The sequence below is a fragment of the Cupriavidus sp. USMAA2-4 genome (assembly GCF_001854305.1).
GTDB classification, from domain to species: domain Bacteria; phylum Pseudomonadota; class Gammaproteobacteria; order Burkholderiales; family Burkholderiaceae; genus Cupriavidus; species Cupriavidus malaysiensis.
This window is the reverse complement of record NZ_CP017748.1, coordinates 4228405-4284260: the sequence shown is the minus strand read 5'-3', so window position 1 is coordinate 4284260 and position 55856 is coordinate 4228405. Positions and strand designations below refer to the sequence as shown.

Here is a 55856-nt window from a genome sequence, read left to right as displayed (position 1 = left end):
CTTCTTCCGCGTCACCTCGGCCCAGGGCGAGCTGCTGGCGCAGTTCTACATCGACCTCTACGCACGCGAAGGCAAGCGCGGCGGCGCCTGGATGGACGACGCGCGCGGCCGCAAGCGCCTCGCCGACAACGGCCTGCAGACCCCGGTCGCCTACCTGACCTGCAACTTCTCGGCACCGGTCGGCGACAAGCCGGCGCTGTTCACCCACGACGAGGTGATCACGCTGTTCCACGAGTTCGGCCATGGCCTGCACCACATGCTGACCCAGGTGGACGAACTCGGCGTGTCAGGCATCAACGGCGTCGAGTGGGACGCGGTCGAGCTGCCGTCGCAGTTCATGGAGAACTTCTGCTGGGAGTACGAGGTCCTGGCCGACATGAGCGCGCACGCCGAAAGCGGCGCGCCGCTGCCGCGCGTGCTGTTCGACCGCATGCTGGCCGCCAAGAACTTCCAGAACGGCATGATGACGCTGCGCCAGATCGTCTTCTCGTCTTTCGACATGCACCTGCACACCGACTACGACCCGCAAGGCGAGACGTCCGTGCTGGCACTGTCGCGTGAAATCAACGACCGCGTGCACGTGGTGCCGCAGCACCCGCTTTCGCGCTGGCCCAACACCTTCAGCCATATCTTCGCCGGTGGCTACGCGGCCGGCTACTACAGCTACAAGTGGGCAGAAGTGCTGTCGGCCGATGTCTATGCCGCCTTCGAGGAGGCCGGCAAGCTCTCGGGCAGCGTGCTGGACAACGAGACCGGCGCGCGCTACCGCCGCGAGATCCTGGCCGTCGGCGGCAGCCGGCCGGCCATGGAGTCCTTCATCGCCTTCCGCGGCCGCGAGCCGCAGATCGACGCGCTGCTGCGCCACGGCGGCATGGCGGCCTGACCGGCTGACCGCGGCGGTATCCCGCGCCGGGACCGCCGCCATCGGCTACGCACAGGGCGGCGCCGGGGAGACCCGGGCCGCCCTGTATTTCTTGTCCGGCCGCCGCAGCCAGAACAAACTGCCCTGCGGCCCGCCTGCCCCCCCCTTGTGCGCCGACGCGGCATCTTCCTCCCGGCACCGGCCATCCCGCCCAGGCAATTGGATCATTGGATCATTGGAGTGGGGAGGAAGGAAATGCCAGGCGGGAATCGGTGCCAGGCGCAAAGCGCAGCCCTAGCCCGGCCATGGCGAGCCTTTGCCACCGCGCGATGCACCCGCCCGGCGTGGCAGGCACCGACCGGTCTCAGCGATTCAGTGGACCAGGCCCTCCAAGTATTTCAGCGCCCTGCCGCGGGAGATTCCACTGCGCGTCTTCCCGTCCATGCCCGGGCCACTGCGCAAGGGCAAGGGCAAGTCGATGGGACCAGCGGCCCGGACGGCATGGCCATCGATACGCACGACCGCCTCTTCGTCGCCCACCCCAGCCCGGGCTGGGGTCTGGGTCCTGAACCGGTGCGGCGAGTCCGACGCCATCCTCACCAACCCGACAGGGGCCACCGCCACGCCATTCCGGACGCGCAGAACGCGCGGGACGCTCAAGCCGCTGCCTGGGCGGCGGCGTCCTGCGGCGCCAGCGCCTGTTCGAGCCATTGCAGGACAAGGGCGTCGTGCAGCGCCTCGTACATCGCCTCGCGCCGCGGGAAATAGCGCTCGCCCTCGGCATCCGTCGCCATGGCGAAGGCATCGTCGACGGCCAGCCTGTCCAGCACCCGGCGCGACACCACTTCAGCGACGAGCTCCGCCTCCTGCGGCCAGGCTTCGCGCCCCGACCGCTCGGCGAGGCGCGCCAGCACCGCCTTGGCCAGCGCGCTGGCGCCCTGCAGGCGCGGCAGCCATTGGCCGAGCGCCTGCGCCATGCCGGGCTCCAGCGCCAGCGAAAATCCCTCGCGGTACTGCGGCACGCCCGGCACGCGCGCCGCCATGCACAGCAGTTCGTCTCCCGCCAGGCGGATCTCCTGCGGTCCGAACGTGCCGCGCGACTCGGCATGCCCGAGCGCGCTCCAGCAATCCAGGGCCGTCGCCTCGGGCGCACCGGTCGCAATGATGCGCACCGCACCGGCCCCCGCGCCGCCAGGCTCCATGTCCGGGTGCAGGTCGAGGCCGATCCGCTCGCCGGTGATGGAGATGCCCGCCATGTAACGCTCAACGGTTGTCATGACAAGATTTCCTCCCACGTTGGTGCACATCGATGCCGCCCGCCTGCCGCAGGCTTGCTTGTATCTTAGAACCCAATCGACAATGGCGATGTGACGCTGTGCTGGCTGCAGCACGGGTTCCGGACCTTGCACCGGCTTTCCCGCAACCGCATGCCCCGACCATGACCACGCTCTACACACTTGCCTATCCCCGGCTTCACCCCGAGGACGGCCACCGCATCGAGGCGTTCCGCCGCGCCCACGATCCGCACGCCGCCCTGCTGCCGGCCCACTTCACGCTCGTGTTCGGCTGCGACAGCATTGCCACGGAGACCTACCTGCGACACGTAGAGGCGGTCTGCCGCCAGGCACGCCCGCTCGACTTTGTCTGCCGCTATGCCATGCCGGCCGCAGACGGCCCGGCACGAGCCTATGTCTATCTCGTCCCCGACCAGGGCTTCAGCGGACTCTCGCGGCTGCACGACACGCTGTGCCGCGGGCCGCTGGCGGGCGCACTGCGGCTCGACCTGCCCTACATCCCGCACATCACGCTCGGCACCGCCGATCCCGCCACGGCCAAGCTGGCCAGCGACCGGCTCAACACCCCCGGCATCGAGATCCCCGGCCGCGTCGACACCGTGACCGTCGCCGCCATGGACGGCGGCGAGCTGCGGCACCTGGCGGAGTTTCCCCTCGGGGCATCGCCAGGCACCATGGCCTGAGGGAGCGGCTGCCGGCGCGCGGTTGCCGCTGGTACACTCCGCCTCGTAAAGATCGGCCCGCGCTCGAGCGGCATCGCTGCGGAGAGCATTGAGGCCCTCCTGAGCGGGCCGAGAGTCTAGCGAAACCCAATCGGGTAGCCAGCCGGGTAGCCAGAAAGAGATTTCCTTGGTCGCCTACCCCAAGGCCTTATCCGGACTAGGACACGAGAATCTATGCGCATTGCCACCTGGAATGTCAACTCGCTGAAGGTACGCCTGCCCCAGGTACTGCAATGGCTGACCGAGCAGGAACAGGCCGGTACGCCGATCGACGCGCTGTGCCTGCAGGAACTGAAGCTGCCCGACGACAAGTTCCCGGCCGCGGAACTGGCGCAAGTCGGCTACCGTGGCCTCTACACCGGCCAGAAGACCTACAACGGTGTCGCCATCCTGGCACGCACGGCCAGCCTGCCGGAGCCGACCGACACCTTGCTCAATATTCCCGGCTTCGAGGATGAGCAGCGCCGCGTGGTCACTGCCACCTATGGCGACCTGCGGCTGGTCTGTGCCTACTTCCCCAACGGCCAGTCGCCCGAGTCGGACAAGTTCGTCTACAAGCTGAAGTGGCTGGAGGCGCTGACGGCCTGGCTGAAGGACGAGCTGACGCGCCATCCGCGACTGGCATTGCTGGGCGACTTCAATATCGCGCCGGAAGACCGCGACGTGCACGACCCCGCCAAGTGGGAAGGCCAGAACCTGGTGTCGCCGCCCGAACGCGCCGCCTTCCGCGGCCTGCTCGAACTGGGCCTGGCGGATGCATTCCGGCGCTTCGAGCAACCGGACAAGAGCTTCACCTGGTGGGACTACCGCATGCTCGGCTTCCGCCGCAACGCCGGCCTGCGCATCGACCACATCCTGCTGTCGCCGGCACTGGCCGACCAGTGCAGCGCCTGCGTGATCGACCGCGTGCCGCGTACCTGGGAACAGCCCTCGGACCATACGCCGGTGGTGGCCACGCTGGCCGGCTGATACGCCACGGCGGGACGGCAGGGCATGCCGCGCCGCCGCTGCGCTACACTGCCCGCAGACCCACGCGCCCGACAGCGCCAAGATGACCATGCCAGAGCCCAGGATGAAACCGGCCGCCTTCCGCCATCGCAACCTCCCCCACCTGCTGCTGCAAGCGCGCGAAACCCTGATGGCCGGCTTCCGCCCGATCCTGCGCCAGTATGGCGTGACCGAACAGCAGTGGCGCCTGATGCGTACGCTCAACGAGCAAGGCGAGATGGAGCCCAACCAGCTCGCCGATGCCTGCCTGATCCTCAGCCCGAGCCTGACCCGCATGCTCAGCAGCATGGAAGAGGCCGGCCTGATCCATCGATCCCGCTCGACCACGGACCAGCGCCGCCAGTTGATTTCACTGACCGACCTGTGCCGGAACCTGGTCGCGGAAATGGAGCCCCTGATCGATCGCCGCTACGGTGAACTGGAACAACTGATCGGTGCCGATCGGCTCGCCAAGGTCTATGCCGCCGTCGACGAGATGCTGATGTGCTTCGGCGAGGAAACCGCCGAGCGGCCTTGAACGCATCGCCGCGTCGGAAGCCGCAAGACGGCCGTTCGGAACGAAGCGTCAGGGACGACAGGAAAACGAACCGCACGATCCGCGTGCAGGCACGCAGGCGGCAGGAGCCACGGGAACTGCGAAGCGGGACTGAGGGATGACGGTTGGGACGCTGCGTGGAATGCCGCTAGGCTGGACGACGGTCCGGTAGGGAGCGATCAGGCAAGGGATGGTTGACAGCGAGGCGGGCGTCCGCGGCAATCTGCGCGCCTGGCCGGAAGGCAGGCCGCGGCAACGCCACCTCAGAGCGGTGCCACGTGGGCGCGCTTGACCACGATGGGTTGTGCGGCACCCTGCTCGATCAGCACGACCGCAGCGCGCTCGATGGTCTCGCGCCCGGCACGGAATGCCTCTTCGAGCGACAGCACCTGATCGGCGCTGAAGCCTTCCCACAGCGCCTCGCGCGTCACCACGCAAGTCACCTTTTCGCCATTGACAATGGCATGGAACAGCAAGCCTTCGTTATTGATGTCGTAGCGCTCTTGCTCTTGGAATTTGATTTCCATCGGTACAGCCCTCCATATGCAAGTGAGCAAACATCCTAACATGGCTCCGTGCAAATCGTGAGCGCGCGCCAGCCATGCCCTCTGTGCGGGAAGACCACCGGCAGCGCCGGGAGTTCCGCGCCATGCGCTGCCGGCGCAGGCGTGCGCACCCGCGCCTAATGCACGCCGCAAGCGCCGCAAAGAAGGTGCGCTCGCCCCCTTGCCGAAAGGGATCACGCAAAAAGATTTGACAGATCTGAAAATGCTGATAGAATCTCGTTCTTCTTCGGGGGGTGTTAGCTCAGTTGGTAGAGCAGCGGACTCTTAATCCGTAGGTCGAGTGTTCGAGTCACTCACGCCCCACCACCGAATTCCCAGAAAAACCGGAAGCCTCGCCGCTTCCGGTTTTTTGCTTTTGGCGGGCGATTTTCGCTTTCGGCGGACCGCTTCCGCTTCCTCGCGCCGGCTTGGCGGTTTCATCGCAGCAGAAGCGCGGACATCACGTGCGCAAGGCGCGCCGGAAGCACCCTGTGCCGCCCACCGCCCGAGCCGCAGCTCAGGCACCGCCGTGCCGGGCACGCTCGTACAGCGTGCGGGCCAGCGCGCGATGGCGCTCCAGCACCCGCGGCAGCTCGACTGTCAGCAGTTCGCCGTCGCGCACCACCACTTTGCCGTGGATCACGCTGAGCGACACCTTGCCCGGCGTGCAGAACACCAGCGCCGCCACCGGATCGTGGCCTGCTCCGGCATAGCCCACATCCGACATGTCAAAGGCGACGAAGTCGGCCGACATGCCCGGCGCCAGCGCGCCGATGTCGTCACGGTTGAGCACGCTGGCCCCGCCCAGCGTGGCGATCTCCAACGCCTCTCGTGCACTCATTGCCGCGGGGCCGTAGCCCACGCGCTGCAGCAGCAGCGCCTGGCGCGCCTCGCCGAGCATGTGGGCGCCGTCGTTGGAGGCGCTGCCGTCGACGCCCAGCCCCACCTTGACGCCGATGTCGCGCATGGCGCGCACGGGCGCGATACCGGAGGCGAGCCGCATGTTCGAGCAAGGGCAATGGGCCACGCCGGTCCCGGTGCGGGCGAACAGCGCCATGCCAGCCTCATCCAGCTTCACGCAATGCGCATGCCACACATCGTGGCCGATCCAGCCGAGGTCTTCCGCATATTGCGCCGGCGTCAGGCCGAACTTCTCGCGCGAGTAGGCGATGTCGTTGTCGTTCTCCGCCAGGTGCGTATGCAGCGACACACCGTACTGCCGCGCCAGCAGCGCCGACTCGCGCATCAGCTCGCGCGACACGGAGAACGGCGAGCACGGCGCCAGCACGACCCGCAGCATGGCGTGCCGTTGCGCGTCGTGGTACTGCTCGACCAGGCGCTGGCTGTCGCGCAGGATGGCGGCTTCGTCCTCGACCACCGCATCGGGCGGCAGGCCGCCCTGGCTGCGGCCGACGCTCATGGAACCACGCGCCGCATGGAAGCGCATGCCCATGGCCTGCGCCGCAGCGATCGAATCGTCCAGGCGCGCCCCGTTCGGATACAGGTAGAGGTGATCGCTGGTGGTGGTGCAACCGGACAGCATCAGCTCCGCCATGGCGGTACGGGTCGAGATATCGATCATCTCGGGCGTCAGGTGGGACCACAGCATGTAGAGACTGGTCAGCCAGCCGAACAGCTCCGCGTCCTGCGCGGCGGGCACCGCGCGCGTCAGGCTCTGGTACATGTGATGGTGGGTATTGACCAGGCCGGGGATGACCACATGGCCGCGCATGTCCAGCACCTGGGCGCGGCCTTCGTCGATCTGGCGGCGATAGGCCACGGGCAGGTCCGCGGTGGCGCCCACCCATTCGACGGCGGGCCCCTGCGCGACCAGCGCGCCGCCGGCGATCTCGCGCCGGCCGGCATCCATGGTGACAAGCACGTCGGCGTTGAGCAGGATCAGCGTCATGGACAGGCTCCGATATCGATGCAGCAAGGAAAGGGAAAAACCCGGCAACGCTGCGCGGCAGACGCCTCGACAGGCGGAGCGACCGCGCCCGGGATGGACGGGGCCCAGTCTAGGGGCGGGCCGGGGCCGGCGCCAAGCGCAGAATTGCGCCGACGCTGTCCACAAAAGTTGCACAGCGCCGCCGCGGCGTGCGTGGCCGCGTCCGGCGCGGAAAACTCAGCCCAGTTCCGCCGAGCGCGCCGCCAGCTCCGCTTCGAGCGCCTGCGCGAACAGCTTCACGGCCACCGCCGCCCCGCCCTGCCGGCGCGCCACCAGCGTCAACGCCTGCCGCCGCAGGTGAGCGTCGCGCAACGGCACATAGGCCAGCTCCCCACGGCGGCGCGCCTCGACCACATCGAGCGGGTTGAGCCAGGCCACGCCGGCCCCGGTCGCCGCCAGGCGCTGGATCAACGCGGTCGACGTGCTTTCGACCGCCGCCACCGCCACCAGCCCCTCGTGTGCCAGCGCCTCGTCGAGGATGGCGCGGATCGACAGCGCCGGCGCCGGCAGGATCAGCGGATGCCCCAGGCAGTCGGCCAGTCGGAGCGCCTGCGCGCCGGCGAGGGGATGACCCGGCGCCATGACCGCACCGATACCCCAATCGCTGCCCGCCAGCACGCGTAGCGACGCATGCGCGGGGAGGTCGTAACCCAGCCCGAGATCCACGTCGCCCGCAACGACGGCAGCGGCGATCGCCTCGACCGGCAGGTCGAGCAGCCGCACCACGATGCCGGGATGGCGCGCCCGGAATGCGCCGACCAGCGCGGGCATCAGCGAAGCGGCCAGGCCGGACGTAGTGGCCAGCGCAACCTCGCCACGGCGCGCGCCCTTGAGCTCCTCCACGCGCCCGAGCAGGGCAGCATGTTCACGCAAGGTCTGGCGCACGTGGGCCAGCACCATCTCGCCCAGCGGCGTCAAGCGCAGCCGCTTGCCGATACGTTCGAACAGCGGCGCGCCCAGCTCGGCCTCGAGGTCGAGAATCTGGCGATTGACTGCGGTCGGCGCGACGTGCAGCACCTCGGCCGCCTTGCGGATGGAACCGCAACGGACCACCTCGTCGAGATAACGCAGGACTCTGGCATGCATGGCGTGATGAAGAGAAGCGGAACAAGGGCGAGACGCCAGCGCGGACCCGCACCGGCGGCGATGCACGATGCCGCGCCCCATGGCGACATCGCGCATGCTCTCACGACCTGCCGCCGCCAGAAAAAATTTGAATTCGGTGCTTGCGCGATCGGAATAGCCTTGCTAGAATTTCGTTCTTCTTCGGGGGGCGTTAGCTCAGTTGGTAGAGCAGCGGACTCTTAATCCGTAGGTCGAGTGTTCGAGTCACTCACGCCCCACCACCGAATTCCCAGAAAAACCGGAAGCCTCACCGCTTCCGGTTTTTTGCTTGGGTGCTTTGGAAGCGTTGGGTCCGCCCGGATTCGGGCGAAGCAACGGTCGCCGTCACCCCTGACTTCCCGCGACTGCGCCGCCACGGTTGCCGCCACTCAGCGGCAACCGCACCACCGCTGCCCGCGCCCATATCCAAGCAGCGCCCCCCCCTTTCAGGTTTTTCCGACTCCGCGCAAGCCGGGTAGTTACCGATTCCGCGGGCCGTGCTTTCGCGCTTGAATGGCGACCCAGCCCATATTGCGAAACAGAGTTCCGCTTAACGGAACCAGACGCGATCCCCGACGCAAGCGGGCTGCCTGTGCGGGTAGCGCCGGGCCTTGCTGCCGGGCTTCCGCAAACGAACAAAGCATAGTTGGAGGCATTCTTGAAATTCGCATCGATCGCCGGCGCCGTCGCCGCGCTTGTCGCCGCCATCCCGGCGAGCACCGCCCTGGCTCAGTCCTATCCCACCAAGCCGATCCGCCTGATCGTGCCGTTCGCGGCCGGCGGCACCACCGACATCGTCGCACGCTCGGTCGCCGACGGCATCGGGCGCGAGCTGGGCCAGCCCGTCGTGGTCGAGAACCGCGGCGGCGGCGGCGGCGCGATCGGCGCCGACGCTCTCGCCAAGTCGGCCCCGGACGGCTACACGCTGGGCATCGCCACGGTCAGCACCATGGCGACCAATCCGGCCACCAACGCGCGCAATCCCTATGACCCGATCAAGGATTTCGCGCCGATCAGCAACCTCGTCAACGTGCCCAACGTCCTGACGGTCAACCCGAAGGTACCGGCCAAGAGCGTGCACGAGTTCGTCACGCTGCTGAAGAGCAACCCGGGCAAGTTCAGCTACGCCTCGGCCGGCAAAGGCAGCATCTCCCACCTGGACGGTGAACTGTTCAAGTTCCTGACCAAGACCGACATGGTGCACATCCCCTATCGCGGATCGGGTCCGGCGCTCAACGATACGCTGGCCGGCCAGGTCAGCGCGCAGTTCGACAACCTGCCCTCCTCCATGCCCTTCATCCAGGCGGGCAAGCTGCGCGCGCTGGCGGTGGCCGCGCCCAAGCGCGTGGAAGGCCTGCCCGACGTGCCGACCTTCGCCGAGGCCGGCATGAAGGACATGAACAACATGGCCTGGTACGGTCTGGTCGCGCCGGCCAATACGCCGGCCGCCGTGATCGCGCGCGTGCACGACGCCGCCGTCAAGACCCTGCAGGACCCGGCGGTGAAGAAGCGCCTGGCCGACAGCGGCGCCTATACGGACGGCAATACGCCGCAGCAATATGCGGCGCAGATCAAGCGCGAACTGGAAATGCGCAAGAAGATCGCGCATGACCAGAACATCACGCTGGAGTAAGCTGCACGTCGCCCGGCCGGCAACGAACCGGCCGGGCGCCCCCATCCGGATGGCCGGCGCCTCATCTGCGTTCGATTATCGGCGGTACTTTTGATCTGGCGCAGGCTGGCGTCATGCGAGAAAGCGTTCAATCGAATTAGAGGAATGTTTCACCTCGCGGGGACTTGAGGCCGGGCGGCCCGCCCCGATATCGTAGTCAGCGCCGCGCGCATGCCGCGCGAGGCCATCACTAGCGAGGAAGATGATGCTGAAGAAGACCGTCTCTACCCTGGCCCTGGCCACTCTTGCGTTCACCGCCATGGCGCCGCTGGCCCATGCGCAGAAGAACTACACGGAGGGCGGCGACCTGTACGGCGGCGCGCACAGCGCGCAGAAGAAGAAGACCGACCCGACCGGCTCGGCCGCGCGCAAGGGCAAGTTCGATCCGTACAGCGAAGGTGCCCGCAAGAAGTCGACGGAGGCCAACCTGAACCCCGCCGCCGGCAAGGCCGACCCGTACACCGACGGCGCCAAGGCCGGCAAGTTCGACCCCTACACCGACGGCGCCAAGAAGCAGTAAGCACCGGCGCGGCCGGCGCAAGCCCGGCCGCGCGCCGATGCGCACGGCCACGGCCCGCCGCGACCGTGGCCCCGGGCCCGCCCCGCGCTCACGCGCAGGCGGGCTCTTTCTTTTGCACGGCAGCCGCCAGCGGACCATCCTCGCGCATCGAACCGTGGTCGCGATAGCGCAGGTGCCAGGCGAATGCCTCTTCCAGCAGATGCGGCGTCTGGCCGCCACGCACGCTGGCGCGCGCGACGTAGTCGCGCAGGGCATCGCGATAGAGCGGGTCGGCACAGTGGTTGATGATCTCCCGCGCGCGCTCGCGCGGCGCGAGACCGCGCAGGTCCGCCAGGCCGTGCTCGGTGACGATGATGTCGACGTCGTGCTCGGTGTGGTCGACGTGGGCCACCATCGGCACCACGCTGGAGATATTGCCACCCTTGGCGATCGACTTGGTCACGAACACCGACAGGTGGGCATTGCGGGCGAAATCGCCGGAGCCCCCGATGCCGTTCATCATGTGCGTGCCCAGCACGTGGGTGGAATTCACGTTGCCGTAGATATCGCACTCCAGCGCGGTATTGATGGTGATCAGTCCCAGCCGGCGGATCACTTCCGGGTGGTTGCTGATCTCCTGCGGGCGCAGCAGCACGCGCGAACGGTAGTGGTCGAGCCGGCTGAGGAAGCGCGCATAGACATCGCGCGACAAGGTGACCGAGGACGCCGAGGCGAAGCTCAGGCGCCCCGCGTCGAGCAGTTCGATGGTGCTGTCCTGCAACACCTCCGAATACATCTTCAGGTCGGAGAAGGGCGAGTCGATCAGGCCGTGCAGCACCGCATTGGAGATGGTGCCGATACCCGCCTGCAGCGGCTGCAGCGAGGGCGACAGCCGGCCGGCGCGCACCTCGCGGTCGAGGAAGGCGATCAGGTGCCCGGCGATCTGCCGGGTCTCCGCGTCCGGAGGCAGCACGTTGGACGGGCTGTCGTCCTTGGCCGTGATCACGATCGCGGCGATCTTCTCCGGATCGACCGGGATGTACGGCAGGCCGATACGCTGGTCGACGGAGATCAGCGGGATCGGCTGGCGGTGGGGGCGCTGCACCGGGAAGGCGATGTCGTGCAGGCCTTCGAGCGCCAGCGGCATGTTCAGGTTGATCTCGACGATCACCTTCTTGGCCAGCATGGCGAAGCTGGCGGAATTGCCCACCGAGGTCGTCGGCACGATGCCGCCCTGCTCGGTTATGGCGGCCGCCTCCACCACCGCCACGTCGATCGGCGCGATCTGCCCGCCGCGCAGTTGCTCCACGGTCTCGGACAGATGCTGGTCGATGAACATGACCTCACCCGCGTTGATCTTGCGGCGCAGGGTCTCGTCCGACTGGAAGGGCAGGCGGCGCGCGATCACGCCCGCCTGCGACAGGACCTTGTCGATGTCGTTGCCGAGCGAGGCGCCGGTCATCAGGGTGATGCTGAACGGCTCGTCTGCCGCGCGGCGCGCCAGCGCGAAGGGCACGGCCTTGCAGTCGCCGGCCCGGGTGAATCCGCTCATGCCGACCACCATGCCGTCTCGAATCAGCTTGGCGGCCTCGTCGGCCTCCATCACCTTGTCATGGAGCCGGGGCAGGCGGATGCGTTCTTGGTACATCAGAGTGTCTCCTTCAGCGGAGGCGCCCGCCGCGGCCACACGCCGCTGCGGCGCGCACCGCAAGTGCATGCAGAAGTGTACGAAGGCTTTCACATTCCCGCGGGGATTTAAAGTCATACGATTAAGTCGATTTTTTCATGAAAATCCTGCGTCATATCTCGCCCTGCTCCCCTCACGCCTTCATCCGCCGGATAGCGCACCATGCCCCCACGCAGCCGCGGGATATCGGCGCCATGCTGCATCGCACTCAGGCCTTTCTGCTAGGGTGTCGGCAAACCCGAAGGAGACACGCCGTTCATGCCATCCAGTGCACTCGAAGCCAGCGAACCCCTGATCCTCGCCTTGACCGACGCCATGACTGCCTGGCAAGGCGCGCTCGAACTCACCCTGTCCGCCGCCGGGCTGAGTTACGTGAAGTGGCTGCTGCTGCGCGCCATCGCACGCGGCAATTTCACGCGCGGTGCCGCCCTGTGCGGTCCGGTGCTGATCGATCCCCCTTGGTCCGAGAGACTGCTGCGCGAACTGCGCGACGACGGCTGGCTGAGTTTCGCGGGCAGCGAGGCGCCGCGCATCCGCACTGACGCGGAAGACCGGGTACGGCGCGTCTGGCAGGCCGTCAAGGCCCTGCACTCGGTATCGGTGGCCCCCTTCAATGCACAGGAACGGGTCGCGCTGGGATCGCTGCTTGAACGCATGAAAGGCACCCTGCACGACCACACCGGGCGCCAGCGCCGCCTCGCGCCGGCTCAGGAGACCGAAGCGGCCTCCTGAGCCGGTGCGGCCCGGGCCGCCGGCACGGGCCGCATGGCAGTGCATCACGCGAAATTCCCCGGCGGGACCGCTCCGGCCGCGCAGATTGCCTAAAGTGGGAGCATGCACAAGCACCTCGCCGGGGAGGCAACATGCTGCCGCAACAAGAAGACAAGGTCGCACAACGCCTGGATGCGCTGATCGAGTTCGCGCGCGGGCGCCTGCCCCAGGCCACGGCGCCGGTGGTCGAGCCGTTCCTGCGCCACTACTATGACCTCAGCGACGCGGAGGATCTGCTGCAGCGCGACGTGGCCGACCTCTACGGCGCGGCCATGGCCCACTGGCAGACCGCACGCAAGTTCGTCTCGGGCACGGCCCGCCTGCGCGTCTACAACCCCCGGCTGGAGGAGCACGGCTGGCACTCCGACCACACCGTGGTGGAGATCGTCAACGACGACATGCCCTTCCTGGTCGACTCGGTGACGATGGAAGTCAATCGCCAGGGGCTGTCATTGCATTCCGCGCTGCATCCGGTCTTCCGCGTCTGGCGCGACGCCCATGGCGCGATCGCCCGCGTCAGCCTGGGCACCGCCGATGCCGGCGGCGCGACGGAGGCATCGCGCCTCGAATCGTTCATCCACTTCGAGATCGACCGCTGCAGCGAGGCGGCACAGCTCGAGGCCTTGCGCACCGGCGTCGCACGCATCCTCGGCGACGTGCGCGCCGCGGTCGACGACTGGCCGGCCATGCAGGACACGGCACGTGCGACCATCGCGACCATGGCAGGCGCCGCCGACGCCGCCACGCCATATGCCGCCGAGGCACGCGCCTTCCTGCAGTGGATGATCGACGACCATTTCTGCTTCCTCGGCCAGCGCGACTACCAGTTGATCAGCCAGGACGGGCGCTACTTCCTGCGCGGCCTGCCGGACTCCGGCTCCGGCATCCTGCGCCCCAGCCTGCGCGACCCGGCTGCCGAAGAGCTGACGCCGCTGCCGGCGGCAGCCTCCACCATCATTGCCGGCGACTCGCCGATCTTCCTCACCAAGGCCAATTCGCGCGCCACCGTGCACCGCCCCGGCTACCTCGACTACATCGGCATCAAGCTGCTCGATGCCGACGGCAATCTGTTCGGCGAGCGCCGCTTCGTCGGCCTGTACACCTCCACGGCCTATATGGTCTCCAGCGGCGAGATTCCGCTGGTGCGCCGCAAGTGCGCCAACATCCTGCAGCGCGCCGGCTTCCTGGCACGCGGGCACCTGTACAAGTCCCTCACCACCATCCTCGAGCAATATCCACGCGACGACCTGTTCCAGGCCGACGAGGAAGAGCTGTACGTCAACGCGCTGGGCATCCTGCGGCTGCAGGAACACCAACGGGTTCGACTGTTCGTGCGCCGCGACCGCTTCGACCGTTTCGTCTCCTGCCTGGTCTTCGTGCCGCGCGATCGCTATAACACGGACCTGCGCCAGCGCCTGCAGAAGCTGCTGGTCGAAGCCTTCAACGGCCAGGGCTGCGAATTCACGCCGTTGCTGTCGGAAGCACCGCTGGCGCGCATCCAGATGATCGTGCGCGGCGCGCCCGGCACCATGCCGCAGGTCGACACCGCCGAACTCGAAGCCCGTATCGTGCAGGCCACGCGCCGCTGGCAGGACGACCTTGCCGACGCCCTGCTCGCCGCCAGCGGCGAGGCCGCCGGCAACCGGCTGCTGCGCCGCTATGCCGAGGCCTTCCCCGCCGGCTACCGCGAGGACTACCCGGCGCGCAGCGCAGTACGCGATGTCGAGCTGGCCGAAGCCGCCAGCCATGGCAACGGGCTGGCGATGAACCTGTACCGCCCGATCGAGGCTCCGGCCGGCATGCTTCGGCTCAAGGTCTACCATGTCGGCGCGCCGATCGCGCTGTCGCACAGCCTGCCGCTGCTGGAACACCTCGGCGTGCGCGTCAACGATGAACGCCCCTACCGCATCGAGCCGGCCGGCGCGGCGCCGCTCTGGATGCACGACTTCGGCCTGGAGCTCGCCGACGGCGCGGAAAGCGGAAGCGGTCGCGCCGCCGAGGGGCTCGATCTGCATATCGATCGTGTCAAGGCCCTGTTCGAGGATGCCTTCGCCCAGGCCTGGGACGGACGCATCGAAAGCGACGACCTGAACCGCCTGGTGCTGCGCGCCGAGCTGGCAGCGCGCGACGTCACCATCCTGCGCGCCTATGCCAAGTACCTGCGCCAGGCCGGCGCGCCGTTCAGCAACGCCTACATGGAACGCGCGCTGACCGGCAATCCGGAGATCGCGGCGCGGCTGGTCACGCTCTTCATCACCCGCTTCGACCCGGCCGGGCCCGAGACGGCACGCGCCGAACGCTGCCAACAGTTGCTGGAGGCAATCGACAGTGCGCTGGACCAGGTTCCCAGCCTCGACGAGGACCGCATCCTGCGCATGTTCCTCGGCGTGATCGAAGCCACCGTGCGCACCAACCACTTCCAGCGCGGCGCCGATGGCCTGGCCCACCCCTACTTGTCGGTCAAGCTGGACCCCTCCCGCGTGCCGGGCCTGCCCGAGCCCCGCCCGATGTTCGAGATCTGGGTCTACTCACCACGCGTGGAAGGCGTGCACCTGCGCGGCGGCCGCGTCGCGCGTGGCGGCCTGCGCTGGTCGGACCGGCGCGAGGACTTCCGCACCGAGGTGCTCGGCCTGATGAAGGCGCAGATGGTCAAGAACACAGTGATCGTACCGGTCGGCTCCAAGGGCGGCTTCGTCGTCAAGCGTCCGCCACCGCCCAGCGAGCGCGACGCCTGGCTGCAGGAAGGCGTGGCCTGCTACCAGCTGTTCCTGCGCGGCCTGCTCGACCTGACCGACAATCTTGCCGGCGGCGCGGTCGTCCCGCCAGCCGATGTGGTCCGCCTGGACACCGACGACCCCTACCTGGTCGTCGCCGCCGACAAAGGCACAGCCAGCTTCTCCGACTACGCCAATGCGATCTCGGCCGAATACGGCTTCTGGCTGGGCGATGCCTTCGCCTCCGGCGGCTCGGTCGGCTACGACCACAAGAAGATGGCCATCACTGCGCGCGGCGCCTGGGAATCCGTCAAGCGCCACTTCCGCGAGATGGGCGTCGACACGCAGAACAACGACTTCACCGTGGTCGGCATCGGCGACATGTCGGGCGATGTGTTCGGCAACGGCATGCTGCTGTCGCCGCATATCCAACTGGTGGCCGCCTTCGACCATCGCCATATCTTTCTCGATCCCGCCCCGGATCCGGCGTCCAGCCTGCAGGAGCGCGAGCGCCTGTTCGCGCTGCCGCGCTCGAGCTGGGCGGACTACGACAGCCGCCTGATCTCCGCCGGCGGCGGCGTGTATCCGCGCAGCGCCAAGGCGATCGCGCTGTCGCCCCAGGTACGGGCCGCGCTCGGCACCGAAGCCACCTCCCTGTCGCCGGCTGAGCTGATCCATGCCATCCTGCTGGCGCCGGTCGACCTGCTCTACAACGGCGGCATCGGCACCTACGTCAAGGCGAGCAGCGAGACGCACCAGCAGGTGGGTGACCGCACCAACGACGCGGTACGGGTCAATGGTGCCGACCTGCGCTGCAAGGTGGTCGGCGAAGGTGGCAATCTCGGCTTCACCCAGCTCGGCCGCATCGAGTTCGCCCGCCGCGGCGGGCGCATCAATACCGATGCCATCGACAATTCCGCCGGGGTCGACTGCTCCGACCACGAGGTCAATATCAAGATCCTGCTCGGCCTGGTGGTGGCCGACGGCGAGATGACCGAGAAGCAGCGCAACAAGCTGCTGGCAGAGATGACCGAGGAAGTCGGGCAACTGGTGCTGCAGGATAACTACTTCCAGACCCAGGCGCTGTCGGTCGCCAGCCGCTATGCGGCCGAGCTGCTGGGCCCGGAGGCCCGGCTGATCCGCTCCCTGGAGCGCGCCGGCCGCCTCAACCGCCCGCTGGAGTTTCTCCCTTCCGACGACGACATCGCCCAGCGCAAGGCCGCCGGCGCGGGGCTCACCACGCCGGAGCGCGCCGTGCTGCTGGCCTACAGCAAGATGTGGCTGTACGACGCGCTGCTGGCCTCGGAGGTGCCGGACGACCCGCTGGCCGTCGGCTTGCTGGTGGACTACTTCCCGCAGCCGCTGCGCGAGCGCTATCGCGACACCATGGCACACCATCCGCTGCGGCGCGAGATCCTGTCGACCCACCTGACCAACCTGCTGATCAACCGGATCGGCGCGACCTTCGTGCACCACGTGATGGAGGAAACCGACGCGGCGGCGGCCGATATCGTGCGTGCCTGCATGATCGCGCGCCGCGTGTTCGGGCTCGAGCCGCTCTGGCAGGAGATCGATGCGCTCGACAATCGCGTGCCCGATGCCCAGCAGGCGCAGATGTTCGCCGCCGTGGCCCGCCTGATGGCACGTGCGGCCCTTTGGCTGCTGCGCCACCTGCGCAACGGAGCCGGCCTGCCGGCCGGCAGCGCGGAACGCTTCGCCAGCGCCGCGGCATGGCTGACGCCGCAGTTGCCGGCACTGCTGGACGAGGCCGGTGCGGCCGCCCTGGCCGAGCGCCGCCAGGCGCTGCTCGATGCCGGCGTGGGCGGAGAACTGGCCTTGCGCGTCGCAGCGGGGGAAATCAGCGCTGCGGCGCTGGACATTGCGGAAGTGGCGGCGGACACCGGGCGCGACCTCGCGGTCGCCGCCGGCGCGTATTTCGCGCTCGATGCCCTGCTCAGCTTCGGCTGGCTGCGCGATCGCGCGCTGGCGCTGCCGGTGGACACGCGCTGGGACCTGCTGGCACGCACCTCGATGCTGGAAGACCTGAGCAGACTGCGGCGCGTGCTGACCGCCAGCGTGCTATCGCAACCACACGAGCCGGACACGCCGGAAGCGCTGATCGCTGCCTGGCGGGCCAACCGGCAGGAACGGCTCGAGCACTACGCGCAGATGCTCGCCGAACAACGCGCCAGCGGTGCCGGCGGACTGTCTGTGCTGTCGGTCGCGGTGCGCGAGATCGGATTGCTGGAGCGGTGCTGAAGCCTGCACCGTCCCGGTGCAGGCTCAGTCCTGCTGTTCGGCCTCGCGCGCGCGGAGTTCCAGCCCGAAACGGATGAAGAGATCAAAGGCGTCAGCGAGCAGGTGCTGTTGCCGCGGCAGCAGGCTGGCGTAGGGCATGTCGAAAATCGACTGGTGTGCGCCGCGATCACCCTTGAGCCCCTTGTCGCGGGCGATGTCCGACAACAGGGCGGCAAAGCCTGTCAGGTCTTCCGCATCCAGCGCGGCATTGAGGACGCGGGCAATCACCTGCGGCGAGGCGCCGGTCCAGCCAAGCAGTTCGGCATTGGCGGCCCCATGGGAATGGTCACTTTGCTTCATGCCCACGTTAACGTCGCCACCGGGACAGCCTTTAGCTGGCGGCGCCGCACCCCACCCCCTACGAAGGTTGGGTATGTCCAGCCACTGCCCGAGGCGCCGCGCGCGCCGGCGAACGGCGTCAGATGGCCGCTTCGCGCACCTTGCCATGCAGGAAAAAGTGCGCGAGATTCCGTTCCACCAGGTCCGCCATGGCCTGCCGTGTCTCGCGCGTGTTGCTGGCGATATGCGGCAGCAGCACGACGTTGTCCAGGCCGAGCAAGGCATCCGGCACCTCGGGTTCGTGCGCGAAGACATCGAGCCCGGCACCGCCCAGCCGGCCTGCTGCCAGTGCGCGCACCAGCGCCTCTTCGTCGACCACGCTGCCGCGTGCGATGTTGATGAGGAAGCCCTGCGGACCGAGCGCCTCGATCACCGACGCCGAGACCAGGCCGCGCGTCTGCGGCCCGCCGGCGGTGGCGATGACCAGGAAGTCAGACCAGCGCGCCAGCGCCTCCAGCGATGGCTCATGCGCATACGGGACGCCATCTGCCGGCCCGCGGGTGTGGTAGCGGACCTCCATGTCGAAACCCTGCGAACGGCGCGCGATCACCTTGCCGATGCGGCCCATGCCGACGATGCCCAGCCGCTTGCCGCTGACCCGCGTGCTCAGCGGGAACGCCGCGCGCGGCCAGTCGCCGCGCCGCACGAAGCGGTCGGCCGCGCTGATGCCGCGCGCCACGTCCATCAGCAGCGCGAAGGCGGCATCGGCGACGCAGTCGTTGAGGACATCGGGCGTGAAGCCGACCGCGATGCCGCGCGCGCGCGCCGCCTCCAGGTCGATCTTGTCCAGGCCGACGCCGAAGCTCGAGATCACGCGCAGGGCGGGCAAGGCACCGATCAACCCGGCATCCGCGCCGTGCGCCGCGCGCGTGGTCAGCGCCACGAACTCGTGGCCATGCGCGGCGAGAAAGGCGGCCGGATCGCGCTCCTGCCAGAAGGGATGGACATCGTATTGCGCCGCCAGGCGCGCCTCGAGCGCGTCAGGCAGTCTGCCGTGCTGCAACAAACGGGGTTTCATCGCTGCGTTTCCTGTTTCCTGGTGATGGTCGATCCTGGTGGTGGTCGAACGTGATTGGAGAGGAACCGGAGTCCTGTCTCCAGGATTCGCGGCTCCGCACACTTGTGGCTCGCCACTAGTCCAGGCTCACATGCCGGTCCTGGATGATCCTGGCGAAGCGCTGGCTGTCGGCGGCGATCTGCGCGGCGAACTGCGCCGGCGTGCTGCCCACCGGAATCGCGCCCTGCTCCAGCAGGCGCGCACGCACCTGCGGGTCCGCCACGGCCTGCCGTACGCCGTCGGCGATCTTGTCGACGATGGCCTGGGGCGTGCCCGGCGGCGCCAGCAGGCCGGCCCAGGAGCCCGACTCCGCGCCGCCGATGCCCGCTTCGGCCAGCGTCGGCACACCGGGCAGCACGGGCGATCGCACCTTGCCCGTCACCGCCAGCGCGCGCAGCTTGCCCGCCTTCACGTGCCCGGCGGTTTCCAGGATGGAGGCGAACAGCATGTCGACATTGCCCGCGATCAGGTCGCCCATGGCGGCACCACCGCCCTTGTAGGGCACGTGCAGCATCTCCACGCCGGTGGCCGCCTCGAAGATCTCCGCCGTCAGGTGCGGCGTGCCGCCCTGCCCCGAGCTGGCGAAGGTGAGCTTGCCCGGGCGGGCCTTGGCGAGCGCGACCAGCTCGCGCGCGCTGGCGGCCGGCAGCTTCTCGGTCACCACCAGCACGAAGGGCAGTTCCGCCATCAGGCTGACCGGCACGAAGGCGTCGGGCTGGTAGTTGAGCTTCTTGTACAGCCAGCGATTGGCCGCCTGGGTACCGGCATTGCCGGATACCAGGGTATAGCCGTCGGGACGGGCACGCGCAGCCACCTCCAGCCCGACGTTGCCTGCCGCGCCCGGCCGGTTGTCGACCACCACCGGCTGCCCCCACAGCTGCGACAGCTTCTGCGCCACCAGCCGCGTGGCCAGGTCGGTGCCGCCGCCCGGTGCGAACGGCAGGATGATGGTGACGGGCCTGGCCGGCCACGCCTCCGCCGCTGCCGCCATCCGCGCGGGCAAGGCCGCCAGCGCCGCGCAGATTGCCGCCAGCACGGCTGCGCCGCGCGCCATCCGTCCCATCTGCAGTCCGATGTATTTCATGTCCGCGCTCCCCCTCGTGATCCATGGCATCGCCCGCCGTCAGCTGGTCGAACAGGAACGGCACCTCGCCGGCCGCCACGTCCTGCAGCGCCTGCGGGCTGCGTGTCATGTTGTCTCCTGCGCGGCCGGTGCGTGCCGGCCGTCGTCGATGGTGCAGGCCGGCGCCACCCACGGGCTGGCGTCCGGTGCCGGTGATTCCGATGCCGCCGCGGCGGCGCTCAGCGAGCGCGTGCCGGCGTAAGCGGCCGTCAGCGGCCGTCAGCGGCCGTTGGCGACACGCCAGGCAGCGAAGTCGCTGCGGGCACGCTCGTCTGTCGGCGGATAGAGGCCGATGATGGAACGGCCGCGCAGCACCTCCTCGGTGACGAAGTCCTCGAACGCGGTCATCTCGACCGCCTCCTGGACGATCTCCGTGGCCAGGTGGCGCGGGATCACCACCACGCCCTCGCCATCGCCGACGACGACATCGCCCGGGAACACTGCCACATCGCCACAGCCCACCGGCACATTGATATCGATGGCCTGGTGCAGGGTCAGGTTGGTCGGCGCCGACGGCCGCTGGTGGTAAGCGGGCATGCCCAGGCGTGCGATCTCGGGGGAGTCGCGGAAACCGCCGTCGGTGACGATGCCCGCGCCGCCACGCTGCATCAGCCGCGTCACCAGGATCGAGCCGGCCGAGGCCGCGCGCGCATCCTTGCGGCTGTCGATCACCATCACCGCACCGGGCGGGCACTGCTCGATCGCCTGGCGCTGCGGGTGGTTGCGGTCCTGGAATACGGTGATCGGGTTGAGGTCTTCGCGCGCGGGGATGTAGCGCAGCGTGAAGGCCTCGCCGACCATGGGTCCGGCCTCGGGGTTCAGCGGCCGCACGTCCTGGATGAACTGGTTGCGCAGGCCGCGCTTGAACAGCGCGGTGCACAGCGTGGCGGTGCTGACGGTCTTGAGTTGATCGCGCAGGGTCTGGCTGAGTTCGCTCATGGCGTTGGGGGCTCGCAGGCTGGGCACCTGGCTCCCGCGGCGGAAGCCGGGTGCGTGAGGGTCGATCGGTCAGTAGATGCTCGGCTCGCCGACGGGGGCGCCGAAATCGGTCTGCAGGAAGTCGAAGTCGCAGCCGTCGTTGGCCTGGCGGATATGGCGCGAGAACATCCAGCCATAGCCGCGCTCGAAGCGCGGCGGCGGCGGCGTCCATTGCGCGCGCCGGCGCGCCAGCTCCTCGTCGCTGACCTCGAGATGGATGCTGCGCCGTCCGATGTCGACGGTGATGTGGTCGCCGGTGCGCACCAGGGCCAGCGGGCCGCCGATATACGACTCAGGTGCCACGTGCAGGATGCAGGCGCCATAGCTGGTACCGCTCATGCGTGCATCCGACATCCGCAGCATGTCGCGTACGCCCTGCTTGACCAGCTTCTTGGGGATCGGCAGCATGCCCCACTCGGGCATCCCCGGCCCGCCCTGAGGGCCCGCATTGCGCAGGATCAGGACGTGGTCCGCGCTGACATCGAGGTCCTCGTCGTCGATCGCCGCCTTCATCGACGGATAGTCGTCGAACACCAGCGCGGGGCCGGTGTGGCGGAAGAAGCGGCGCTCGCAGGCGCTCGGCTTGATCACGCAGCCGTCGGGGGCGATATTGCCCTTGAGGACGGCCAGCGCGCCTTCTTCGTAGAGGGCCTGTTCGAGCGGCCGGATCACGTCATCGTTGCAGACCTCGGCACCGGCGATGTTCTCGCCCAGGGTGCGGCCGGTGACGGTGAGCGTCTCCAGGTCGAGCAGGCCGCGCAGCCGGCTCATCAGCGCCGGCAGGCCGCCGGCATAGAAGAAGTCCTCCATCAGGTAGGTATCGCCGCTGGGTCGGATATTGGCGATAACCGGCACCCGGCGGCTGGCGGCGTCGAAATCGTCCAGGCCGATCTCGCAGCCGGCGCGCCGCGCCATGGCGATGACGTGGATGATCGCATTGGTCGAGCAGCCCATCGCCATTGCCACCACGATGGCATTGAGGAAGGCAGCGCGGGTCTGGATGCGCGCCGGCACCAGGTCCTCCCACACCATGCCGACGATGCGCCGGCCCGCCTCAGAGCACATGCGGATGTGGTTGGCGTCGGCTGCCGGGATCGAGGACGCGCCCGGCAGCGTCATGCCGATGGCTTCGGCGATGGCCGTCATCGTGCTGGCCGTGCCCATCGTCATGCAGGTACCGTGGCTGCGCGCGATGCCGCCCTCGATGCCGGTCCATTCCGCATCGCTGAGCTTGCCGGCACGGCGCTCGTCCCAGAATTTCCAGGCATCCGAGCCCGAGCCCAGCACCTTGCCCTTCCAGTTGCCGCGCAGCATCGGCCCGGCCGGCACATAGATGGCCGGCACGCCGGCGCTGGTGGCACCCATCAGCAGGCCCGGCGTGGTCTTGTCGCAACCGCCCATCAGCACCACACCGTCGACCGGATGCGAGCGGATCAGCTCTTCGGCCTCGATCGCCAGCAGGTTGCGATAGAGCATGGTGGTCGGCTTGACCGCGCTCTCCGACAAGGAAATGGCCGGCAGCTCGACCGGGAATCCGCCCGCCTGCAGCACGCCGCGCTTGACGTCTTCCACGCGCTGCCTGAAGTGTCCGTGGCAAGGATTCAGATCGGACCAGGTGTTCAGGATGGCGATGACGGGCTTGCCCATCCACTCCTCGGGCGCGTAGCCCATCTGCATGATGCGGGAGCGATGGCCGAACGAGCGCAGGTCGTCCGGCGCGAACCAGCGGGCGCTGCGCAGCGCCTCAGGCGTCTTCTTGGGTGCGGTCATGTCTCCTCCGATGCGGTGGCCGCCGGCGGCGACACGGAGCGGCGGCGCCCCGCGGACGATGCATCGTCCGGGCGCGCCCGCGGCAGTCGCCACGCTTGTTTGTTTTTGTTGTGAAGGATTAGAGCACTAATATATTAGTGTGTCAAACCCGGTCCACTCAGCTAGAATCGCGCATCGCTGCCGGCGCGCCGCGCCGGCAGGCATCGCATCCGATCCATGGAAGACACCCTTCAGTCCCCCGCGCTTGCCGCGTTCCAGTTCGACCGCACGCGCCACGCCGCGCCACAGGTCTTCGAGCACCTGCGCGAACGCATCATCTCGATGGCACTGCCGCCGGGCAGCGTGCTGTCGCGGGCCGACCTGGCCGCCGAGTACGGCACCAGCCAGACACCGGTACGCGATGCGCTGATCCGGCTCAGCGAAGAAGGCCTGGTCGACGTCTTCCCGCAGCACGCGACCGTGGTCAGCCCGATCAGCATCGCGCTGGCACAGCAGGCGCACTTCCTGCGCCGCTCAGTCGAACTGGAGATCGTGCGCAGCCTGGCAGAGCGTCCCGACGCGGCACTGGTGCAGCGCCTGCGCGCCAGTCTCGCCTACCAGCACGCCATGCTGGTGGCGGGCGATTTCGCCGAACTGTCGCGCACCGACCAGACCTTCCATCGCCAGCTCTACGACGCCGCCGAAGTGCCCGACCTGTGGCTGCTGGTGCGCCGCCAGAGCGGCCACCTGGACCGGCTGCGGCGCCTGCATCTGCCCATCGACGACAAGGCGCGCGCGGTGGTCGAGGACCATATGGGCATCGTCGACGCGATCGCCGCGGGCGACCCCGCCGCGGCGCAGGCGCGCCTGCGCCGCCACTTGTCGGGCACCCTGACCAACCTCGACGATATCCGCGCGCGCTTCCAGGACTACTTGCGCTAGCACCGGCCGCGACAGCGCCGCCATGGCACTAGCGCATGCCCGCCGCGGCTGCGTAAAATGGGCGCCCCGCCGATCCGCGCCGCCCGTCCCGCCATGTCCGTCACCCCCGCCCTGTTCGAAATGCTGGAAGCGCGCGGCTGGGCCGTCTGCGACGACAGCATCGCGCCGGCCCTCAGGCAGCAGCTCTACGCCTGCAGCGAGGCCGCCTGGCAGGCCGGCCGCTTCCATCCCGCGCGCATCGGCCGCGGCGAGGCCGCCACGCGCGACGAGACGGTACGGGGCGATTCCATCCTGTGGCTCGAACGCAGGCACGGCGACGCGGTCATGGACGCGTTCATGGACTGGGCCGCGCAGTTGCGCGCCGAGCTCAACCAGCGCTACTTCCTCGGCCTGCGCCGCGAGGAATTCCATTTCTCCCATTACCCCGTCGGCACCGGCTACCGCAAGCACTTCGACCAGCATCGCGGCAGCCCGCACCGCCGCATCTCGCTGGTGCTGTACCTGAACCCGGAGTGGGATGCGGACGATGGCGGCGAACTGGCCATCCATGCGGCCGATGACGACACGCGCGAAAGCGCGCGCATCCTGCCGCAGGGCGGCCGCCTGGTACTGTTCCGCAGCGAACTGATCCCGCATGCAGTGCTGCCCTGCCGACGCCCGCGGCGCGCGCTGACCGGCTGGTTCCGCACCGACGCCGCCGCCTGAGGGGATACGCCGCCGCGTGCCGCGCGGATACCCCGGCGCGCCTCGTTTCGGCGCGCCCGTCCGCGCCAGCGCGCAGGACCATCGCCTGCGGCAATGCACAGCCCCGCCGAGTGGCGGGCGCCGGCACCATGGCATATAAATAACGGGTACCGCTCAGGCGGCAGGAGGCCACCCATGACGGCACCCAACATCCACGTCGTGCTGACCGCGCACAATGGCTGGGCGGTCGAGGTCGAAGGCACGGACGGCGCCACCTCGCACTACCCCTCGCTGCTGGAAGCCGTGGCGGCCGGCGAGCAGAAGGCCAGGCTGGATGGCGTCGAATTGTTCATTCACGGGGAAGATGGCGCCGTGCGCCGCCACCACGATTTCCGCGCGAAAGACTAGCGTCCCGAACCGCGATTTCTCCGGCTCGGGACATCGGCGCGGCACGCCGCGCTCACTCGCCCTGCATGCCGTAGCGGTACAGCGTCGCGCCGACCTCGATCAGCAGGGTGCGCTCGCGCCCCTGGATCGCCGGATCGGTCAGCAGCATCGCCAGCCGCGCGATCGCGTCGTCCACCGGGAGTTCCTCCGCCTCGTCGAGGGCAAGCCGCTCGAACTCTCGGATCACATCATCTGGTTCCATGGGTTTCCTCATATCGGTACGAATTGGCGCGCCTGCCTTCGCAGCGCGCCGCCCGGCCGATTATCTCAGCGCGCCCATCCGGCCGCCATGACTTCCGCGCCCGGCCATGCCCGCCACGCCCCCTCCCCCGAGCCGCGGCGGCGGCAAGCAGCGCGCCCGCCAATACACAGTTGCGTAACAATTTCCACCGCACCGCGCCCGACAATAGGCCCTCAACCACTTGCGCCCTGCGCGGGCTGGCGGCCTCGCCTGGCCGACCAGCCCTTTTTTTTCGCGCGCCGGATCGCCGCCAGCCAGCGCGGAATCCCACGATCCTCCGTCTGCCACAAAGCCTCGCACCGGGCCTCGACTACTGTACATTCATACAGTATTCTGTAGTACATTGCGCAGCAATCACCCACGCACGGAGACTCCACGATGCCCGCTTCCGCCATGACTGATACCCGCACTGTCAAATACATCGTCGTGCCCTACCGCAAGGGCAACGGCGACGCACTGCAGCCCGGGGAAATCCGCCAGGCTTCCAGCGAAGTCAGCGCCATCCGCATCGCCACCGCCATGGCATCGAGCTTCGCGGGCGTCGCCGCCTACGAGGTGCTGGTCGACGAGGAAACGGGACAGATGGACTCCCCTCGCATCCTGACCAGGGAAGGTCAGATCCCGACCCTGGACGACTGACGGGCGCGGCTGTCGCCATCGACCTCGGCATGGCTTGCGAAGATCAGCGGCGACACCAGCGGCGACACATCAGCCCGCCCGCCGTCTGCCGGCACGATCGCGCAACCGGTGCCTGCAGGCCTCCGATGGAACATCGTGTCGAGCAATACACGGCTGTTGTCCAGCACCCCTCTGCCGAGTTCGGTGATGAAATACACGCGCCCGACGCCGTCCCTCGCCGCGCTCGCGATACACCCCTTCGTCAGCAGTGTGCGCAACAGCGGCCTCACCGCAGCGATACCGCCCGCCGTGTGGTACTCGAGGAGCCGGTCCCCCAGTTCCACTGCCGTGGCCGGCATTTCCAGCACCAGTTGGAGCACGTAGAACTGCGCCAGCAAATCAAGCGACTCTCGTTTCATATCGCAGCCACAGGAGATTGAAGCGACGCCCGATGCGCCGCGCACCCCCGGCGGCGCGGCGCAGGAATATCCGGCATACCGGGGGCGGAATCCAATCCGGCAAGTCTACGGATCAGCCCCGTCGCCGACCGCGGGAAGAGGGCCCGTTTCCGACCGCTCCTCGGCCTCAACCTTTCCGACAACACGCGGGAGCCGCCGCATTCTCGTTCTGTCCGAAGAGGACCGACGGGTGATCGTGGCCCCGGCAGTCAGACCTCGACGAGGCCGCCGCGCTGAAGCGGGCAGTGGCGGAAAGCGCAGGCAACGACGGCACTCGCATTCCGCATGCGGGCCTCAAGACGCCGACGGGCGTATCAGACGTGCACTCCATGTGGCAAGAAGAGAAAAAAAGCCCGCCTCGGCGGGGAGCGTCGACGGACCGGAAGTGCAACGGCGCGAGTCTACTCGGTGCCGTCGAAACGCGGCTTGTCCGGAACAATCAGATTGCGGACATGTTTCCGACCAACCGATAGAAACAAACGCACCGCGAGTAGGATCAATCCAGGCAACAGAAGCGCATCGTCCGCATAGCCAAACACCGGAATGAAATCCGGAACCAGCTCAAGAGGGCCGACGATGGAGACAGAGTGACTTGACGGCTAGTGGCATGCGCGGGTGCCGATATGCCAACCAAAGCGCCACCGCATCACGCTTGATCTCGCGCGCGGCCAAACGCATGTGCTACCAGATTGACTGTTCCACCTCGCCCCCCAGGATTCCGTTCAGGCGTGCTTCGCAGCGCCAGAGGGACGACGCCACAACGAAGTCAACACCGACACTTGCGGTGGGTACGGATCAAGCGCGACTGTCCCCGCAGCACCATGCCGCCCCGGCACTACCATTGCCGCTGGAACAACTTCCACGGCGCCGGTGCCTGGGATGCGAATCGGTAGGTATGGGTGGGTCTGGGTAGTGCGGTCTGGCAGACGCTAGTCCTCGCCGTCAGCGGCAACCTGGTCGACCTCCCGCTTCGCAGCGGCAAGAGCCTCGTCGATCGCCACGGCTTCGGACGAAGCCAGTTCGCCGGCATTCTGCCTATGGCCATGCCCTCGAACGACATACGACCAGTCCCAATGACCGCTGGTGACCATTCTGACGTGAATCAGGATTTCACGGCCTCGGTATCGAAATTCCATAGCAGGCCCTCCGATGTCAGAGGAATCCTAGCATGACGGGCCTGATCAACCTGCGCTTCGTCGGCAAGGCCGAGGCCATCCGCTCGGACTGCGAGCAGCATCGCAGTGCTTTCTGGCGCGAATCGGACAGCAGCCGGCCCGCGCCACGACCGAGGGCTACATCACGCAGCGCCAGATGCCAGTGTCGACGGTGCGGCTTACCGCTGCCGTCCGCCTGAATATTAGAGAGCTTCTAATATCACGGTCTGATATCACGCAAAGCGCTGACGCCAGAATGAGAAAAGCCCGCGTAATCGAATGATTACGCGGGCCTTAATTTGGTCGGGGCGAGAGGATTTGAACCTCCGACCACCTGCACCCCATGCAGGTACGCTACCAGGCTGCGCTACGCCCCGAGAGAAAAAGATTATATCAGAAGGATTTTCATCTTGACTAGTGTCTTCTGCACTTTTTTGCCGTGCCCGGCTTCGCTCGCCGACTTACTTCGGACCGTGTCCGGCGATCTCGCGCAACTGCGCGAGCAGATGCTGGACGTCGACCAGTTCATTGCGCAGCGCGTTCAGATCGACCGACAACACCGGGGCGTCTTCGACGTGCGCCGGTGCCGCACCGACGCTCTCTTCCTGCACGGGCGGTATCGTATGATGCCGCCCTTCATCGAGCCGGTTGCGCGCACCGTTGATGGTGAAGCCCTGCTCGTACAGCAGCTCGCGGATCCGACGGATCAGCAGCACCTCATGGTGCTGGTAGTAACGCCGGTTGCCGCGCCGCTTGACGGGCTTGAGCTGCGTGAACTCCTGCTCCCAGTAGCGCAGCACGTGCGGCTTGACGGCGCACAGCTCGCTTACCTCACCGATGGTGAAGTAGCGCTTGGCGGGAATCGGCGGCAGCGCGACGCGATCGCTTGGTTTGTCGGACATGCATGAAGGGGCCGGCCAGAGCCGCGGCCCGCAGGAGTTACGCTAGGGATCGAATGGAAGCACGCGAGGCGCGCCTGCGCGCTCAGAAGGATACCGATTCCCGTTGCCGCGAGCAACGCGGCGGCACGGCTCAGCCAGGCAGCGCGAGGCCGGCCCGCTCTTCCACCAGTGCCTTCAGCTTCTGGCTGGCGTGGAAGGTGACAACGCGGCGTGCGGTGATGGGGATCACCTCGCCGGTCTTGGGATTACGGCCGGGGCGCTGCGGCTTGTCGCGCAGCTGGAAGTTACCGAAGCCGGATAGCTTGACGCTGTCACCCTGCTCCAAGGCTTCGCGAATCACGTCGAAGAAGGCTTCGACCATATCCTTGGATTCACGCTTGTTCAGACCGACCTGGTCGAACAGCATCTCCGCCAGCTCGGCCTTGGTGAGAGTGGGAACCTCCGTCACGCGGGATTCCGGCGTGTCGTCGTCGCGGTGGGCTGCTTGCCGGTCGCCTGCCTCACCCAGAGCTGCAGCAGTCATGACATTCAGATGTCGATCATTCATATTGATCGTGCATTGTCGTTCAATCTGGCGATCCGTCCGGGCGCAGCGGCCCGGACGCTCCATGCCGTCGCGGGGACAGCGTTCTCAGCCACGCAGCCGTGCCTGGAACGCGGCCACCAGCGCATCAACCATGCAGCGCACGGCGCTGTCGACAGTCTCGTCCTGGAGGGTCGACCCAGTATCTTGCAAGGTCACCCGGAACGCAAGGCTTTTCTCGTCCACGCCAATGCTGCTGGAAGCCGCGGCATTGGCCTTCGGACGGAACTCGTCGAACAGCACCAGGCTCTGGCAGAAGCGGCCGAAACCGGCCTGATCCAGCGCTGCACGCATCGCATCGAGCAGGTCCTGCGCACGCGCCGACTGCTTGACCACGACGGCGAGATCGCGCACCACGGCCGGGAACTTGGAGATCTCGCTGTAGGCGGGCAGGCCGACCTCGCGCAGCGATTGCAGTTCAAGTTCGAACAGCACCGGTGCCTGCGCCAATTCGTACTCCTGCAGCCAGCGCGGATGCAGCTCGCCGACCACACCCACCGGCTTGCCGTCGACCAGCACGCGGGCAGCGCGGCCCGGATGCAGCGCGGGATGCGAGACCGGCTCGAAGCGCGCCACGCGCGGGTGGAACAGCGACTCCACGTCGCCCTTGACGTCGAAGAAGTCGACCGGTCGCGTGGCGACGCCCCACTGCTCTTCGAAGGCAGGGCCGTAGGCGATGCCGGCGACCATCATGGGTTGGCGATAGCCTGCCACGGTCAGGCCGCCGTCGGCCACCGAGCCGTCGCGGTGGAACACGCGGCCCACTTCGAACAGGCGCACGCGGCCGGCCTTGCGGTTCAGGTTGTAGCGCACCTTGTCGAGCAGACCGCCGATCAGCGTGGAGCGCATCACTGCCAGCTGGCTCGCGATCGGATTCAGCAGGCGGATCGGGTTGTCGTTGGCGGCGAAGTCGCGCTCCCACTTCTCTTCCACGAAGGCGAAGTTGATCACCTCCTGATAGTCGCGCGCGGCCACCGCATGGCGCACCACGTGCTGCGAGCGGCGAGCCTCATCGGTCGGGCGCATCTCGCTCTCGGCCACCGGTGGACGGGCCGGAATACGCTCGAAGCCATAGATACGGGCCACTTCCTCGATCAGGTCTTCCTCGATCTCGATGTCGAAGCGGTAGCTCGGCGGCGTCACCACGAAGACCTCGCCGTCATCGCCCTGCTCGCGCGTGAAGGCGAGCTGCAGGCGCTGGAAGACATCGGCGATCTCGGCGGCCGACAGCTCGATGCCGAGCACGCGTTCGGCACGTGCCACGCGCATGCGCACCGGCTTGCGCTCCGGCAGGTTGACCACGTGGTCATCGACTGGGCCGGCCTGGCCGCCGCAGATGTCGAGGATCAGCGCGGTGATGCGCTCGATGTGCTCGACCGTGGTGGCGAAGTCCACGCCGCGCTCGAAGCGGTGGCCCGCATCGGTCGAGAAGTTGTAGCGGCGCGCGCGACCCTGGATCGACTGCGGCCACCAGAAGGCGGCCTCGAGGTAGATATTGGCGGTATCGAGCGTGACCGCGGTGCTGTCGCCGCCCATGATGCCGGCCAGGCTTTCGATCTCCTTGTCGTCGGCGATCACGCCGACCTGCTCGTCCACCTCGATGGTATTGCCGTTCAGCAGCTTGATCTGCTCGCCCTTGCGGCCCCAGCGCACGTCGAGGCCGCCGTGGATCTTGTCGAGGTCGAACACGTGCGACGGACGGCCGAGTTCCAGCATGACGTAGTTGGAGATGTCCACCAGCGCCGAGATGCTGCGCTGGCCCGAGCGCTCGAGACGCTGCACCATCCATGCAGGCGTCGCCGCGCGCGCGTTGACACCGCGGATCACGCGGCCGGAGAAACGGCCGCACAGATCGGGCGCCGACACCTTGACCGGCAGCGTCTCGTCCAGCGTCACCGCCACCGGCGTCATTGCCGGCACCTGCAGCGCGGCACCGGTGAGCGCCGCCACTTCGCGTGCCACGCCGTGGATCGACAGGCAGTCGGCCTTGTTCGGCGTGAGCTTGATGACGAAGACCTGATCGTCGAGATCCAGGTACTCGCGGATGTTCTGGCCGACGGGCGCATCCTCCGGCAGGATCAGCAGGCCTTCATGGTCTTCCGACAGCTTGAGTTCGCGCGCCGAGCACAGCATGCCGTAGCTGTCCACGCCACGCAGCTTGCCGACCTTGATCTCGAAGGGCTTGCCGCCCGGCTCGCTCGGCGGCAGCACGGCACCGACCAGCGCGCACGGCACCAGGATGCCCGGCTTGACGTTGGGCGCGCCGCAGACGATCTGCAGCGTCTCGCCGGTGCCGGCGTCGACCTGGCACACATTGAGACGGTCGGCATTGGGATGCCTCTCGGTGGCGAGCACGCGCGCCACCACGATCTTTTCGAACGGCGGCGCGACGGGGCCCACTTCCTCCACCTCGAGCCCGGCCATGGTCAGGCGGTGCGAGAGCGCGTCGGTGGAGACCTTTTCAGGATTGACGAAACTGCGAAGCCAGGATTCCGAGAATTGCATGGCGCTTCTGATCCGGTAAGTATGCGGTGTATCGGTGACGAAAGACGGCGGCGGGCCTGGGCAGGTGAAGGCGTCCCAGGCGCCTCGGGCGCTTCAGGCGCTTCAGGCGCTTCAGGCGAATTGGCGCAGAAAGCGCGCATCGCCCTCGAAGAACAGCCGCAGGTCGTTGATGCCATAGCGCAGCATGGTCAGCCGCTCCAGCCCGGAGCCGAAGGCGAAGCCGATGTAGCGCTCGGGGTCGAGGCCCATATTGCGCAGCACGTTCGGGTGCACCTGGCCCGAGCCGGAGATCTCCAGCCATTTGCCGGCCAGCTTGCCTTCTTCGAATGCCATGTCGATCTCGGCCGACGGTTCGGTGAAGGGGAAGTAGGACGGGCGGAAGCGGACCTGGATATCGTCGCGTTCGAAGAACTTGCGCAGGAAATCCGTGTAGACGCCCTTCAGGTCGGCAAAGCTGATGTCCTCGCCGATCCACAGGCCTTCCACCTGGTTGAACATCGGCGAATGCGTGGCATCGCTGTCGACGCGGTAGGTACGCCCCGGGCAGATCACCTTGATCGGCGGCATGGCGCGGCCCTTGTACTTCTCCACATGCATACGCGCATAGCGCACCTGCATCGGGCTGGTGTGAGTGCGCAACAGCAGCAGCTTGTCCTCGCTGTCGCGCCCGTCCACGTAGAAGGTGTCCTGCATCGAGCGCGCCGGATGGTTGTCCGGGTTGTTCAGCGCCGTGAAGTTCATCCAGTCGGTCTCGATCTCGGGGCCGTCGGCCACGTCGAAGCCGATCGAACCGAAGATCTGCTCCACGCGCTCCCAGGTGCGCATCACCGGATGCAGGCTGCCACGCGCCACCGTGCGGCCGGGCAGCGTCACGTCGATCGCCTCGGCAGCCAGGCGCGCGTTCATCAGTGCATCGGCCAGCGCCTGGCGGCGGCCGTTGAGCGCGGCCTCGACCTGTTGCTTGGCCTGGTTGATGCGCGCGCCCTCGCTCTTGCGTGCCTCGGGATCGAGCTTGCCCAGGCTCTTCAGCAGTTCGGTCAGCGCACCGGTCTTGCCGAGGAAGCGGGCCTTTTCGTTTTCCAGCGTGGCGTTGTCATTGGCGGCGGCGAAAGCGGCCTGGGCGCCGGCGACGATTTGATCCAGATCCAGGGACATGGCAGCGGTCGTGGAAGGTTTAGGCGCCACGGCGCGGCGCGCCTTGGCGGGGGTTGGCACTTCGTGCGGTGTTCGTTTCGGATGCCGTCTCGGCCACGGCAACGCCGGAGCGCAGCCCGCTTGGTGGCGGCATTCGAAATGAAAACGGGGCCCACGCGGAGCCCCGTTTCAGCGGTCTTGCCGGGCAATCATCGCAGCGTACTGCGCTGGGTGGCCCGGCGGCCGCGGTCGACCTTGCGGTCGGTGCTTGCCCGGGAACGCTTACGCATTCCCGGCGCCGGCATCAGGCAACGGTGGCTTTCACCTGGTTGACGATGGCGGCAAAGGCAGGCTTGTCATGGATAGCCATGTCCGACAGCACCTTGCGGTCCAGTTCAATCGAAGCCTTCTTCAGGCCGTTCATGAACACGCTGTAGGTCATGCCATGCTCGCGCGTGGCAGCATTGATACGCGCAATCCACAGCGCGCGGAACACGCGCTTCTTGTTGCGGCGATCGCGGTATGCGTACTGGCCGGCACGCATGACCGCCTGCTTGGCGATGCGATAGACATTATTGCGACGGCCGCGGTAACCCTTGGCAGCGTCGATGACTTTCTTGTGACGGGCCCGTGCAGTGACCCCACGTTTGACTCGAGGCATGTAACTCTCCTTTCGATCTCGTCAGGGTTATGCGTACGGCATCATCGCGCGCACCGACTTCAGGTTCGTCTCATGGACGTCCTGGGTGCCGCGCAGTTGACGCTTGTTCTTGGTGGTCTTCTTGGTCAGGATGTGACGCTTGAAGGCCTGGCCACGCTTGAACGAACCGTTCGGACGCGCAGTAAAGCGCTTGGAAGCGCTTTTCTTGGTCTTCATCTTCGGCATGAAAAACTCCAGCTCTCTGACATGCATGCAGGTGGCCGGCTGGCGCCGACGCTTGCAAGACCCGCATCCACTTGTTTTGCACGCGGACCGCCAGGCCCGCGCACGCTTCGCGCTCCGTGCCGCGGTGACTGGCACCGCGGCACGCCGCGCAAAACTCACTTCTTCTTCTTGGGCGCCAGCACCATCACCATCTGGCGGCCTTCCATCTTAGGCATCTGCTCGACCTGGCCGAACTCCTCCAGGTCTACCTTCAAGCGCTCGAGCATGCGTGCACCGATTTCCTGGTGCGCCATCTCACGGCCGCGGAAACGCAGCGTGATCTTGGTCTTGTCGCCATCCTCAAGAAAGCGCCTCAAGTTGCGCAGCTTGACGTTGTAGTCGCCGTCATCCGTACCCGGCCGGAATTTGACTTCCTTGACCTGGATGATCTTCTGCTTCAGCTTGGCCTCGTGTGCGCGCTTGGCTTCTTCGTACTTGAACTTGCCGTAGTCCATGATACGGGCTACGGGCGGGCTCGCGTTGGGCGCGATCTCCACCAGATCCAAGTCCTTGTCCTCAGCCATGCGCAGCGCTTCAATGAACTTGAAGATGCCCAGCTGCTCGTTATCAACCCCTACCAGCCGCAGCTCAGGCGCGCTGATCTCCCGGTTGATGCGGTGACCTTTGTCTGTAGCGATGTTGCGTTACCTCAAGAAGACAAAAAAACGAGCCGTGCTCCCTACCCTTCAGGCTTTGCTGGAAACGTCCTGTTGCAGACGCTCCACGAACGCGGAGACGGGCATCACACCCAGATCCACGTTGCCACGGGCACGCACGGCCACTTGATTGGCATCCCGCTCCTTGTCGCCCACTACCAGCAGGTAGGGGATCTTCTGAAGGGAATGCTCGCGGATTTTATACGTAATTTTCTCATTACGCAAATCCGCCTTGGCCCTAAACCCTTGTTTTTGCAGTAGTTGCGCAATGCCCTGCGCATACTCGGCCTGGGAGTCGGCAATATTCATCACCACCACCTGCTCCGGCGCCAGCCAGGCGGGCAGCGCGCCGGCGTGGTTTTCCAGCAGGATGCCCAGGAAGCGCTCGAAGGAGCCCAGGATGGCCCGGTGCAGCATGACCGGGCGCTTGCGCGAATTGTCCTCAGCGACGAACTCGGCATCCAGGCGCTCCGGCAGCACCAGGTCGAGCTGCAGCGTGCCGCACTGCCAAGAGCGGCCGATGGCGTCCTTGATGTGGTATTCGACCTTCGGGCCATAGAAGGCACCCTCGCCCGGAAGCTCCTCCCACTCCACACCGCAGGCACGCAGCGCCAGGCGCAGGCCCTCTTCGGCGTGATCCCAGATTTCGTCCGATCCGGCCCGCTGTTCCGGCCGCAGAGACAGCTTGACCGCCACGTCCTTGAAGCCGAAATCGTCATAGACGGAGAACGCCAGCTCGTTGAATGCCTTGGCTTCCGCGACGATCTGCTCTTCCGTGCAGAAGATATGGGCATCGTCCTGCACGAAGCCGCGCACGCGCATCAGGCCATGCAGCGCGCCGGACGGCTCGTTGCGATGGCAGGCACCGAACTCGGCCAGACGCAGCGGCAGGTCGCGATAGGAACGCAGGCCGTGGTTGAAGATCTGTACATGGCCGGGACAGTTCATCGGCTTGATCGCGTAGTCACGCTTCTCCGACTCCGTGACGAACATGTTCTCCTTGTAGTTCTGCCAGTGGCCCGACTTCTCCCACAACGAACGATCCATGACCTGGGGCGTACGCACCTCCTGATAGCCGGCCTCGCCCAGGCGCCCGCGCATATACTGCTCGACCGCCTGCCAGATCTGCCAGCCCTTCGGGTGCCAGAAGACCATGCCCGGCGCCTCTTCCTGCAGATGGAACAGATCAAGCGTCTTGCCCAGCTTGCGGTGGTCGCGCTTCTCGGCCTCTTCCAGCATGTGCAGATAGGCCTCCTGGTCTTCCTTCCTGGCCCAGGCCGTGCCGTAGATGCGCTGGAGCATCTCGTTGTTGGCGTCGCCGCGCCAATAGGCACCGGCCACCTTCATCAGCTTGAAGACCTTGAGCTTGCCCGTCGACGGCACGTGCGGACCGCGGCACAGGTCGACGAACTTGCCTTCGCGATACAGGCCGATTTCCTGGTCGGCAGGGATCGAGGCGATGATCTCCGCCTTGTACTTCTCGCCCATCGACTCGAACAGCGCGACCGCTTCGTCGCGGTTCCAGACCTCGCGCACCACCTTCTCGTCCTTGCGCGACAGCTCCACCATCTTCTTCTCGATGGCAGCCAGGTCCTCGGGCGTGAACGGGCGCTTATAGGCGAAGTCGTAGTAGAAGCCGTTCTCGATCACCGGCCCGATCGTCACCTGCGCCTCAGGATAGAGTTCCTTGACGGCGTAGGCCAGCAAGTGGGCAGTGGAGTGGCGGATCACATCGACGCCGTCGGCATCCTTCTCGGTGACGATGGCAAGCGACGCGTCACGGTCGATCGTGAAGCTGGTGTCGACCATGCGACCATCCACCTTGCCGGCCAGGGCAGCCTTGGCCAGGCCCGAGCCGATGCTCTGCGCCACTTCGGCCACCGTCACCGGGCCGGGAAACTCGCGGCGGGAACCGTCCGGCAGCGTGATTGCGATCATCTTGCACCTCATCAGGAATCCGACTGCCCGGCGCCGGCCGGCAGGCGGATAAAGCATCTCGTGGCGCCCACCCATGCCCGGGATACGGCACGGCGCGGACTGCGGGAACTCCACCCGATCCCTCCAGGCAACCAGGCGGAAAGCGGGCAGCTTAACAGGTAGCCGACAAGCGACAGACGAAAAAAAACGCAGCCAAGGCTGCGTTCTTTTTCGATTCAAACCCGGCAGGACCGGGACGAAGGCGCACCTCGACTACTGTCGCTGATCAGCGGTAGTAGTTCGCGGTGTCATAACCATGGCGCCTTTCCGTTCTTTATTGGGTTGAACCGGCTTTGCAACCGGCATTACCGCCAGGCTGCCTGTACTACATGATTCGTTGGTAGGCTCGATTGGACTCGAACCAACGACCCCCACCATGTCAAGGTGGTGCTCTAACCAGCTGAGCTACGAGCCTATTGCACTGCTTATACTGCTCACTACCGGCGGCGCCACCACTGCGCGCCGCCTTCCTGCCCTACCTTTTTACTACCTTCTACTGCATTCGTTGGTAGGCTCGATTGGACTCGAACCAACGACCCCCACCATGTCAAGGTGGTGCTCTAACCAGCTGAGCTACGAGCCTAGCGAAGCTGAAAGTATAACATCACTTTCTTTTCGCTTGCAACACCCCAACCACATCTTCTATCAAAGCGAGCGCGCGCTGGAGCTGGGTCGCCTCGGCGACCTCCGCCGTGAACTGCATCCGCGCGACGCCCTTGCTCGACAGCGTCTTCACGCCCGTGACATTGATCTTCTCGCGCGACAGCACCTCGGAGATGTCGCGCAGCAGGCCTTGGCGGTCGACCGCCTCCACGTGGATGTCGACGGGGTAGACGGCGTCGCTCTTCTTGCCCCACTCCGTCTGGATCACGCGCTCGGGCGCGCGGGCCGATAACTGGAGGAAGGTCGGGCAGGTTCGGCGGTGAATGGAAACGCCGCGCCCGCGTGTGACGAAACCGACGATATCGTCGGGCGGCGCCGGCTTGCAGCAGCGCGACATCTGCGTCATCAGCGAATCGACCCCCACCACCAGCACGCCGCTCTTGGCGCCGCGCGCCACACTGGTGGCGCGGCTCTTCTTGGTAACGGCGTCCTCTTCGCTGATGTGCGGTTGCACCTCGCCGGCCGGATGGCGCAGCGCCTGCTCCACGTGGCGCAGGCTGAACTCCTCTTTGGCCACCGCCGCGAACAGCTCGTCCGGAGCCTTGAAACCGAGCCGCGCGGCCAGGTCGTCGAGGTTGACGGCGGTCTTGCCCTCGCGCTGCAGCGTCTTGTCGACCTGCGCGCGCCCCTGGGCGATGGTTTCCTGCGAGTCCAGCGCATTGAACCAGGCCCGCACCTTGGCGCGTGCGCGGCCGCTGGCGAGATAGCCCAGCTCGGGGTTGAGCCAGTCGCGCGACGGTCCGCCCTGCTTGACTGCCACCACCTCCACGGTCTGGCCGTTCTTCAGCGGCGTGTTCAGCGGCACCATGGCGCCGTCCACGCGCGCGCCACGGCAGCGATGGCCAAGGTCGGTGTGCAGGTAATAAGCGAAATCGACCGGCGTGGCGCCCTGCGGCAGCGCCACCACGCGTGCCTGCGGCGTCAGCACGTAGATGTGATCGTCGATCGCGGCATGCTTGAGCTGCTCCCAGGGGGAGTCCTCGTGCGCCACGGTGTGATCGGCATCATCCTTCCAGGCCAGCAGCTGACGCACCCAGGCGATCTTCTCGTCATAGCGCTCGTCCGCCGAGAACTGGCCGCTGTAGCCCCTGTTGCCGGCCTCCTTGTAGCGCCAGTGCGCCGCGACGCCGTACTCGGCGAAATGATGCATCTCCTGGGTGCGGATCTGCACCTCGAAGGCGCGCCCGTCGTCGCCGATCACCACCGTGTGCAGCGACTTGTAGCCATTGGGCTTGGGCCGCGAAATGTAGTCGTCGAACTCGCGCGGGATCGGCTGCCAGATGTGGTGCACGATGCCGAGCACCGCGTAGCAGTCCTTGATATCGTCGACGATGACGCGGAAGGCACGCACATCGTAGAGGTCGGCGAAGTCCAGCTCCTTGCCGCGCATCTTCTTCCAGATGCTGAAAATGTGCTTGGGCCGGCCGCTGACATCGGCGCGGATCCCCGCCGCCGCCAGCTCCGCCTGCAGGCGCGCGATCGCGCTGGCGATGTAGCCCTCGCGCTCGATGCGCTTCTCGTCGAGCAGGCGCGCGATACGCTTGTAGGTGTCCGGCTGCTCGAAACGGAAAGCCAGGTCTTCCAGCTCCCACTTCATCTGCCAGATGCCGAGCCGGTTGGCCAGCGGCGCGTAGATATCCAGCGTTTCGCGCGCCACGCCGGGCAGCGGCGCGCGCTTGGCCTGCGCCAGCCAGCGCAGTGTCTGCAGCCGTGACGCAAGACGCACCAGCACCACGCGGATGTCCTGCGCAAACGCCAGCAGCATCTTGCGCAGCGCCTCCACCTGCTCGTGGCGCGCCTCGCGTTCGTTCTTGCCCGGCTCCTGCGCCTCGGCCTGCGTCACCGCGATCGCACCGATACGCAGCAACTGACGCACGCCCTTGACCAGGCGCGCCACTTCCTCGCCGAAATCGGCCTCGATGTCTGCCTCGCAACCCGGCACGTAGGCCGCCACCGGGAACAGGCAGGCGGCGGCGCGCGCCGCATCGTCCACGCGCAGGCCGTCGAGGATGCGCAGCATGCCTTCGGCATGCGACAGCACGCTTTCGCCGGTCGGCAGCTCCGCGCCGGCGCCCCGCGCACGCACGAAGGCGAGCGCGCGCACCACCAGGCCGGCGTCCGGCGTGCCGGCCACCTGGCCTGGAAGTTCCGTCGGTGTCACCATATCAACTGCACCTGCCTGCGCTCACTTGAGGGCGGCGGTCACCACCACTTCGATCAGGTAGTCGGGATTGGCCAGGCGCGCCTCCACGGTGGCTCGCGGGGGCGTGTTGCCCTGCGGCACCCAGGCGTCCCACACTTCGTTCATGGCGCCGATCTGGTCGACGTCCTTGAGGAAGATCTGGCACGAGAGGATGCGCGTCTTGTCGCTGCCCGCCTCCGCCAGCAGGCGGTCGATATGGCCCAGCACTTCCTGCGTCTGGCCGCGGATATCCGCCTCCGGTTCGACTTCCGGCACCTGGCCCGCGAGGTAGACCACGCCGTTGTAGACGGCATATTCGGAAAGGCGCTTGCCCACATGGGCACGTTTCAGTTCATTGTCGCTCATGCTTTATCACGCTTACGTTCTGCGGCGGCCGCCCGCGGACGGCCCGCCGCGACCTTGGATTCCATTGTCGTTGTCAGTTACTGCTTCCCGGCGCCAGCCCAGGTACCGTGGCAAGCGTCGCCTCAGGCCAGGAAGAATGCCCGCGCGAGGGCGATCTGCGCCGGGTCGATAAACGTCGGCGCATGCCCCACATCCGGCACCTCCACCGCGCTCACCTGGCGGCCACGCGCCTCCATCTCCGCCACGGTGTCGCGCAATAGCAGGTCCGACTGGGCGCCGCGCACCACCAGCAGCGGGGCCTGGATGGCTTCGAAAGCCCGCCACAGCGCCGCCTCGCCGGCCTGCACCATTTCGGGAGTGGTCTCACGGAAGGGAACGGCCAGCGACGGATCGTAATGCAAACCCCATTCCAGGCCCTGGGCACCCTGCAGCGGCTTCAGGATCGCGCCGTTCAGTTCGCGCCACTGCTCCGGCGTGTGGCGGCCGAAGGAGGCGCTGATGGTCTGCAGGTAGGCCAGCCCCTCCTCGAAGGTCTTGAAACGTACCGGCAGGCCGAGGTAGGCGCCGATGCGCTCGATCGCCGATGGCGCCACGCGCGGGCCGACATCATTGAGCAGCAGCTTGCGTACCGGCGACTTCGGCAAGCCGGCCAGCGCCATGCCGATCAGCCCGCCCATCGAAGTGCCGAACCAGTCGACCTGCTCGACGTTCAGGCGCGCGATCAGCGTCACCATGTCGGCCACGTACTGCGGCAGCACATAGCCATGCGGGTCGGCCAGCCAGTCGGAACGGCCTCGTCCCGCCACGTCGGGACAGACCACGCGGTAGTCGCCGCACAGGGCACGGGCCAGCGCATCGAAATCGCGTCCGGTGCGGGTCAGTCCATGCACGCAGACCAGCACGCGCGGATTGGCGGCGTCCCCCCATTCGTGGTACGCCATGCGATGCAGGCCCGACGGGCTCAAGCACTGGACGAAGCCGAGGCGCGGGCTGGCGGACATCTGGACTCCCTGGCAAAGCGGCCCACAGCAGGATGCGGCACCGACGTTGAGCAAAACTGGATTGTACGCTCCGGCGGTTACAATGCCACAGCACTCGCAGCAGCAACCGACTTCTGCACGCCGGCATGCCGGCCGGCGCGCGACTTTCGATGGAGACTCCCATGCTTCAAGGCAAGACGGCGCTGGTCACGGGTTCCACCAGCGGCATCGGACTGGGCATCGCCCAGGCCCTGGCGGCGCAAGGCGCCAACATCATCGTCAACGGTTTCGGCGACGCCGACGGGGCCCGGCAGCAGATCGCGGCGGCCGGCCAAGGCATCCGCCTGGGCTACCACGGTGCCGACATGAGCAAGGCGTCGGAAATCGAGGACATGATGCGCTATGCCGAGGCGGAATTCGGCGGCGCCGACATCCTCGTCAACAATGCGGGCATCCAGCACGTCGCCAGCATCGAGGACTTCCCGCCCGAACGCTGGGACGCCATCATCGCCATCAACCTGACCTCGGCCTTCCATACCACGCGGCTGGCCCTGCCCGGCATGCGGCAGAAGAACTGGGGGCGCGTGATCAACATCGCCTCCACGCACGGCCTGGTCGCCTCGGCACAGAAGTCCGCCTACGTGGCCGCCAAGCACGGCATCGTCGGCCTGACCAAGGTGACCGCGCTGGAAACCGCGCAGACCGGCATCACCGCCAACGCGATCTGCCCGGGCTGGGTGCTGACGCCGCTGGTGCAGAAGCAGGTGGAAGCGCGTGCCCAGCGCGACGGCATCAGCGTCGAACAGGCCAAGCGCGAACTCGTCATCGAGAAGCAGCCCTCGGGCCAGTTCGTCACGCCGGACGAACTGGGTGCGCTGGCGGTGTTCCTCGCCAGCGAAGCAGCGCGCCAGGTGCGCGGCGCGATCTGGAACATGGACGGCGGCTGGGTCGCGCAATGAGGCACGACGGCACTATGCGGCCGCGACGCCGGCGCCTGCTGCAGTCCCTGGCACTGGGCGTCGCCCTGAGTCCGCTGGCCACGCTGGCGCAAGGTCCGGCGCGCACGGCCATCACCGTTTACAAGAGCCCCTTGTGCGGCTGCTGCGAAGACTGGGTCAAGCACCTGCGCGACCACGGCTTCGCCGTCAGCACGCAGAACGTCGAGGACACCGGCCCGTGGCGCCAGCGCCTTGGCATGCCGGAGCGCTTCGCCTCCTGCCACACCGGCCTGGTGGCCGGCTACGCGATCGAAGGCCATGTGCCGGCGGCCGATATCCGGCGCCTGCTGGCCACACAGCCCAAGGCGGCCGGACTGGCGGTGCCGGCCATGCCGCTCGGTTCGCCCGGCATGGACCAGGGACCGCGCAAGGACCCTTACGACGTACTGCTGGTCAAGGCGGACGGTACCGCCACGGTCTTCGCCAGCTACAACAAGGCCAAGGCTTGATCCTGGCACCATGAAAAAACCCCGCGGCTGCGCACCGCGGGGTTTTTCTCATCGGGCCGGCGTCCGCGCGGGCGTGCCCCGCCGGGACGGGGCGGCCGGCACTCAGATTTCTTCGTACAGCGGCAGCGTCAGGAACTCGGCGAAGCCTTCCGAGGTGGACATCTGCTCGAAGATCTCAGCGGCACGGTCGTAGGTCTTGGTGTCGCCACCGACCGATGCCTTGACCTTGGCCAGCTCCTCGGGGATCGCCGCACGCACCATCTCGGCGGTCACCTTGCGGCCGTCTTCCAGCTTGCCCTTGGGCGAGCGGATCCACTGCCACACCTGCGAGCGCGAGATCTCGGCGGTGGCCGCGTCTTCCATCAGGTTGTGGATGGGGACGCAGCCGTTGCCGGCCAGCCAGGCACCCAGGTAGTGGATACCGACGTTGATGTTCATGCGCAGGCCGGCTTCGGTGATCGGCGTTTCGGGCTGGAAGTCCAGCAGGTCGGACGCCTTCACCTCGACGTCCGGGCGCTGCTTCTCGAACTGGTTGGGCTTGTCGCCCAGCACCGCCACGAACTCCTTCATGGCCGGCTCGACCAGTCCCGGGTGGGCCACCCAGCCACCGTCGTAGCCATCGGTCGCGTCGCGCTTCTTGTCGTTGATGATGCCCTGCATGGCGATGGCGTTCTTCTCCGGATCGTTCTTGATCGGGATCAGTGCGCTCATGCCGCCGATCGCGGGCGCGCCGCGCTTGTGGCAGGTCTTCAGCAGCAGCAGCGCATAGGCACGCATGAACGGCGAGGTCATCGTCACCTTGGCGCGGTCGGCCAGGCAGAAGTCCTTGTCGTTCTTGAACTTCTTGATGCAGGAGAAGATGTAGTCCCAGCGGCCGGCGTTCAGGCCCGCGCTGTGCTCGCGCAGTTCGTACAGGATCTCTTCCATCTCGAAGGCGGCGAGGATGGTCTCGATCAGCACGGTCGCCTTGACGGTGCCTTGCGGCAGGCCGATCTCGTTCTGCGCCATCACGAAGATGTCGTTCCACAGGCGCGCTTCCAGGTGGCTTTCCATCTTCGGCAGGTAGAAGAAGGGGCCGGCGCCGCGGGCGATCTGCTCCTTGGCGTTGTGGAACAGGAAGAGCGCGAAGTCGAAGATGCCGCCCGAGACGCGTTGGCCGTCGATGGTGACGTGCTTCTCGTCCAGGTGCCAGCCGCGCGGGCGCACCTGCAGCGTGGCAATCTTGTCGTTCAGCTTGTATTGCTTGCCGTTGGACTCCAGCGTCAGCGTGCGGCGCACGGCGGCCTTCAGGTTGACCTGGCCCTGCAGCTGGTTGTGCCAGTTCGGCGAGTTGGAGTCCTCGAAGTCCGTCATGTAGCTGTCGGCACCCGAGTTGAAGGCGTTGATCACCATCTTGGCCTCGACCGGGCCGGTGATCTCCACGCGGCGGCAGTGCAGTGCGGGCGGCACCGGCACGACCTTCCAGTCGCCTTCGCGGATGGCCTTGGTCTCGGGCAGGAAATCGGGGCGTTCGCCGGCGTCCAGGCGCTTGGCGCGCTCGACGCGCGCGGCCAGCAGTTGCTGGCGGCGCGGCTCGAAGGCGCGGTGCAGCTTGTCCACCAGGGCCAGCGCTTCCGGCGTGAGGATGTCTTCGTAGGCCGGCAGGATCTCGCCGGTAATCTTCATGCCCGCGGGCAGCGTGATAGCCATCAGTGTTCTCCTGTGATCGATGGGATGGTCGGGGTTGCCCGCTCTTACACCGCCACGCCGGCGGCGCGGACGAATGCGAGCAGGTCGTTCATGTCGTGCCCGGCACCGGAGGGCGATACGTCCAGCCGCTCCGGCGGATGGCCGGCACGATTGATCCAGAAAGTGGTGTAGCCGAACCAGGTGGCGCCGCAGGCATCCCACCCGTTCGACGACACGAACAGTATCTCCTGCGCCGCCAGGCCGAAGGCGGCAGGCGCCAGTCCGTAAGCGGCCGGCGCGGTCTTGTACAGGCGCACGGACTCGACCGACAGCACATGGTCGAACAATCCCTGCATGCCGGCGCTCTTGACCGAGATGTCCAGCATCTGCGGATTGCCGTTGGACAGGATGCCCAGCGGCAGGCCGGCTGCGCGCAGCCGCTTGAGCGCGCCCAGGTTCTCCGGGAATGCCGACAGGCAGGCGTACTCCTTCAGCAGTTGCGCTTCGGCGGCCTCGTCCAGGGACAGTTCGAGGCGCTCGGCGGCATAGCGCAGCGCATCCACGGTGAGGTCCCAGAAGGGCTTGTAGCGGGCGCCGTCCGGCGCGGCCAGGCTGCGGATGCGCGAATAGTCGATCTGGCGGTCGCGCCAGAGCAGCGCCAGCGCCTCTCCCTTGCCGGGGAACAGCTGCTCGGCCCGCGCCGTGACGGAGTAAACGTCGAACAAGGTGCCGTAGGCATCGAAGACGACTGCGCGGATCTTGTTCATGGGCGGTATCAAGCGATATCGAAATGAGTCGGGCGGCTTGGCGGCGCTGCGTTCCGTGCGACCCCTGACGCTGCGTGGGCCTGTACACGGTGGAATGCAGAAGATTGTATGAAAGCGCTGCACTGCGACAAAGACGAAGCGGGTCACTTGATCTTTTACTTTTGCAACACTAATCTGAGCGGGCGGAACCGATAATCCGCACCCAAAACTTCTCCACCGTTCGGCGCACGCCCCCTGGGGTGCCGCCATCGGCACTCACTGGCAGGTTTCGTGGATCATTTCAAGCAATTGGAGACCTTTGTCTCGGTCGCCTCGCGCGGCAGCCTGTCGGCGGCCGCCGCGGCCGAGGGCGTGGCGCCGGCCATCATCGGGCGCCGCATCGACGCGCTCGAGGAGCGTCTGGGGGTCAAGCTGCTGCTGCGCACCACGCGCAAGATCAGCCTGACCTTCGAGGGTTCGGCCTTCCTCGAGGACTGCCAGCGCATCCTCAACGACCTGCACAATGCCGAGGCCAGCGTCTCCGCCGGCGGCGTCAAGGCCAGCGGACACCTGCGCGTGACCGCCCCGGCCGGCTTCGGCCGCAAGCACGTGGCGCCGCTGGTACCGCTGTTCATCGAGTCCCACCCCGACGTCAGCATCACGCTGGACCTCTCCGACCGGCTGGTCGACCTCATCAATGAAGGCTTCGACTGCGCGATCCGCCTGGGCGACCTGCCCGACTCGAGCCTCGTCTCGATCCGGCTGGCAGAAAACCGCCGCGTGGTGGTGGCGTCGCCCGACTACCTGGCACGGCGCGGCGTGCCGCAGCAGCCGGAGGACCTGGCCCGCCACAATTGCCTGTCCTTCGGCGCCAGCGCCAACGTGCAGCGCGGCTGGGTATTCCAGCACAAGGAGCGTGCCGTCACCATCAAGGTCGGCGGCACCATGGAATGCACCGACGGCGCGGTGCTGCACAGCTGGTGCCTGCAGGGACACGGCCTGGCGTGGCGCTCCTGGTGGGAAGTGGGCGATGAGATCGCCAGTGGCCGGCTGGTGACCGTGCTCGATGAGTTCCAGGCGCCGCCGATCGGCATCCATGCGGTCTTCCCCCAGCGCAAGCACCTGCCGCTGCGGGTCCGCCTGTTCATCGACCACCTCAAGAACACCTACGGCAACCCCTCCTACTGGCGTCGCGCGGAGCTGGCCGGCAAGCCGATGGCCGCGGTCCAGGCGGTGGCCGGCTGAAGGGGCGCCGGCGGGGTGGCGTTCAAGGCATTGATCTAGCGCAATGCCGTACTCGCCACCCTGTCTACAATGAAAAGGAAGGAGTGCCTCCCGGCCTGCGGGCGGGCGCCCCTGCCCGGACCGCCCCGGCCTGCGCCAGGATCGCGGCACCGGCACCCGTCCTGACTATCGCCCCCTAAAGGAGGAGCCTCGTATGTTCAAGCACATCCTGCTGCCGACCGACGGTTCGGAACTCTCGAAGAAGGCCATCAACGGCGGCCTGGAACTGGCCAAGGCGATCGGCGCGCGCGTCACCGCCTATGTCTGCCTGGAGGAGTATCCCTACACCCCCTTCAGCGAGATCGTGGTGGAAGCGCCGCAGGCCTTCAAAGACCGCATCGAGAACCAGGCCAGGCTGTACCTGAAGGAAGTCGAAACGGCCGCGACAGCGGCAGGCATTCCCTTCGATTCCGACATGACCACCTTCGCCGTGCCCTACCTCGGCATCATCGATGCCGCGGAACGCCATGGCTGCGACGTCATCCTGATGGCCTCGCACGGCCGGCGCGGCCTGTCCGGCCTGCTGCTCGGAAGCGAGACGCAGAAGGTGCTGACGCACAGCGAGATCCCGGTCATCGTCTATCGCTGAGCCCCGCTCGCCGCCGCATCACCGGATCGCCGGCAGACATGGAAAGAAGGCCGCACCGTGGCACGGTGCGGCCTTTTTCACCTGCAGGGACGACGGCGCTCAGCCGGCCTTGCGGATGCGGTCTTCGATATGCTTGGCGCGGTCGTCCGAGCCAGGATGCGACGAGAACATGCTCGACTTGCCACCGTCGAGCTTGGCCAGCTTCTGGAAGGCGGTCACGAGGCCGCGCGTGTTGGCCTTGTTCTTGCTCAGCAGGTCGAAGGAGTAATCGTCGGCCGCGCTTTCCTGCGTCTGCGAGAACTGCGCGTTGACCAGGGCCTCGCCCAGCTCGCCGAGCTGCGAGTTCGACAGCGCTGCCGCGGCGCCATTGCCGGACGCCGCCAGCGCGCCGCGCGCCGCCATCGCCGTATAGGCCACCTGCATCTTGTTCTTGGTGTGGCCCAGCGCTACGTGGCCCAGTTCATGGCCCAGCACGCCACGTACCTCATCGTCGGTCATCATGTCCATCAGCCCGCTGTAGACACGGACGCAGCCGTTGGCCATCGCCCAGGCGTTCACGTCCTTGGTCAGGTAGACCTTGGCATTGACGTTGGAGACGTCGGCGGTGGTCAGGCCGGTCATGATCTTGGCCAGGCGCTTGCCATAAGCGCTGTTCGCGGCGGCGATCTTGCTGGTCTTGTCCGATTCGGCGCACGCCTGGTCGGACAGGCTCTTGACATCGGCGTCGCTGAGAGTGGCTGCCTTCAGCAGCGCACTGCCGGCGCCCACCATGCCGTTCACATCGGTGCCGGCGCAAGCGCTCAACATGACTGCGGCAGCCGCCGCGGCCAGGATTGCGGGAGTCTTCATGGTTCTAGGCCCTGGAGAGTGCAGGCATCCGCACCCATCGGTACGAAGCGGCCTGCTTATTGTGGTATATGTGCGCAAAGATGCGCACAAGAGGATACCTCTGGCGCCACAGAATCGAAACCCGATACCTTGAATTGTTGCAAATTGTGACAATTACCAAAATCATCACAATCGCCCGAGCCCGGCCAGCGCGGGACGCCATGCGATACATCAAAAAAACCGCGCCGTCCTGAGAGAGACACGGCGCGGCGCCCAAAAAGGAAACGCGATGGTCGCGCGCTCCCTGGCGTGGCAGGCGGATGCACCAGGCATCCGGCCACTGTGTGGTGATGATCGGCTGCGGAAAGTCAGGCGACCTTCTTCTTGTCCTCGAAGAACTGCTCGTCCTCGGTCGAGCCCTTCAGCGCGGTGGTCGACGACTGGCCGCCTTCGATGGTCTGGGTCACGGCGTCAAAGTAGCCGGTACCGACTTCGCGCTGGTGCTTGACGGCGGTGAAGCCCTTCTCGGCGGCGGCGAATTCGTTCTCCTGCAGTTCGACGAAGGCGCTCATCTGGTTGCGGGCATAGCCGTAGGCGAGGTTGAACATCGAGTAGTTCAGCGAATGGAAGCCGGCCAGCGTGATGAACTGGAACTTGTAGCCCATCGCGCCCAGTTCCTTCTGGAACTTGGCGATGGTGGCATCGTCCAGGTTCTTCTTCCAGTTGAATGAGGGCGAGCAATTGTAGGCCAGCAGCTTGCCCGGGAACCTGGCGTGCACGGCCTCGGCGAATTTCTTGGCGAATTCCAGGTCCGGTTTGCCGGTTTCGCACCACACCAGATCGGCTACTTCGGCGTAGGCCAGGGCACGGGCGATCGACTGCTCGATGCCGGCACGGGTACGGTAGAAGCCTTCGACGGTGCGCTCACCGGTGCAGAAGGGCTTGTCGCGATCATCCACGTCGGAGGTCAGCAGGTCGGCGGCCTCCGCGTCGGTACGGGCGATCACCAGGGTCGGCACGCCCGACACGTCGGCGGCCAGGCGCGCGGCGGTCAGCTTGGCGACGGCCTCGCGGGTCGGCACCAGCACCTTGCCGCCCATATGGCCGCACTTCTTCACGGAAGCCAGCTGGTCTTCGAAGTGCACGCCGGCGGCGCCGGCTTCGATCATGGACTTCATCAGTTCGAAAGCATTCAGCACGCCGCCGAATCCGGCCTCCGCATCGGCCACGATCGGCGCGAAGAAGTCGGTGTCGCCCTTGCCTTCGCTCCATTGGATCTGGTCGGCACGCTGGAAAGTGTTGTTGATGCGCTTGACCACCATCGGCACCGAGTTGGCCGGATACAGCGATTGGTCGGGGTACATTTCACCGGCCAGGTTGGCATCGCCGGCGACCTGCCAGCCCGACAGGTAGATGGCCTTGAGGCCTGCCTTGACCTGCTGCATGGCCTGGTTGCCGGTCAACGCGCCCAGCGTGTTGACGAAGGGCTCGGTGTTCAGCAGGTGCCACAGCTTTTCGGCACCGCGGCGGGCCAGGGTGTGCTCGATCTGCACGGAGCCGCGCAGGCGCACCACGTCCTCGGCGCTGAAGTTGCGCTTGATGCCTTTCCAGCGGGGGTTGGTTTCCCAGTCATTCTGCAGTTTCTGCGCTTCGAGTTCGCGGGACATGTTCGCTCTCCAATGACGTTTGAGGGTATGGCGAAGAAAACTCGTTGGATCGGCGCGGGGCGCCAGCCTGCCGTCCGACCTGCCGCCCCGCATCCGTTGGCGCTGATGGCCAGCCAGCGGTGCCTGTTCCGAGCGTCAGGTCATGTGTCTTATATAAGAGTTTAGAAAACCATCCCGCGCCGCAACAAGCGTCATAGGTGTCAAACAGACAGTTTTATTTTTTATAAAAATCAAATAGTTACAGAAATCATTTCATGATATGGCAAGCAGTCCTCCATCATGAGATAGGACGCCAGCACCGTGCACCCGTGCATTTTTGCCGAACAGAACCTCTTTTCATATCGCAAAAAAAACGAGGTACCAGTCAAGCCGCTCGCTGCACATGCGCGGCAAGCAGCGCGGCACTCGCCTCGGCGCCCTCGATATGCTCGACGAACTCATGCACCATCGCGGCCATGCCGGCAGGGTCGGACAGCGGCAGCCAATGCCGCGCCTCGACTTCGCGCCGCCATAGCGACGGCACCCAGCGCGGCAGCTTGTCGAAAAGTGCGGGACGCACATAGCGGTCGAGCGTCGGCACGATCAATTGCACCGGTGCATGGGCGTAGCGCTGGCGCGGCGCCCGCAGGCGCGGCAGGAAATTGGCGCGGTACAGTGCCACGCCGCGGCAGCCGTCTTCGGCCTGGGTGAGACTGGCGCCGACCTCGACCCGCTCGCTCAGGCGCAGATAGCGCGACCAGTGACGTCCGAGCCAGGTCCGCCAGTTCCATTCAGGCAGCCAGGGCAGATGGAAGAAGAGGATGTACCAGGACGCCATCAGTTGGCGCAACGAGGCCAACAGCGCACCCGGCGTGGGGCGCCCGGCCCGCTCGCGCAGCGCCAGGCTGACGTGATCCAGGCACGGCCCGGAGCAGGACGTGAAGGAGGCGATGCGCCCGCGCAGGCGCGCATCGGTGACGAATTCCCAGCTCTGGATCGAGCCCCAGTCATGGCCCACCAGATGCACCGGCCCCTGTGGCGACACGGCATCCAGCACAGCGATGAAATCGTCGGCCAGGCATTGCAGGCGGTAGCCATCGCGCCCCGCCGGAGCGCCGGAGGCCCCGGCGCCGCGCACATCGTAGACGACCACCTCGAAAGCGCTCGACAGGCAGGCCGCCACGCCATCCCAGACATGGCTGTTGTCCGGGTATCCATGCACCAGCACCACCACGGGACACCCCGGACGCTCCCAGATGCGGCCGGCCAGGCGCACGTCGCCCGACATCACGGCAAAGGCCCGCGCGGCGGCGATGCGGACACCGCCTGGCGCGCCTTGGCCGGGCGGCCCGGCCGCCGGGGATGGCTTCGGTTCCTTAAGCGGCACGAAGGCGGGAGTAGAAGGTGGGGGCATGGGCTTCCTTTACATCAACGGATGTCAGGGTTGCCCATGCTAACCGGAAGGCGGCCGGGCAGGCAGCCCGGACAGCCGTTTGAAACGGATCGGTCGTTGCGGTGCCGCCGGTGCCGCCGACAGACGAAGCGTCAGGCGGGTGCTTGGTCGCGCGCGCGCCGGTAGGCCACCCAGTCACCGCTCTCGATGCGCGGCAGCGCGGCGGCAGCCGCGGCGTCGACCGGATAGATCAGGCAGTCCAGCGGCGCCCCGCCGGGGCGCGCTACCGGCATGGTGGTGCGCACGAACAGCGTGGCCTGGCCGGGATAGACCTCCTCGATCTCGTCGAGCACCGGCACCAGCGCCTCGTCGACCTCGTAGATATCGCCCAGCACCGCTCCCGCGGCGCCGTCGGCGACCAGCCCGGGATAGCTGCCGAAGTCATAGAGACGGCCCGCCACCGTGCCGCTGCCCAGGCAGCGCGGAGCGGCGATGCCATGGCGTGCCGCAGCGGTATTCAGATCGTTGACCTCGCCGGCGCGCAAGGTTCCATAGACGAAGACCAGCGGCATCTTCAGCCTGCATGGAGGGGCTTGTCGGCAACCAGCACGCCGTCGGCATCCGCATAGATCCAGTCGCCGGGATGCACCACGCCGCCCGGCATCTGTACGGCGACCTCACGCTCGCCGACGTTGCGCTTCTGGCTCTTCTGCGGATGCACGGCCAGCGCCCGCACGCCCACCTCGCAGGCATTGAGTTCGTCGGTATCGCGCACGCAGCCGTTGACCACGATGCCCACCCAGCCATTCTTGTCGGCAAGCTGGCCCAGGTTGCCGCCGACCAGCGCGCAGCGCAGCGAGCCGCCGCCGTCGACCACCAGCACGCGGCCCTCGCCCGGTGTCTCCAGGACCGCGCGCACCAGCGAGTTGTCCTCGAAGACCTTGAGCGTGGCGGCCTGCCCCGCGAACGTGGCGCGCTTGCCGAGCTGCCGCGCGAACACGGGCGCCAGCACGCGCAGCGTGCCGGCGGCGATGGCCGGCTCGTTGGCGTCGCACAGGTCGGTGGTGGCGAATATCATGGGTAACTCCTGGACTTGGTTGAAGGAATGCGGTGGCGGCGCATGCCCGCGCCACTCATTGGCCGCCGCGGCCGGCGGCGAGTGCCTGCGCACGGATCGCCGACAGGGTCGTGCGTGGCGTGATTGCATCGGGGTCGACGCGGACCTCGATCAATGCCGGGCGCCCCGCCGCCAGTGCTTCGCGCAGGGCAGGCTCGAAGGCGCTGGTCTCGGTCACGAGGACACCGTGCGCGCCGTAGGCTCGCGCCAGCGCGGCGAAGTCCGGGTTGTGCAGCTCGGTGCCGCTGACATGGGCCGGGTACTCGCGCTCCTGGTGCATGCGGATGGTGCCGTACATGCCGTTGTTGACCACGATGAAGACCACGGCGGCGCCGTACTGCACGGCCGTGGCCAGTTCCTGGCCGTTCATCAGGAAACAGCCGTCGCCGGCCAGCGCCACCACCGTGCGCTGCGGGAAGGCGATCTTGGCCCCGACCGCGGCGGGCACGCCGTAGCCCATGGCACCGCTGGTCGGCGCGAGCTGGCCGCGACCGCCGGCGCGGAAGGGGCGATAGCGGAAATAGCGGTGCAGCCAGCTGGCGTAATTGCCCGCACCATTGGTCACCACAGCATCGTCGGGCAGCACGCGGTCCAGGGTACGCACCACTTCGGCCATGTCCACGCCTGCGTGCGCAGCGCCCGCCTCGGCCGCCGGCGGCACGCGATAGCGCTCGTAGTCGGCATGTGCCGCCTCGGCCCAGGCACGCCAGCGCGCCGCCACCGGCGGCTCGAGGCGCGCCAGGCGCGCGGCGATGGCCGGCATCGAGGCCTGCACCATCAGGTCGGCCTGGTACACGCTGCCCAGTTCCTCGGCGCCCGCGTGCACGTGGATCAGCGTCTGCGTTGGTCGCGGCGCCCGCACCAGGGTATAGCCACCGGTGGTCATCTCGCCCAGGCGCGGCCCGACCGCCAGCAACAGGTCGGCGCCGCGGATCCGTTCCGCGAGCGCGGGATTGATGCCGATGCCGACGTCGCCCGCATAGTTGGGATGGCGGTTGTCGAACAGGTCCTGCCCGCGGAAGGCGCAGCCCACCGGCAGCGCAAAGCGCTCCGCGAACTGTTCCATCTGGGCGCAGGCCTCGGGCGTCCAGCCGCTGCCGCCCAGCAGCAGGAAGGGACGCTCGGCGCCGGCCAGCAGGCTGGCCAGGCGCGCCAGCTCGGCTTCGCCGGGCCAGCTCATGACACGCTGGTAGGGCGCGGGCAGGGCCGCCGCGGCGTGCCGGGTCAACATGTCCTCGGGCAGCGCCAGAACGACCGGCCCCGGGCGGCCGGCGGTCGCGGTCTGGTAGGCGCGCGCCACATACTCCGGAATGCGCTCCACCCGGTCGACCTGCGCCACCCACTTGGCCATCTGGCCGAACATGCGGCGATAGTCGATTTCCTGGAAGGCTTCGCGATCCATGAAGTCGGTGCCGACCTGGCCGATGAACAAGATCATCGGCGTCGAATCCTGGAAAGCCGTGTGGACGCCGATGCTGGCATTGGTCGCCCCTGGCCCGCGCGTGCAGAAGGCCAGGCCAGGCTGGCCGGTCAGCTTGCCGTAGGCTTCGGCCATCACGGCCGCCCCGCCCTCCTGCCGGCAGACGATGAAACGCATCTGCTCGCGGCGCCGGTGGAAGCCATCGAGCACGGCCAGGTAGCTTTCGCCCGGCACGCCGAAGGCCAGGCGTGCGCCCTGGGCCAGCAGGGTGTCGACCAGCAGGTGGCCACCCAGTTCGGCGGATGGCGAGGAAACAGCGGGATCAGCGGGAGCAGCGGAAGCAGGAGCGGGAATCGGCTGGGACATGACGGCTGGCGGCGGCTGGCGGCAGATGACGTCGAGGGAAGGCTCGGGCGGCAGCGCGACGCAGCAAACCGCAGCGTGCTGGCCGCCGCGCGTCCCAGGCCGGTCGGAGCGCGCAAGGCGCCGCCCCAAGCTCGACATCATAGAGGAAATCCACGCTGCCCAGCGCAGCGTGTCCCGCGCGACGGGACCGCCGCCGCTACATCTGGCGGAACAGGTGCGCGTACTGGCGCGCCACCGGCAGCATTTCGTTGCGGTGGCGCAGTTTGAGGCTGACCCGCCCCAGCGACTGGTTGACGGCACTGGTTACGCAATCGATGTTGACGACGGTGCCGCGGTGGATCTGCCAGAAGCGCTCTGGATCGAGCTGCTGCGCCAACTCGCGCAGGCTGGTGCGGATCAAGGCCTCGCCATTGGCCGACACCACGTTGACGTACTTATCGGTCGCCTCCAGGTAGATCACCTCGTCGACCGGGATGATGCGGACTTCCTGGCCCACCAGGGCCTTGATGAAGCGCAGGTACTGGCCCGGCTGCTGCGGCGGCCGCTCGAGCGACTCCAGCCGCTCGAGCAATTGGGCCAGGCGCGCGCTGTCGACCTGGGCCGGTGCGGGTCCGGCGGCAGCCGGCCCGGCCAGGCGGGCCTTGAGGCGCGCGACGGTGGCGGCCAGGCGCTCGCTCTGTACCGGCTTGAGCACGTAATCGACCGCGGCCCGCTCGAAAGCCTCTACCGCGAACTGGTCATAGGCTGTCACGAACACGACCAGCGGCGGCCGCGGCGACTCGAGCAGTTCGCGCGCCACGTCCAGGCCGCTCATGCCGGGCATGCGGATGTCGAGGAAGGCGACTTGCGGCGCTTCGGCACGCGCTGCCTCCAGCGCCGCCACGCCATCATGCACCGCCGCCACCACCAGTGCCTCCGGCCACAGCCGTGCCAGCTCGGCCTCCAGCACGCGGGCCAGCAGCGGCTCGTCATCGGCGATCAGGACGGTGGGACTTTGCGCCATCAGCGGACCTCCTCGATATCGTTGTCGTTGTCATTGCCGTTCAGTTGCCACGGCCGCTGCCGGCACAGCCGCCGAGGGCCCGCGGCTCAGGAACGTGCGGCGGCGCCGAGCGAAGCGGTGGCAGGCCTTCCCGCCAGCGCCGGCCCGGCTTCCCCGGCACCGGAAGCGGCGCGCTGGCCGGAATCCCTCGCCCCCTGGCCGATCGGCAGGGTCAGGCGCACGATCACGCCACGCGGGCTGTTCTCTTCGATCTGCATGGAAGCCCCGGCGCCGAAGATGCGCGCCAGCCGCTCGCGCACATGCGTCAGGCCGAGGCCGGAACCCTTGCCGCCGCCATGCGCAAACCCGACGCCGGTATCGGCAATCGACACCTGCACGGCGCCGTCGCCTGCGGCCCGTGCCGACAGCACGATGCGTCCGCCCATCATGCAAGGCTCGATACCGTGGGTGACGGCGTTCTCGACCAGCGGCTGGATCAGCATCGGCGGGATCTCGACCTCCGCCAGCTCGGCCGGCAGGTCGAGCTCATACGACAAGCGGGCGCCGAAGCGCATGCCCTGGATATCCAGGTAGCTGCGCAGCAGTTCGAACTCCTGGCTCAGCGTGCACTGCTCGGCGCGCGTATGCGCCAGCGAGGTGCGCAGGAAGCCGATCAGCCGCTGCAGCAGGCGGCGCGCAGCGTGCGGGTCGGTGGCGATGAGGCCATCCAGGTTGGCCAGCGAATTGAACAGGAAGTGGGGCTCGATCTGCGCCTGCAGTGCCATCAGCTGCGCACGCACCAGTTGCTTCTCCGCCTCCTCCCGCTGCAAGGCGTCGAGCGCCGCATGCCGCTCCAGGTAGGCCAGTTTCTCGCGCGACCAGTAGAAGTAGATCATGCTCGCTGAGGCCAGCATCCCCACCACCAGGCTGACACGCATCATTTCGCTGATCTCGCCCGGCGTCTTGGGCGGCAGGCCCAGCGACACGCGTGAGCACCAGCCGCCGATGATGACTCCCAGCGGCACTGCCGCCGCCGCCAGCAACAGGAAAGGCAGGCGGCGCGGCTTGTCGTTCCACCACAGGAAGACGCGCGGGATATCGATCAGCACCCAGATCGACAGACCGATCAACTGGCTGTAGACGAAGTTGTGCCAGAGCGAGCCGCCGGTCTGGAAACCGTAGTTCAGGCTGACCGCAATCACGGTGTTCATGCAGAGCACGAACGCGAGATCACGCATGAGGATCGAGAAACGCGACGGCACGGCAAGAGCAAGGCAGGGTTTCATGACAACTATCTTAACCGCGTCCGTGGCAGCGGCAAGGCCCGGGCACCGCGCCGGCAACGCCCGCGGCACGCCCGCCGCCCGCACCTCAGTCGGCCGCGCCCGGCTGCGGCCTGCGCGCACGCCACGCCTCGCGCCAGCCACCGCTCAACAGAAAGCGCGGAAAAGTGATCCATTGCTCGGCCAGGATGCGTGCCAGCGCGTCGCCTGCACCGCCGAACGGCTCGGGCGCGTGACGCTCAAGTCGATGGCCGCGCCCCTGCAGTGCCAGCGAGCCGAGCGCGGCGGCCAGGCCGGCGCCGGCGAACAGCGGGCTCCCCTGGCAGACGCCGGCCAGCACGGCCAATGTGCCGGCCATGAACAGGGGCACAGCGAACAGGTGCAGCAGCAGGTTGCGGGGATCCTGGTGGTTGCGGCCATAGCCGTGCCACTGCCACCGCAGCAGCGGGTCATCGCGCATGATCGGGCGCCTCGGGGGGCTGGCGGGTGCGCTGCTCAGCGGCGCAGGGCGCTGCGGCGCAGCAGCATCGCCACGCCGATGACCACCAGCAGCAGCGGCCACCACTGCCGCGCGAATGCTTGCGGCAGCAGCCCCGCATGCTGCAGCAGGAACACGCCGCCCAGCAGGATCAGGATCAGGGGGGCCAGCAGCCCGCGGTAGCGGGGGCGGCCGCAGCCTTCCTTCAATTCGTTCGCATTGCTCACTCGCGCTCTCCTCGCACCGGCCTCGAGGGGCCGTTTCCTGCGCCGCAGCATGCCGGCTC

54 protein-coding genes and 5 tRNA genes (1 of these 59 running past the window's edge) are annotated in these 55856 nt (G+C 67.2%); 19 read left to right on the top strand and 40 right to left on the bottom strand.

Annotated features, from left to right (window positions below; translation table 11 throughout):
- A protein-coding gene (locus BKK79_RS19135; RefSeq protein WP_071013535.1) for a M3 family metallopeptidase crosses the window boundary here: on the top strand, positions 1–883 show its end. The gene continues 1205 nt to the left of window position 1, outside the view; only the last 883 of its 2088 coding nucleotides appear in the window; its start codon lies beyond the left edge, outside the window; the stop codon is at positions 881–883.
- A 635-nt stretch (positions 884–1518) separates the two neighbouring features.
- On the opposite strand, the gene BKK79_RS41140 is transcribed toward BKK79_RS19135, so the two are convergent.
- Complete coding sequence (locus BKK79_RS41140) at positions 1519–2139, bottom strand: hypothetical protein (protein ID WP_198173291.1); 621 nt, start codon at positions 2137–2139, stop codon at positions 1519–1521.
- Between the two features lie 161 nt (positions 2140–2300).
- Here BKK79_RS41140 and BKK79_RS19120 point away from each other — a divergent pair, with 161 nt between their 5' ends.
- From BKK79_RS19120 to hpaR, 3 genes are all read left to right on the top strand, one after another.
- Complete coding sequence (locus tag BKK79_RS19120; RefSeq protein ID WP_071038246.1) at positions 2301–2840, top strand: 2'-5' RNA ligase family protein; 540 nt, start codon at positions 2301–2303, stop codon at positions 2838–2840.
- 213 nt (positions 2841–3053) lie between these two features.
- On the top strand, positions 3054–3848 hold the full coding sequence (xth, locus tag BKK79_RS19115) for an exodeoxyribonuclease III (protein WP_071013546.1): 795 nt from the start codon (positions 3054–3056) through the stop codon (positions 3846–3848).
- Positions 3849–3951: 103 nt separating this feature from the next.
- Positions 3952–4404, top strand: a complete 453-nt coding sequence (hpaR, locus tag BKK79_RS19110) for a homoprotocatechuate degradation operon regulator HpaR (protein WP_071038245.1) — start codon at positions 3952–3954, stop codon at positions 4402–4404.
- 281 nt (positions 4405–4685) lie between these two features.
- Here the strand turns inward: hpaR and BKK79_RS19105 are convergent, their stop codons facing one another.
- Positions 4686–4949: a DUF1488 domain-containing protein gene (locus tag BKK79_RS19105; protein WP_071013551.1), complete on the bottom strand. Its 264-nt coding sequence runs from the start codon at positions 4947–4949 to the stop codon at positions 4686–4688.
- 269 nt (positions 4950–5218) lie between these two features.
- Here BKK79_RS19105 and BKK79_RS19100 point away from each other — a divergent pair.
- Positions 5219–5294: transfer RNA gene (locus BKK79_RS19100), tRNA-Lys, on the top strand.
- A 190-nt stretch (positions 5295–5484) separates the two neighbouring features.
- Here the strand turns inward: BKK79_RS19100 and BKK79_RS19095 are convergent.
- Entirely contained in the window at positions 5485–6876 is a 1392-nt protein-coding gene (locus BKK79_RS19095; protein WP_071013554.1) for an 8-oxoguanine deaminase, read from the bottom strand.
- Between the two features lie 216 nt (positions 6877–7092).
- Positions 7093–8001, bottom strand: a complete 909-nt coding sequence (locus BKK79_RS19090) for a LysR family transcriptional regulator (RefSeq protein WP_071038244.1) — start codon at positions 7999–8001, stop codon at positions 7093–7095.
- A 184-nt stretch (positions 8002–8185) separates the two neighbouring features.
- Here BKK79_RS19090 and BKK79_RS19085 point away from each other — a divergent pair.
- The 3 genes from BKK79_RS19085 to BKK79_RS19075 all read left to right on the top strand — a co-directional run bounded on the left by BKK79_RS19085 (position 8186) and on the right by BKK79_RS19075 (position 10211).
- A tRNA-Lys gene (locus BKK79_RS19085) sits at positions 8186–8261 on the top strand.
- 431 nt (positions 8262–8692) lie between these two features.
- Complete coding sequence (locus BKK79_RS19080; protein WP_156811373.1) at positions 8693–9652, top strand: tripartite tricarboxylate transporter substrate binding protein BugE; 960 nt, start codon at positions 8693–8695, stop codon at positions 9650–9652.
- Positions 9653–9896: 244 nt separating this feature from the next.
- Positions 9897–10211: a hypothetical protein gene (locus BKK79_RS19075; protein WP_071038569.1), complete on the top strand. Its 315-nt coding sequence runs from the start codon at positions 9897–9899 to the stop codon at positions 10209–10211.
- A gap of 88 nt (positions 10212–10299) precedes the next feature.
- Here BKK79_RS19075 and BKK79_RS19070 read toward each other — a convergent pair whose 3' ends face one another.
- Positions 10300–11838 (bottom strand): acetyl-CoA hydrolase/transferase family protein, encoded by a 1539-nt coding sequence (locus BKK79_RS19070; protein WP_071013561.1) that lies wholly within the window; start codon positions 11836–11838, stop codon positions 10300–10302.
- Between the two features lie 297 nt (positions 11839–12135).
- On the opposite strand from BKK79_RS19070, the gene BKK79_RS19065 reads away from it, so the two are divergent.
- Positions 12136–12609: a hypothetical protein gene (locus BKK79_RS19065; protein WP_071013564.1), complete on the top strand. Its 474-nt coding sequence runs from the start codon at positions 12136–12138 to the stop codon at positions 12607–12609.
- Positions 12610–12740: 131 nt separating this feature from the next.
- Positions 12741–17621: an NAD-glutamate dehydrogenase gene (locus tag BKK79_RS19060; RefSeq protein ID WP_071013566.1), complete on the top strand. Its 4881-nt coding sequence runs from the start codon at positions 12741–12743 to the stop codon at positions 17619–17621.
- Between the two features lie 24 nt (positions 17622–17645).
- Here BKK79_RS19060 and BKK79_RS19055 read toward each other — a convergent pair whose 3' ends face one another.
- The 3 genes from BKK79_RS19055 to BKK79_RS19045 form a co-directional block, all read right to left on the bottom strand.
- On the bottom strand, positions 17646–17960 hold the full coding sequence (locus BKK79_RS19055; protein WP_071013569.1) for a hypothetical protein: 315 nt from the start codon (positions 17958–17960) through the stop codon (positions 17646–17648).
- A 118-nt stretch (positions 17961–18078) separates the two neighbouring features.
- Entirely contained in the window at positions 18079–19017 is a 939-nt protein-coding gene (locus tag BKK79_RS19050) for a 2-hydroxyacid dehydrogenase (RefSeq protein ID WP_071038243.1), read from the bottom strand.
- Positions 19018–19132: 115 nt separating this feature from the next.
- On the bottom strand, positions 19133–20140 hold the full coding sequence (locus tag BKK79_RS19045; protein WP_071038242.1) for a Bug family tripartite tricarboxylate transporter substrate binding protein: 1008 nt from the start codon (positions 20138–20140) through the stop codon (positions 19133–19135).
- On the opposite strand from BKK79_RS19045, the gene BKK79_RS19040 reads away from it, so the two are divergent.
- Positions 20139–20381: a hypothetical protein gene (locus BKK79_RS19040; RefSeq protein WP_071038241.1), complete on the top strand. Its 243-nt coding sequence runs from the start codon at positions 20139–20141 to the stop codon at positions 20379–20381. The genes BKK79_RS19045 and BKK79_RS19040 overlap by 2 nt on opposite strands.
- A gap of 17 nt (positions 20382–20398) precedes the next feature.
- On the opposite strand, the gene BKK79_RS19035 is transcribed toward BKK79_RS19040, so the two are convergent.
- Both BKK79_RS19035 and araD read right to left on the bottom strand, forming a co-directional pair.
- On the bottom strand, positions 20399–21118 hold the full coding sequence (locus BKK79_RS19035; protein WP_071038240.1) for a ribonuclease activity regulator RraA: 720 nt from the start codon (positions 21116–21118) through the stop codon (positions 20399–20401).
- Between the two features lie 69 nt (positions 21119–21187).
- Positions 21188–22927, bottom strand: coding sequence for an L-arabinonate dehydratase (araD, locus tag BKK79_RS19030; protein ID WP_071013579.1), 1740 nt, complete (start codon positions 22925–22927; stop codon positions 21188–21190).
- A gap of 216 nt (positions 22928–23143) precedes the next feature.
- On the opposite strand from araD, the gene BKK79_RS19025 reads away from it, so the two are divergent.
- The 3 genes from BKK79_RS19025 (at position 23144) to BKK79_RS19015 (ending at position 24940) form a co-directional block, all read left to right on the top strand.
- The gene (locus BKK79_RS19025; RefSeq protein ID WP_071013582.1) at positions 23144–23848 is read left to right on the top strand and encodes a GntR family transcriptional regulator; all 705 of its coding nucleotides are present in this window, start codon (positions 23144–23146) and stop codon (positions 23846–23848) included.
- A gap of 93 nt (positions 23849–23941) precedes the next feature.
- Complete coding sequence (locus tag BKK79_RS19020; protein WP_084084926.1) at positions 23942–24553, top strand: 2OG-Fe(II) oxygenase; 612 nt, start codon at positions 23942–23944, stop codon at positions 24551–24553.
- Between the two features lie 174 nt (positions 24554–24727).
- The gene (locus BKK79_RS19015; RefSeq protein WP_071013591.1) at positions 24728–24940 is read left to right on the top strand and encodes a DUF2188 domain-containing protein; all 213 of its coding nucleotides are present in this window, start codon (positions 24728–24730) and stop codon (positions 24938–24940) included.
- A 52-nt stretch (positions 24941–24992) separates the two neighbouring features.
- On the opposite strand, the gene BKK79_RS19010 is transcribed toward BKK79_RS19015, so the two are convergent.
- Complete coding sequence (locus tag BKK79_RS19010) at positions 24993–25181, bottom strand: hypothetical protein (protein ID WP_071013593.1); 189 nt, start codon at positions 25179–25181, stop codon at positions 24993–24995.
- Positions 25182–25613: 432 nt separating this feature from the next.
- Between BKK79_RS19010 and BKK79_RS19005 the strand changes: the two genes are divergently transcribed.
- Positions 25614–25859: a hypothetical protein gene (locus BKK79_RS19005; protein WP_071016451.1), complete on the top strand. Its 246-nt coding sequence runs from the start codon at positions 25614–25616 to the stop codon at positions 25857–25859.
- On the opposite strand, the gene BKK79_RS19000 is transcribed toward BKK79_RS19005, so the two are convergent.
- The 17 genes from BKK79_RS19000 to BKK79_RS18925 all read right to left on the bottom strand — a co-directional run bounded on the left by BKK79_RS19000 (position 25835) and on the right by BKK79_RS18925 (position 40344).
- The gene (locus tag BKK79_RS19000; RefSeq protein WP_197523925.1) at positions 25835–26257 is read right to left on the bottom strand and encodes a PadR family transcriptional regulator; all 423 of its coding nucleotides are present in this window, start codon (positions 26255–26257) and stop codon (positions 25835–25837) included. The two genes, BKK79_RS19005 and BKK79_RS19000, sit on opposite strands and share 25 nt — an antisense overlap.
- Before the next feature lie 440 nt (positions 26258–26697).
- A complete protein-coding gene (locus BKK79_RS42310) occupies positions 26698–26841 on the bottom strand; it encodes a hypothetical protein (RefSeq protein WP_442873256.1) in 144 nt (47 codons plus the stop codon).
- 384 nt (positions 26842–27225) lie between these two features.
- Positions 27226–27432, bottom strand: a complete 207-nt coding sequence (locus tag BKK79_RS18995) for a hypothetical protein (RefSeq protein ID WP_071038238.1) — start codon at positions 27430–27432, stop codon at positions 27226–27228.
- 318 nt (positions 27433–27750) lie between these two features.
- Positions 27751–27827: transfer RNA gene (locus tag BKK79_RS18990), tRNA-Pro, on the bottom strand.
- An 84-nt stretch (positions 27828–27911) separates the two neighbouring features.
- Positions 27912–28352: a MerR family transcriptional regulator gene (locus BKK79_RS18985; RefSeq protein ID WP_071013600.1), complete on the bottom strand. Its 441-nt coding sequence runs from the start codon at positions 28350–28352 to the stop codon at positions 27912–27914.
- 130 nt (positions 28353–28482) lie between these two features.
- Positions 28483–28899: an integration host factor subunit alpha gene (locus BKK79_RS18980; RefSeq protein WP_071013602.1), complete on the bottom strand. Its 417-nt coding sequence runs from the start codon at positions 28897–28899 to the stop codon at positions 28483–28485.
- Positions 28900–28983: 84 nt separating this feature from the next.
- On the bottom strand, positions 28984–31440 hold the full coding sequence (pheT, locus tag BKK79_RS18975; RefSeq protein ID WP_071038237.1) for a phenylalanine--tRNA ligase subunit beta: 2457 nt from the start codon (positions 31438–31440) through the stop codon (positions 28984–28986).
- Positions 31441–31551: 111 nt separating this feature from the next.
- A complete protein-coding gene (gene pheS, locus BKK79_RS18970) occupies positions 31552–32589 on the bottom strand; it encodes a phenylalanine--tRNA ligase subunit alpha (protein WP_197523979.1) in 1038 nt (345 codons plus the stop codon).
- Positions 32590–32878: 289 nt separating this feature from the next.
- Entirely contained in the window at positions 32879–33235 is a 357-nt protein-coding gene (gene rplT / locus BKK79_RS18965; RefSeq protein WP_008650487.1) for a 50S ribosomal protein L20, read from the bottom strand.
- 27 nt (positions 33236–33262) lie between these two features.
- Positions 33263–33460 (bottom strand): 50S ribosomal protein L35, encoded by a 198-nt coding sequence (rpmI, locus tag BKK79_RS18960; RefSeq protein WP_006575466.1) that lies wholly within the window; start codon positions 33458–33460, stop codon positions 33263–33265.
- 155 nt (positions 33461–33615) lie between these two features.
- Positions 33616–34137 carry a translation initiation factor IF-3 gene (gene infC / locus BKK79_RS18955; RefSeq protein ID WP_083384108.1) on the bottom strand — a complete coding sequence of 174 codons (522 nt, stop codon included), beginning with the start codon at positions 34135–34137 and terminating at the stop codon, positions 33616–33618.
- Between the two features lie 48 nt (positions 34138–34185).
- A complete protein-coding gene (gene thrS / locus BKK79_RS18950; RefSeq protein WP_071038236.1) occupies positions 34186–36093 on the bottom strand; it encodes a threonine--tRNA ligase in 1908 nt (635 codons plus the stop codon).
- 377 nt (positions 36094–36470) lie between these two features.
- A tRNA-Val gene (locus BKK79_RS18945) sits at positions 36471–36547 on the bottom strand.
- 91 nt (positions 36548–36638) lie between these two features.
- A tRNA-Val gene (locus BKK79_RS18940) sits at positions 36639–36715 on the bottom strand.
- 21 nt (positions 36716–36736) lie between these two features.
- On the bottom strand, positions 36737–38959 hold the full coding sequence (locus BKK79_RS18935; RefSeq protein WP_071038235.1) for a RelA/SpoT family protein: 2223 nt from the start codon (positions 38957–38959) through the stop codon (positions 36737–36739).
- 21 nt (positions 38960–38980) lie between these two features.
- A complete protein-coding gene (locus BKK79_RS18930) occupies positions 38981–39343 on the bottom strand; it encodes a RidA family protein (protein WP_071038234.1) in 363 nt (120 codons plus the stop codon).
- 122 nt (positions 39344–39465) lie between these two features.
- Positions 39466–40344: an alpha/beta fold hydrolase gene (locus BKK79_RS18925; RefSeq protein WP_071013620.1), complete on the bottom strand. Its 879-nt coding sequence runs from the start codon at positions 40342–40344 to the stop codon at positions 39466–39468.
- 161 nt (positions 40345–40505) lie between these two features.
- On the opposite strand from BKK79_RS18925, the gene BKK79_RS18920 reads away from it, so the two are divergent.
- Both BKK79_RS18920 and BKK79_RS18915 read left to right on the top strand, forming a co-directional pair.
- On the top strand, positions 40506–41282 hold the full coding sequence (locus BKK79_RS18920) for a 3-hydroxybutyrate dehydrogenase (RefSeq protein ID WP_071038233.1): 777 nt from the start codon (positions 40506–40508) through the stop codon (positions 41280–41282).
- 14 nt (positions 41283–41296) lie between these two features.
- A complete protein-coding gene (locus BKK79_RS18915; protein WP_071013626.1) occupies positions 41297–41770 on the top strand; it encodes a DUF411 domain-containing protein in 474 nt (157 codons plus the stop codon).
- 102 nt (positions 41771–41872) lie between these two features.
- Here BKK79_RS18915 and aceB read toward each other — a convergent pair whose 3' ends face one another.
- Positions 41873–43459, bottom strand: coding sequence for a malate synthase A (gene aceB, locus BKK79_RS18910; RefSeq protein WP_071013628.1), 1587 nt, complete (start codon positions 43457–43459; stop codon positions 41873–41875).
- Positions 43460–43503: 44 nt separating this feature from the next.
- Positions 43504–44205 carry a haloacid dehalogenase type II gene (locus BKK79_RS18905; protein ID WP_071038232.1) on the bottom strand — a complete coding sequence of 234 codons (702 nt, stop codon included), beginning with the start codon at positions 44203–44205 and terminating at the stop codon, positions 43504–43506.
- 270 nt (positions 44206–44475) lie between these two features.
- Here BKK79_RS18905 and BKK79_RS18900 point away from each other — a divergent pair, with 270 nt between their 5' ends.
- Complete coding sequence (locus BKK79_RS18900) at positions 44476–45429, top strand: LysR family transcriptional regulator (protein ID WP_071013634.1); 954 nt, start codon at positions 44476–44478, stop codon at positions 45427–45429.
- A 193-nt stretch (positions 45430–45622) separates the two neighbouring features.
- Positions 45623–46057, top strand: coding sequence for a universal stress protein (locus BKK79_RS18895; protein ID WP_071013637.1), 435 nt, complete (start codon positions 45623–45625; stop codon positions 46055–46057).
- 99 nt (positions 46058–46156) lie between these two features.
- Here the strand turns inward: BKK79_RS18895 and BKK79_RS18890 are convergent, their stop codons facing one another.
- The 10 genes from BKK79_RS18890 to BKK79_RS18845 all read right to left on the bottom strand — a co-directional run bounded on the left by BKK79_RS18890 (position 46157) and on the right by BKK79_RS18845 (position 55797).
- Positions 46157–46906, bottom strand: a complete 750-nt coding sequence (locus BKK79_RS18890; protein WP_083384109.1) for a M48 family metalloprotease — start codon at positions 46904–46906, stop codon at positions 46157–46159.
- 347 nt (positions 46907–47253) lie between these two features.
- Complete coding sequence (gene aceA, locus BKK79_RS18885; protein ID WP_071038231.1) at positions 47254–48552, bottom strand: isocitrate lyase; 1299 nt, start codon at positions 48550–48552, stop codon at positions 47254–47256.
- 364 nt (positions 48553–48916) lie between these two features.
- Positions 48917–49945 (bottom strand): alpha/beta fold hydrolase, encoded by a 1029-nt coding sequence (locus BKK79_RS18880; RefSeq protein WP_084084782.1) that lies wholly within the window; start codon positions 49943–49945, stop codon positions 48917–48919.
- Between the two features lie 131 nt (positions 49946–50076).
- Positions 50077–50496 (bottom strand): gamma-glutamylcyclotransferase family protein, encoded by a 420-nt coding sequence (locus tag BKK79_RS18875; RefSeq protein ID WP_071013647.1) that lies wholly within the window; start codon positions 50494–50496, stop codon positions 50077–50079.
- Between the two features lie 2 nt (positions 50497–50498).
- Positions 50499–51002, bottom strand: coding sequence for a ribonuclease E activity regulator RraA (rraA, locus tag BKK79_RS18870; protein ID WP_071013649.1), 504 nt, complete (start codon positions 51000–51002; stop codon positions 50499–50501).
- 55 nt (positions 51003–51057) lie between these two features.
- Positions 51058–52827, bottom strand: coding sequence for a thiamine pyrophosphate-binding protein (locus BKK79_RS18865; RefSeq protein ID WP_071038229.1), 1770 nt, complete (start codon positions 52825–52827; stop codon positions 51058–51060).
- A 196-nt stretch (positions 52828–53023) separates the two neighbouring features.
- Entirely contained in the window at positions 53024–53830 is an 807-nt protein-coding gene (locus tag BKK79_RS18860; protein WP_071013655.1) for a LytR/AlgR family response regulator transcription factor, read from the bottom strand.
- Between the two features lie 86 nt (positions 53831–53916).
- A complete protein-coding gene (locus tag BKK79_RS18855) occupies positions 53917–55095 on the bottom strand; it encodes a sensor histidine kinase (RefSeq protein ID WP_071013658.1) in 1179 nt (392 codons plus the stop codon).
- An 85-nt stretch (positions 55096–55180) separates the two neighbouring features.
- Entirely contained in the window at positions 55181–55552 is a 372-nt protein-coding gene (locus tag BKK79_RS18850) for a terminase (protein WP_071038228.1), read from the bottom strand.
- A gap of 35 nt (positions 55553–55587) precedes the next feature.
- Positions 55588–55797: a LiaI-LiaF-like domain-containing protein gene (locus BKK79_RS18845; RefSeq protein WP_231907922.1), complete on the bottom strand. Its 210-nt coding sequence runs from the start codon at positions 55795–55797 to the stop codon at positions 55588–55590.
- Positions 55798–55856: the final 59 nt, after the last annotated feature.

Bases quoted from the DNA above. Each gene is read 5' to 3' on its own strand.
- BKK79_RS19005 (WP_071016451.1), top strand. From the start codon at position 25,614: ATGACTGATACCCGCACTGTCAAATACATCGTCGTGCCCTACCGCAAG.
- BKK79_RS19040 (WP_071038241.1), top strand. From the start codon at position 20,139: ATGTCCGCGCTCCCCCTCGTGATCCATGGCATCGCCCGCCGTCAGCTG.
- BKK79_RS19090 (WP_071038244.1), bottom strand. From the start codon at position 8,001: ATGCATGCCAGAGTCCTGCGTTATCTCGACGAGGTGGTCCGTTGCGGT.
- BKK79_RS18880 (WP_084084782.1), bottom strand. From the start codon at position 49,945: ATGCCCCCACCTTCTACTCCCGCCTTCGTGCCGCTTAAGGAACCGAAG.
- BKK79_RS18930 (WP_071038234.1), bottom strand. From the start codon at position 39,343: ATGAGCGACAATGAACTGAAACGTGCCCATGTGGGCAAGCGCCTTTCC.
- BKK79_RS18875 (WP_071013647.1), bottom strand. From the start codon at position 50,496: ATGCCGCTGGTCTTCGTCTATGGAACCTTGCGCGCCGGCGAGGTCAAC.
- BKK79_RS19105 (WP_071013551.1), bottom strand. From the start codon at position 4,949: ATGGAAATCAAATTCCAAGAGCAAGAGCGCTACGACATCAATAACGAA.
- BKK79_RS18860 (WP_071013655.1), bottom strand. From the start codon at position 53,830: ATGGCGCAAAGTCCCACCGTCCTGATCGCCGATGACGAGCCGCTGCTG.
- BKK79_RS19010 (WP_071013593.1), bottom strand. From the start codon at position 25,181: ATGGAACCAGATGATGTGATCCGAGAGTTCGAGCGGCTTGCCCTCGAC.
- BKK79_RS19035 (WP_071038240.1), bottom strand. From the start codon at position 21,118: ATGAGCGAACTCAGCCAGACCCTGCGCGATCAACTCAAGACCGTCAGC.
- BKK79_RS18850 (WP_071038228.1), bottom strand. From the start codon at position 55,552: ATGCGCGATGACCCGCTGCTGCGGTGGCAGTGGCACGGCTATGGCCGC.
- BKK79_RS19070 (WP_071013561.1), bottom strand. From the start codon at position 11,838: ATGTACCAAGAACGCATCCGCCTGCCCCGGCTCCATGACAAGGTGATG.
- BKK79_RS19065 (WP_071013564.1), top strand. From the start codon at position 12,136: ATGCCATCCAGTGCACTCGAAGCCAGCGAACCCCTGATCCTCGCCTTG.
- rplT (WP_008650487.1), bottom strand. From the start codon at position 33,235: ATGCCTCGAGTCAAACGTGGGGTCACTGCACGGGCCCGTCACAAGAAA.
- pheT (WP_071038237.1), bottom strand. From the start codon at position 31,440: ATGCAATTCTCGGAATCCTGGCTTCGCAGTTTCGTCAATCCTGAAAAG.
- BKK79_RS18855 (WP_071013658.1), bottom strand. From the start codon at position 55,095: ATGAAACCCTGCCTTGCTCTTGCCGTGCCGTCGCGTTTCTCGATCCTC.
- rraA (WP_071013649.1), bottom strand. From the start codon at position 51,002: ATGATATTCGCCACCACCGACCTGTGCGACGCCAACGAGCCGGCCATC.
- BKK79_RS19055 (WP_071013569.1), bottom strand. From the start codon at position 17,960: ATGAAGCAAAGTGACCATTCCCATGGGGCCGCCAATGCCGAACTGCTT.
- BKK79_RS19025 (WP_071013582.1), top strand. From the start codon at position 23,144: ATGGAAGACACCCTTCAGTCCCCCGCGCTTGCCGCGTTCCAGTTCGAC.
- BKK79_RS19060 (WP_071013566.1), top strand. From the start codon at position 12,741: ATGCTGCCGCAACAAGAAGACAAGGTCGCACAACGCCTGGATGCGCTG.
- rpmI (WP_006575466.1), bottom strand. From the start codon at position 33,460: ATGCCGAAGATGAAGACCAAGAAAAGCGCTTCCAAGCGCTTTACTGCG.
- BKK79_RS19075 (WP_071038569.1), top strand. From the start codon at position 9,897: ATGCTGAAGAAGACCGTCTCTACCCTGGCCCTGGCCACTCTTGCGTTC.
- BKK79_RS18890 (WP_083384109.1), bottom strand. From the start codon at position 46,906: ATGAAGACTCCCGCAATCCTGGCCGCGGCGGCTGCCGCAGTCATGTTG.
- BKK79_RS41140 (WP_198173291.1), bottom strand. From the start codon at position 2,139: ATGACAACCGTTGAGCGTTACATGGCGGGCATCTCCATCACCGGCGAG.
- BKK79_RS19020 (WP_084084926.1), top strand. From the start codon at position 23,942: ATGTCCGTCACCCCCGCCCTGTTCGAAATGCTGGAAGCGCGCGGCTGG.
- BKK79_RS18925 (WP_071013620.1), bottom strand. From the start codon at position 40,344: ATGTCCGCCAGCCCGCGCCTCGGCTTCGTCCAGTGCTTGAGCCCGTCG.
- BKK79_RS18865 (WP_071038229.1), bottom strand. From the start codon at position 52,827: ATGTCCCAGCCGATTCCCGCTCCTGCTTCCGCTGCTCCCGCTGATCCC.
- BKK79_RS18935 (WP_071038235.1), bottom strand. From the start codon at position 38,959: ATGGTGACACCGACGGAACTTCCAGGCCAGGTGGCCGGCACGCCGGAC.
- BKK79_RS18915 (WP_071013626.1), top strand. From the start codon at position 41,297: ATGCGGCCGCGACGCCGGCGCCTGCTGCAGTCCCTGGCACTGGGCGTC.
- BKK79_RS19095 (WP_071013554.1), bottom strand. From the start codon at position 6,876: ATGACGCTGATCCTGCTCAACGCCGACGTGCTTGTCACCATGGATGCC.
- aceB (WP_071013628.1), bottom strand. From the start codon at position 43,459: ATGGCTATCACGCTGCCCGCGGGCATGAAGATTACCGGCGAGATCCTG.
- BKK79_RS19045 (WP_071038242.1), bottom strand. From the start codon at position 20,140: ATGAAATACATCGGACTGCAGATGGGACGGATGGCGCGCGGCGCAGCC.
- BKK79_RS19015 (WP_071013591.1), top strand. From the start codon at position 24,728: ATGACGGCACCCAACATCCACGTCGTGCTGACCGCGCACAATGGCTGG.
- hpaR (WP_071038245.1), top strand. From the start codon at position 3,952: ATGAAACCGGCCGCCTTCCGCCATCGCAACCTCCCCCACCTGCTGCTG.
- thrS (WP_071038236.1), bottom strand. From the start codon at position 36,093: ATGATCGCAATCACGCTGCCGGACGGTTCCCGCCGCGAGTTTCCCGGC.
- BKK79_RS18995 (WP_071038238.1), bottom strand. From the start codon at position 27,432: ATGGAATTTCGATACCGAGGCCGTGAAATCCTGATTCACGTCAGAATG.
- BKK79_RS19000 (WP_197523925.1), bottom strand. From the start codon at position 26,257: ATGAAACGAGAGTCGCTTGATTTGCTGGCGCAGTTCTACGTGCTCCAA.
- BKK79_RS18980 (WP_071013602.1), bottom strand. From the start codon at position 28,899: ATGAATGATCGACATCTGAATGTCATGACTGCTGCAGCTCTGGGTGAG.
- aceA (WP_071038231.1), bottom strand. From the start codon at position 48,552: ATGTCCCGCGAACTCGAAGCGCAGAAACTGCAGAATGACTGGGAAACC.
- BKK79_RS19120 (WP_071038246.1), top strand. From the start codon at position 2,301: ATGACCACGCTCTACACACTTGCCTATCCCCGGCTTCACCCCGAGGAC.
- araD (WP_071013579.1), bottom strand. From the start codon at position 22,927: ATGACCGCACCCAAGAAGACGCCTGAGGCGCTGCGCAGCGCCCGCTGG.
- BKK79_RS18920 (WP_071038233.1), top strand. From the start codon at position 40,506: ATGCTTCAAGGCAAGACGGCGCTGGTCACGGGTTCCACCAGCGGCATC.
- BKK79_RS18905 (WP_071038232.1), bottom strand. From the start codon at position 44,205: ATGAACAAGATCCGCGCAGTCGTCTTCGATGCCTACGGCACCTTGTTC.
- BKK79_RS18985 (WP_071013600.1), bottom strand. From the start codon at position 28,352: ATGTCCGACAAACCAAGCGATCGCGTCGCGCTGCCGCCGATTCCCGCC.
- BKK79_RS19050 (WP_071038243.1), bottom strand. From the start codon at position 19,017: ATGAAACCCCGTTTGTTGCAGCACGGCAGACTGCCTGACGCGCTCGAG.
- xth (WP_071013546.1), top strand. From the start codon at position 3,054: ATGCGCATTGCCACCTGGAATGTCAACTCGCTGAAGGTACGCCTGCCC.
- BKK79_RS18895 (WP_071013637.1), top strand. From the start codon at position 45,623: ATGTTCAAGCACATCCTGCTGCCGACCGACGGTTCGGAACTCTCGAAG.